The sequence below is a fragment of the Pedobacter sp. Leaf41 genome, assembly GCF_001422545.1.
GTDB lineage: Bacteria > Bacteroidota > Bacteroidia > Sphingobacteriales > Sphingobacteriaceae > Pedobacter.
Genome location: NZ_LMLE01000007.1, coordinates 115,344 through 172,801, shown reverse-complemented (window position 1 = coordinate 172,801; position 57,458 = coordinate 115,344). Strand labels below are relative to the sequence as shown.

Genomic DNA, 57,458 nt, shown 5'->3' with positions numbered 1-57,458 from the left:
CAATCAAAACCGGAGCACCCAGGTTTTTGGCCATCAACGCATTCGATTCAAATTCAAAGGCGCTGCCTTCGCCTAAAAAATCGCTTCCTTCAATTACAGTGAAATCGTAATTATCTTCTAATTTTTTATATTTACTGATGATCGTATTGATAATTGTGCCGCTATCTTCAGCCTGGTGAAGCATATCCTGTCGGGTAAAGGCAAAAGCATCTTCGTAACGAATCGGCAATGCGAAGTAGTCGAGCATAGCTTCTACGTGTTCGTCTTTTTGATTTGGATCTTCTTGAGCAATGATTGGCTTAAAATAACCTACTTTTTGGGTTTTAGCCAGCAGCATGTTTATCATTCCAAATGCAATCACTGATTTTCCGGTATAAGGCTCTGCAGATGCTATAAAGATGTTCTTCGTCATAAAAAAAAGGATAAGGCTGAATAGAATAACTAACTTTTGCCAATATAGTTGGAAATTTTTTAAATCTATATTAAAAAAGTAGCCGACCTAATTGCAGCAGAAAATTTGAAATTAAAAAGGCTAACAAAAAGATATTGATATATTGGTAAAATGAAACCTACAATCACCATTGAATATTGCCCGAAATGCGGATGGATGTTGCGTTCGGCCTATATGGCGCAAGAAATTTTGAACACTTTTACAGATGAAATTAAGGGCATAATGCTAGTTCCAAGCGAAACCGGTGGTAAATTTACCATTACTATTGATAAGCAAGTCATTTTTGATCGCGGCGTGATGGAACGTTTCCCCGAAATCAAGGAGCTTAAAAAATTAGTTCGAGATCATGTAAGTCCGGATAAGGATTTAGGGCATACCGATCGAAAATAACTGCTACGCGTTCGATTCGATAATTAATTTAAGGGTTTTAAGCCTATGGATAAGCGGCTGATTTACTTTGGATGTGAGGTTGGCCTTCAAAGGCTGGAAATGACTTTGCAAAAAATGATCGTAATCTGTAATCTCTGTTGCTTGGTTCAAAAAAATAGGCACAGGTTGTTTTCCTGCTTTTGTAAAAAAATCTTCTAGTTCCTGGAGCTCCTGCATTGTCATGCCACTAAGTTACAAATGAAAATTTAATAGATTTCAATATCACTGGTTCATTTTATTATTTCGCTATCACTCAATACCTTTTATTTTACGGGCAAGTTTTCAAAAGCTACCATAAAGGCTTAAAACGCCGTTAAGAAAATAAATAAAACCATATAGCATTATTTTGTGTTCATGAATTGCTTTTGATGCCTAATTAATACACCACCAAATGAAGGAGATAAGTACTGAATTATTTTATAGAATTGGGGAAAGTGCTGATGATGGATACTTCATCTACAATTTGCAAACTGAAGATTTTATTTATATTAATGCTGCGTTGGCCCATATTTGGGAAGTCGATAAAGAATCTCTTCTGCAGAAACCAAAATTATTTCTAGGCAAAGTTTACAGTGATGATGTAGAACATGTTATTTCCTGTTACGAAGAATGTTTGGAAGATATGGAACCTAAGAAATATGAATTTCGACTAGGTTTTGAAAATTCCAGAGAGAAATACGTAAAAGTGAGTTTGTATCCGATTAAAGATGAGGAAGTAATCATTTGTGGCATAGCCGAGGATATCACTGTAGAACGCCACAATAAGCTGCTTATCGATCAAATCAATTACAGGAAAAATATTACACTCGAAGTTTTATCACATGATTTAAAGGAACCTCTTGGCATGATGAAGTTAACCGCATCATCGATGGAGAAAGAGGTAGCCAAAATTGGTGATAAAAATCTGCAAAAGTCGTTAAGCTTTATCGTAGATATGTGTGATCGGAACACGCGATTAGTGCGTAGCGTCATCAATCACGAATTTATAAAGAGCAACATCATAGAAATTAATAAAGACAGGTTGGAATTGGTGTGGGAGCTAAAAGATGCCTTACGTTATTATAGACGATCAAGGTTGAGCAATGTTCGTAATTTTAAGTTCAGCAGCAATCAGGATAAAATTTACCTATCAATCGATGGAATGAAATTTCTACAAGTAATTAACAATTTAATTTCTAATTCGATAAAGTTTACTGATGAAAATGGTACCATTGGCGTAACCGTAAATGATGTAGGGAATGCGGTGGTGGTTTCAGTTTATGATAATGGCAGGGGAATACCTGAAGACATGAGGGAAGGTTTGTTTGAAAGGGCAGAGCAAGGATTTCGAGCTGGCTTAGTTGGCCGGGATTCTGGTGGCTTAGGAATGGGCATTATTTACAACATTGTAAAGTTGCACAACGGACGAATTTGGTTTGAAACCGAAACGGGAAAAGGGACCACTTTTTTTGTAGAATTACCCAAATAAATACTTGAATCGTTGCTTTTAGAGCCATATTCGCGACTACGCGAAATGCCCCATTTTCTGAATCAATTTCCTTCAATTATATTTGGTTTATGATCAAAATAATCCTGGTAGATGACCATCACTTGATGCGTGAGTCGCTTACCGCACTTATGGATAAATACGAATCGGTTGAAGTTGTAGCCGATGTTGCCAATGGAAGAGAACTACTTAATTTAATTGATACTGGCATTCAGGCTGATATCATTTTATCGGACGTAATGATGCCCGAAATGGACGGTATCGAAATGATTCCGCTGGTAAAAAAGAAATCTAAAAACCTAAAAATTGTATTGCTTAGTGTTCTGGAGGATGAAAAATATCCTTCTAACGCTTTTTTAGCTGGAGCGAACGGCTATTTATTAAAAAGTGTAGGTGCCGATGAATTGATGTTTTGCCTTCAACATGTAATGAAAGGCCATAAATATATCTCGTCGAGTTTATGTATTTCTATATTGGAAAGATATAATAGTCAGCTAGTTATGTTGTCTCCTGAGCAAAATCATCGTCTTCAGTTTTCAGAAAGGGAGTTAAGTGTTTTAAAGTTGATAGGTGAGGGAATGACCAATCAGGAAATGGCCGATAAACTCTTTCTAAGTAGAAGAACAGTTGAAGGTTTAAGGCAAGCGTTAATTGATAGAACAGGTTGCAAAAATACAGCAGCTTTAGTACGCTTTTCTATTTTGAACGGCTACGCTATCTAATCAAAAGACCAAATTTTCGAGCGGAAATTTGGCCTTTTTTAAAATGAGTATATTATCGCGTACTAATACTTTTAGGGGTTAGTCTGTTAGCCCTCTATCAAATCAAACGTTTATTGGTTTTGAGTGAATTTTTTAGCTGTAGCAATCACTTCATCAATTTCAAATGGCTTATAAATTATACCATCTGCTTTCGATTGGATCGTGTCGATTTGATTGGGCGACATCGCAGAAATTAATATGACGGGTAACTTTTTAGCGCCTAACTGATCCTTAATTTTATTGCATAATAATCTCCCGTCCTCGGCTCCTAAATGAATATCTAAAAAGAGAATATCAGGATTGAAAGTATTTATGATTTCGAAAACGTTCAATGCGGAATAAATGCACTTAGTTTGATAACCTTCTTGTTCCAGAATCATGCAGAGCACATCTCCATTAGAGGGGTCATCATCCAATACTAAAATTCGATTGTGCATAAATTTAACTGGTTAAAACGATAAAGTTAATCATTCACAGTTCAAACGAACCCGAATAAATACGTTAAAAATTACGTTTAATGGCTTTTAACGGCGTTCAATTAATCAGAAATACTTTGTAAAAAAGTTGTGGAGATGTAGTATTTTCTAGGTTAACTGGGATAGATTTTCTATTTTAAGACAATCAAATTCTTAATTATGGAAAGAAATTTAGAGTACATTAAGATTCCTAATTTCCTCAATCGTATTAGGAACGAATGGCCAGGAATGATTGAACGTTTCGAGTTTAAAACACCAACAGTGATCTACGTTCACTTGAAAGAAGGCATCTCAAGTATCGACTTTTTGGGGCGACTATCGAAGAAGGTAGAACGGATGATCGATTTCTCCATTCCAATCATTTTATACCACGTAGAACGTGACGGAATGAGTCTGCGATCTCATCCTATTAATTGGTATTCCACTATCGAAAATGCATAGTGCGAATAGAGAGCTCCAACAATTAATTCTTTGTTTCATTAAAAATAATAGTTTAAGTGAAACGGGAGTTGCAATGCTCCCAAAATATCCTTGGCGCTATCGCAATGCCCAGTTAAGCTGGGCATCACTTAGAAACTATTTCTTCTATCATTGAAAATATCGAATGATGAAATTCCTCCCTTTTTAATCTATTTTACCGACTGGTTTTTCGGCAAAGTAGCCTGGTAAATTATGGCTGCCGCCAATATAGAGGTTAAAAAAAATCCCTCCACAATATTTGCTTTTTTGCCCTTTTTTAGGCCTTGGTAAAAGCGATAAAGCGCTATTCCACCTAAACCGGCTAGTTCGAAAGTTAGTGGATTGGAAAATGCTTTCTCAGGGGAATGTGATAGTGTTTTATTAATGCTTGAATCAGCTAAATTTACACTTTTCGCTATTCTTTTTTCTATTGTTGGTCGCGGCAAATAAATTCCTAAACCCATGCCTATTGCACTAAGGCCATCAATGAGGAGATTGTAGGGTTTCTGTGTATCGCGTTTTGTCATCATTATTAACTTAGTATTAAAATAATATTAGAATATTTTCTGTTTGTAAAACATTCTCTGGGTTTAATTGTCTTTGATCTACTATCCCTATAATTTATTCTTGATTTAACATGGAACAAGGCAGGAGACCTGATCAAATGGAATTTAGCTCCAAAGCTAGTTTCTATTGTATTTTAGCAGCATTTGTATTGGCAATAATTTTCTCATTTGTTCAGCCTGCGTTGAAAAAAGGGTTTCCAGAAATGAGCATGATTATTAAAAATCGTTAAGGAGTATTTTATTGCCTTGGGTCATTTCCTTGACCTGTCTTCTGCTCTCTTAGCTCTTTCTCAAGTTTCTTGCTTTGTCCATATGTAACTTCCCACTTAGGTTTAGTAAGTGTTGCGAACGCCGCTATATCTGCATCTTTGGAAGTTGTTGCCTGTCCAAAACGATCTATTGTCTTTTGATATTCTTCAATAACCGACTGAAGAAAATATTCATTCCTATCTTCCTTTTCATAAGTCTCTAGTTTTTTTACGTTTTGAATTGGGGTTTGCGGCAGCGTTTGTGGCAATTGATAGCCCTTCTTCTTCGCTAAATTTTCCAATGAAACCTGATAGGCTTTATGATCGGAAACTAGTTTTTTTGCCAATGAAATTAGATCACTTTTCGCGTCCAGTTGAATAATTTTATTCGCGAATTCGATTGCCGTTAAATTACTTATCGCAACATTCTTTAAAAATTTTGTGTCGGTACTGTCTAATGTGATTGATTTGCTAATCTGGCTGATTCCGGTATCGGCAACTATAGTATCAGAAGCTAGTTTTTGACCGCTCTCGGATTTATTTTCTGAACTTGTACAGCTTGCTACAACCGTAAAACACAATGCCGCTAATATATAATGGGTATCTCTCATGTTAATCCTTTAAAAAATCAACACCATTAATATTTTAATGTTTTGAGAATTTGAAAATGGTGGCTTCCGAAAGTAGTAATTGATAGGTATCGACTGTGTTGACTAAAGCTGAAGCATTGATACGAGTTCCTATTGAAAGCGAATGAACTGCCGTTAGACAAAAAAAAATTAACACTGATTAAGCTGCTTGTTGCTCTGCAATAATGTTTTAAAATGAGCAGGAGGATAGGATTACAGATAACAAAAATTAAAAACTTCAAACTTTTAGCTATTAGATTGATTGTTTAATAAGAAATATCAAGCTTATGAACACGGACAATCAAAAAAAGGATCATCAAGAAAAGAATGAAGACAAAAAAGATAAATTAGGAGTGATACCTAATGAGGAGTTGGATGGCAGTGATGCTGATAAAGCTTATGATGAGAATGGTGATTTTAACCAGTTAGGAGATGTTAGCACGGATCAAAGTGGCTCTGATGCTGATGCAGATGAAAAATCAACCTAAATAAAAAACCCCGATTTTGAGTCGGGGCTTTTTATTATGGCCTGTAGTAGGCGTCTGTTTTATAATTTTTGAGGTTTTTCTTTAACTCAATTCTGGCCTGATGGATATGTGTTTTTACAGTACCAATAGGTAATCCTAATTCTTCTGCAATTTCATGATATTTGTAACCTTCGAAGTAGCGCACAAATGGATCGCGGTAAGCTTTCGGCAACCTATCCAATGCACCTTGAATATCATTCATCATGAACTTGTTCTCAGCCACATTTCTCGTGGCGCTATGACTTAAATTTGCATAAGTGATTTCCTCCTCTGTAGTAATCAAAGCATTTTTCTTAGCTGTTTTACGATAATCATTGATAAAAGTATTACGCATGATTACGAAGAGCCAGCCTTTTAAATTCGATCCTTCCTCAAATTTGTGAAAAAACCGGATAGCTTTCATCAATGTATCTTGAACAAGATCATTGGCGTCGTCCAGGTCTTTGGTAAATTGTAATGCATGAGAGCGGAGCGAGCTTGCATTGCTATTAACAATGCTGCTAAATTCTGTTTTATTCATGGGATAATGTTTTAAGGTGATTGTCTATCAATGGACAAACTTCATACCGCTAACATTAACTGTTATTTATTCGCGTATAACTACTCATGATGATTTCGCTAAATGCATTTTTATTTATAATAGCTTATTTGCCTTACGCTACCACTAGTTTCATTAAAAGTACTTTTAGTTGGATAAATACTGCAAAATCAATGATTGTAAAGGATTTGATATACAAGATGATAACTTTCATGGTGACTGTAGCACACTACAAAAACTGATAAAAAAATACACAATTTGTTGCCGTCAATGTATACTACCTACCTACTTTTGCTGTTAAAGGACGCATTTGTATCTTGAAGGTCATATAACAATTGAGAAGATGCAAGCCATGTTTTTTAAAGATATTTTTGTGCTTTAATTACAAAAAGCGCACATGAATATCACTTCATTAAAACATATTCCTTATTCCGTTCTCGATTTAGCTACCGTATTAGATGGATATACTGCAGCCGATACATTTAAAACAAGTTTAGAAATTGCCCAACAATCAGAAGCTCTTGGCTATACCCGTTATTGGTTTGCCGAACACCACAATATGGCAGGCGTGGCAAGTTCGGCAACAGCGGTATTGATAGGTTTTATTGCCGGAGGTACCAAAACTATTCGTGTTGGGTCGGGCGGGATTATGTTGCCAAATCATTCTCCTTTAATTGTAGCAGAGCAATTTGGAACACTGGCTTCACTTTATCCAAATCGAATAGATTTAGGTTTAGGCAGAGCGCCAGGAACAGATCAAATTACTGCAATGGCCATAAGGGGAGAAAACATGCATGCTGCACATAACTTTCCGAAAGATATTGAGCGGTTACAGCAACTTTTCTCTGCCGATAATCTTCATTCAAAAGTTCGTGCCATTCCAGGCGAAGGACTCGATATTCCAATTTGGGTATTAGGCTCTAGTACCGATAGTGCAAGATTAGCAGCAGAGAAAGGATTACCTTACGCTTTTGCCAGTCATTTTGCACCAGCATTATTTGAACAGGCAGTAGGTATCTATAAAAATAATTTTAAACCTTCTGCTTTTCTTGCCGAACCTTATGTTATAGCCTGCGTTAATGTGGTTGCGGCCGACACAGATGAGCAAGCTGAATTCTTATCGAGTTCGGTTAAGAAAATGTTTTTAGGTGTGATAACAGGAAGGAGAGAGCGACTTAAGCCACCTGTAGAAAATATCAATGCCCATTGGGATCAGCTGGAAAAAGAAGCCGTTGAGCAGATGTTATATTATTCGTTTATTGGCAGTAAAGATACCATTAAACTGAACTTAGCCGCATTTGTTTCCAAATTTGGGGTGAACGAAATTATGAGTACTTCTCATATTTACGATCATCAGGCGAAGCTTTATTCAAACAAATTGTTTGCTAGTATTTTTGAATAAAGTTGCTGTTACTTAACCCTGCAATTATGGAGGGCAGCTGCCCACTCGTCATGTTTACAATTTGGGCAAAGAAAAGTTGATTCTTCATTTACTTCTGCTACGTGTCCACAAAATGTACAGGCATAGTTGGTATTTGGTTGAAGTATTTTGGTTTTTTTAGCAAATAACTCTGGCAAGATGGGCAAGCCAGGTTTTACTTGATCATCTGTGTAAAAGAATACGCTCAGTGTACCAGATGTTTCAAGGATAGCAGTATCTATTTGCCCTAAATGAGAAATACTTTGCTGCCTTAGTTCTGAGAAAAACTCATCTTGTGCGAGTGTTTCTTTCTTAAACTCTTCAATATTGAACTGTCCGTTTTTGATTAGATAAACAGGTTTGCCTTCTATCAGATCATCTAGTTTTTCGCTTTTTGCAGTTAAAAATGTGGTGAGCCGATAGGCGCCAACAATAATAAAAAATATGATTACAGGGATTAAAAGCCCAACTTCTTTATAAAACATCGGATCTCCTGCAGCAGAACCTAAACTGATAATCACTACCAGTTCAAAAACAGAAAGCTGCCTCACGCCACGTTTTCCTAAAAGCCTTAACCCAACTAAAATTATAAAATACATAATAAAAGTTCGGAGTGCTATTTCTAACATAAACTCCCAGTTCTCCTCTCCAATGAAGAAATTTTTCCAGTCGATGTTTAAGATCATAGTAATATGCGGCAATAGATTAGAGCAGTTAGAGAAGAAATAATTTTGGGATTTTTAAAGATGTATTTGAAAAAATGTTAGATGCATAAGTGCATCTAACATTTATGGATTTTTAACTTTTGAGCGCTGCAGCTCCTGCACTTGCTACTTTATGGTCTTGCTCAACGCTTCCTCCAGAAACACCGATGGCGCCAATTACCTTACCTGATTCATCTTTCAAAACTACTCCACCTGGAAAGCTAATTAATCCTCCGTTTGAGTGTTCGATATTGTAAAGTGGTTGGCCAGGCTGTGATAACTTGCCGATTTCGCCAGAATCCATGTCGAAAAATCTTGACGTTTTTGCTTTTTTTATGGAAATATCAATAGATCCAAGCCAAGCATTATCCATTCTATGAAATGCTTTTAAGTTTGCACCTTCATCTACAACAGCAATATTCATGGGAACACCAATTTCAGTTGCCTTTGCTTTAGCGGCGGCTGATATTTTTTCTACTACTTCTAATGTTAAACTCATAATTTTTTAAATTGGTTTTTATGATAAAGTTAACATTCAGGACTTGTTATTGTTCTGATTGGAAAATATGTTTTAGAAATTTATTGAGTATCGGAACGATATTATAAAAAAAAGCCCAGACAAATCATCTGGGCTTTCAATTTATTTACCTCGGTGGTAATTTCCTTGTAGTATCTCTTTTCATTGTATCCCTTTTCATGGTATCTCTCTTTGAGGGATCTTTTTTATCTGGTTTCTTTTTAGGCCATTCAGTTTTCTTTTTAACGGTATCTGGCCGGGTTTGCGCAATAGTGCCCAAGCTAAAACTAGCAAGTAGCATTAAAATCATTAACTTTTTCATAGGAATAATTTTTGTTTTAACTACTTGTAAAACAGTGTCATTATTCTAAAGGTTTTGTCTTTTTTCCAAAAAAGACGGTTAAGAATGTATAGCCTCCAGATTAAGTTTTAAGAGTATCGAATTGGAAATAATAAAACGCCTATCTAAAGTCTAATCTTTTTTGCTTTTGTCTCGTTTTTTTCTGGTACTTGTATAGAAAGGATAAGATCAATACTTTCCGAATTTGTTTCGTAATCAGCAGCTATCTTTTCCCATTTCGATAACTCTTGTTTAAGGCTTTCGATTTCTTTGCCTAAAGATTCTATTTTACTTTGTATAGATTTTCTAACGTTCGTGTTTGCCATAACGCAAAATTATAATTTGAATGTGAAATTGAAGTATCCAAATTTCGATAAAGATAAAATCATGAGCTTTTCATCTGTTTATCAATTATTTAAATTGGGTAATAATTTTCAACATAGTCTATCATTCAATCAAATTTTGCTTTTCCTCATAAATGAGATTGGTCAGTTGATTTGAGGTCAAAAATATTTGTCTAAACTTAAACCGTAGGTGAAATTTAAATTCTCTCTTTCTGTGATATTCAATCTATTATAGTTCAGCGCAGTAGTGAGGCTAATCCACTTTCTGAGCTTTAAACCTATTGTTGTAGATGATCTGATAATATAGTCGCCACCTCTTGAAAAAGAATTTTGTAAAAAATGGCTTCCATCTAGGGTGATGATTTCTTTAACTGCAAAATGGAACTGTAACCGGAGCGAATTACGTAAGGTATTATAACGCTTGCCAACCACCAAACTACTTTGATCGAATAGAATGCCGTTACTCAAATTGATGTAGGAATTAGGTTCATCAAGAAAACTGTAGGCAATGCCACCGCCGGCAAGTAATTGATTTTTTAGCTTTAACGAATAGCTGGTGTTGTAATTGATCAAACCCCAATAATAAAAATGTTCTGGTCCTTTAAACAGGTTGAAGTTAAGCGTACTCGAGAAATCATTATTGCTTAAGTTGTTGTTTTGTTTTCCATAAAGCCAACTGGTGGTAGAGTTTAAAACGAAGGTTTCCTTCTTCATTCCGAAGTTTAAACCATTGTTTAATAAATAAGCACGCTGATCGTCTGTTCTGTTAATTGAGCCTGTAGAGGAAAGCACAAGATGGTAACTCGTACTGTCGCTATATTGTGCCGATGCATTAAGAAATACGAAGATGAAATTGAAAAAAAGTAGAAGTTTCTCCATACTCAGGTTAACAGATTTACAACGATTAATGTTTAGTAAGCAATTTACAAACAGTTTTTTTCCGCTCCATAGCCTGATCCGATAACTTGCTTCGCTCAATTGCTATCTCGGAAAATGTCTCTATTATTATACCAAATGATTATTTTTACTGCATGAAACCAACAACATCTAAGCATTGGCGTTTCCGTTTGCACGAGGTGATCTACGAGTCGAATACTCCTGCAGGCAAAGCTTTTGATGTGGGTTTACTCATTGCTATATTTACCAGTATCATAGTAGTAATGCTTGATAGTGTTGTTAGCATCCACAATAAATACGGTAAATTATTTTATCATGTGGAGTGGGTGTTTACCGGCTTATTTACCATAGAATACGTCTTGAGGTTGATCAGTATTAAAAAGCCAGTGAGGTATGTATTTAGTTTGCTGGGGATTATAGATCTTATTTCATTATTGCCGTCGTATTTAAGTATATTTTTTATTGGTGCACAATCGCTTTTGGCCTTCAGAGCATTAAGATTATTAAGGGTTTTTAGGATTTTTAAACTTGGAGAATTTCTTAGCGAAATTAATTTCCTTACGCAGGCGCTAAAAAACAGTTTTAGAAAAATTAGCATCTTCCTGCTTACCGTGTTAACGATCACCGTAATTTTAGGTTCAATCATGTATCTGGTAGAGCAGCGGGAAAATGGTTTTTCGAATATTCCAGAGAGTATTTATTGGGCAATAGTAACCATAACTACGGTAGGCTACGGCGATATCTCTCCAATCACCCCAATGGGAAAATTTGTTGCTTCGGTGGTTATGCTTATTGGATACGCCATTATCGCTGTACCTACAGGAATTATTACCCATGATATTGCTGTTGCTGCAAAATCTAAAAAGGAAATGCCCGAATCTTGCCCAAGTTGCAGCTTAGAAGGGCACGATTCGGATGCGCTTTTTTGTAAGCATTGTGGCTCGTCACTTTTTAGATAAACTAATTCGGTAAATAACGTTCCACACGACCTGCGAAATCATTCAAGTCGAATGGTTTGTTAATAAAATCTTCTGCCGTACATTTAGCTTTTACCGCGTTTAAGTGATTATTTGCGGACATCATCATCACCGGAATGTGATGTGTTTTGACATTGGCTTTCAATTGTGTACATATCTCAATGCCATTTCCATCAGGTAACATGATATCCAAAATCACCATGTCTGGAATATTTAGCCGCATTTGATTCCAAAAATCACTGATATTGCTGCAGGCTTTTACCTCATACAATTCCTCGGTGAGTAAGAACTCGATAATCTCTCTGATACTGGGATTATCTTCTACTACAAATATGCACTTTTTCATAAGCTTTACGTTGAGTAATATATGCTTAACGTCTTTCATTTTCAGATGTTTAAGTTAGTTGTTCACATTGCCTGAGTTATTAACTTCTTTTATTCACCGTCTATTTCAAATCAAATTTTGCGCAAACTTTTTTACGTTTTTTTAAGTTGATTAACTACATCAGCTATTAAAATTATGAGAAATCTTAAATCAAGCTTTGCATTTGTTATCGGCTTATCAATTGCAGCAAGCGCTAACGCATCAGAACGTATTACGCCTTCAGTAAATGTGATCATCCACGAACGAAAACAAAATGTTCTTCCGCCTGAAGTTTTTATGGCTCAAGCTATGCGGTATGGAATAAAAAGTTTACAGATGAGCGGATTAGCCGCTGAAATTTCTAAAGATCAAAAAATTAGAAGTTTTTCAACAAGCGTTCTCGACTTGCATACTAAGGCAAACCAGGAGCTTTTAAGCCTAGCAAAAACAAAAAACATAAGTTTACCAACGAGTAAATTGCCAGAAGGGCAAAGGCCCGATGGTAGAGTGGATTCGGCTCCTACAAATTTGCTGGATACCTCGCGAAATCAAAATCAAGGTGAAGCAGGAAATACGGGCCAGCCAAAAGGTGTTATGGTTGAAGGTTTTGCGATGCTTAGCGATGCCGATATGCAACAATCAATCACGAACCTTAACCAGTTGAAAGGCGAAAATTTTGACAACGCTTATCTTGCAACTAGCTTAAAGGATCATCAAAATGTTGTTGCACTTTTCGAGGCAGGGTCTAAATCATCGGATAAAGATGTGAAAAAATATGCCCTTAAATATTTACCGAAACTTAAAGCACATTTAGCTCAATTGAGTACAATGGTGAAATAAAAATAAGGAGGTAGCGATGAAATTAGCTACCTCCTGTAAAATTAATGCGAAGCGTTATTCTCAAAACCGAAAATCGTTAATCGAATTGGTTTCGAAGATACTTTATACTTTGCGGAAACGCTGAAAGTGTCGAGGTCAATTTGATGTACTTCACCAGATCCTGGTAGAGCGATATAGGCGAACTTTGCCGTCGCTTCTAAAACTGGCTTATAGGTGTCAGTGCTTAATGTTGCTGAAATTACAACACCTTCTTTTTTCAATGCCCCAGTCGCTAAATCATAAACACGAAGTTTTCCATCCAAGGTTAACACCAACAAATTTTTTCCTGCATAATCAACTTTGCATTGAAATGCATCAGAACCACTGTAAATAGGGGTGATCTTATCCCCAGCCAAATCAATTAAATAAGCCCCTTTGGTAGCCACATAACCAATAAATTTCTTCGCAGATTCTGCATAATAGATGCTGCCCAACCTAAATGCGCCAAACCCATCGGGATTTGGAATCATCCGTTGCTCACCGTTAGATTTCACCACCAAAACACCACCCACAGTTGCAGTTGCATTGGTAAAACCACCGAAAACAGCATGAGTGCCATCAGTTGCGTTACCATGGATCGCCCCAATGGCGAAGGTTGAAGGAAATACGGCTTTGCCGCTTTTATCGATGATTAAAACCCTGTTGGGCGAGGCTCCAGCTGTCGTTGTAGAAGTCACCGCATAGGTTCCGTTTGTAAATTGTGCCATTGCACCATGATGAGGCAATAAACCGGCAATCACAGTGGAAAATCTTGCTCCTGCAGTGTTAAAATCACTTTCCATAGCCCTGCTCAAAGTTCCATCGCCATCATTAAAAATTAAACTTTCATTAGCTTTTGATTTGAAGTGGGTAGGCTTTATGCCATTTGCAGTAATACTGGCCCATTTTGGATTGTGCAATACATCGATATGATCTACATGTGATAACAGACCGCTATCAAAAACCTCTGCTAAATTTTGCGTACCATAAAGCACTGCTGCATACCTACCAGAAGAAGTAGCATAAAGATTTGCCATTGGATATTTCGCATCGAAAGATGAAATAGCTGACGAAAATGGGTCAACTAAAGTTAACTTATTTGAAGTTTCATCTGATGTAAGTAAACGTACATATTTAAACTCCTTTGCAGCGTTTGTAGGTTCTTCTTCAGGTTGTTGATTGTCTTTTTTACAAGCGGTAAATGCTGCAGCAACGGCAAAAAGCAGGGCTACTTTCTTGAAATTGTTTTTGGATAACATTGGGTTTGATTTTAATTGATTAATTAATTTTTATGCTGATTCCTTTAATTGTTTGCCATCCGGCTTTATCGGTGATTCTGATCAAAAAATGGTAATCACCTGGATCTATATCTGCCGGTACATTGATGGTTGCTGTGGTTTCATAATTTTTTTGCCCTGCCGGAATATTGATTTCTCTGATGAGTAGATAGGGTTTTACGGGATTTTTAATCGCTTCCATATTGCAGCTGTTTACTTCAGTACTGTGCGAATGATGGTCGAAGTTATGGTGTATATCAATGCTCATGGAACCTAGTTCTACGTTATCACTTACCTGAGCCTTAAAAGTGAAAGATTCGCCACGTTTAATGATGCTACACTGTTGTGGAAAAGCGCTTGCACTCGCAAAAATTTCGGGATAGCTGGTATCAATTTCTTCGGTTTCTTTTTTGCAATTGCTCAGGAGGAAAACCATTGCGAGGCCTAAAATTAGATAGCCCGTTTTTTTTGGATTAAATTTATTTTTCATTTTCATCAGGTTTTATTTATTAAAATGTTCTTCAAATTCATTTTCTTTCCCCAGCTGATCGACTATTTTGAGGTGTACATGGTAATGGCCTTTTGGTGCTGCGGTAACATCAAGGTGTTTATGGAAATTGTAGTTGGTTAAACCAACCATCGAAACATCGGTGAACGAAAAGTCCTTCTCCCAGGCCGATCCATGCACTTCTACTTCAATTTTGGCAATTTTATTAATGGCAGAAATTGATACTTCTACATGCAAATCATTGCCAGCAGTATTTAATCCCACTTCAAAACCTGTCGCATTGGGCAGTGTTGGGTCGTATTTGATTTCCAAATCACTCACAACTGCTGTCGATTTACCTAATACGTCGGTGACGGTAACGGTTACCAGGTAGCTACCCAAAGCAGCAGTAGTTGGTACATCAATGTGTTTATGAAAACTTGCATTTTTAATGTTAGCAAAGCCCTCCGTATAGTTTTGACTAAAGTTCCAGCCCGAGCCAGATTTGGGCTTGATGGTTAACTGAACGCCGGCTAAATTTCTAGCCGAAAAAAGATCGGCCTCCAGGTGGATGTCCGTTCCTGGGTAAGCGGTTTTGTTGTTATTGGTGCCAATTTCTAGATTTGTGATGGATGGCGCATCTGAAATTACTTCTTCTTTTTTACAGGCAGTAAAAGTTGCTGCAATCATCAACAGACCTAAAAATGGCTTTGTAAATTTGTTCATAATGGGGTGTTTTAAGGGTTATAACTGATTATTTTATTTTGAAAAGGGGATTTTTACCGAGAGAATGAGGTTTCGACCTGCTTCAGGAAGCTCGATAAGGCGATAGAAACTAGTATGGTTGAGATATTTTGTGTCGAATAAATTCCGTGCCTGAATACTGACTTGAATTGGATTTTCGAAAAGTGATATTTTAGTTCCAACCTGAATATTCACCAGTTGGTAGCCAGTTGTTTTTTTCTCTGGAGGAACAATATTTTCTTGTTTACAGGTAATGCGGTAATCCACCGAGAAATAGGTATTGCTCAACTTGGTATCGAATTTAGGAGAGTAGGTGAGGTTAAACAGGGCAGAAGCAGGTGGAGAAAATGGCAGCGTAAATCCCTTTTTATCTCCAGATAATTGTTTCGCATGCAGTATTTCTCCTAAAAATTGAGTGCTTAGATTTTTAAAAATCTCATATTTAAATTCAATCTCTCCACCAAAGCGCTGTACGCGACTCTCTTCATACTCGAATATCTGATTGCCCGCACCATAAGAATAATCATGGCCAGAAGTCGGATTCAGGTAAATATAATTTGGAAAATAATTGTAAAAGGGACTAAGTTGAACCGACCATTTTGCATCACTCCAGCCGAGGGTTAGATCTACTTGATATGATTTTTCGGCCGAAAGATTCGGGTTCCCTTTTTCGTAGCTGAAGTAATGATAGTTTACGCCATTTGCACCAAGTTCTTTTGCAATTGGCATTCTGAAACTTTTGCCAACATTAGCCTTCAAACTGAAATTTGATAGATTGTAATTTAAGCCAGCAGACCATACCAAGCTGTTAAAGGTTCGATTTAAATTGGTAGCCCGTTGCAGATTCTGCTGTTCGAAATTGCCGTTTATATTTACTTGAGATGGAAACCAGTCCTTGTATTCAAGCATGTTAATTTGCGCTTTATCGTATCTTATCGCACCATGCAGCAACAGTTTTTCGTTGATTTTGAGTTTATCGTAAGCAAAAGCGCCAATTGTACTTTGGTTAAATGCCGGAACCAGAAAGCTCCACCCGTTGATGTTGTTATGCTGCGATTCTGCATTTATTCCCACGGTTAATTCGTGAGCATCAATTTTAACTCTATCTTTTAAATTTGCCGAGTAAACTGATTTATCGAACTCCCGTTCTAAATCGCTTTGAATGAATAGTGATGAAGGATAAACAGGTGGCATAAAGCCATGATTTACATACTGACTAAATTCCTGCCTGAAGTTTTTTTGATAACCTAATTCAGCTTCAATGTTGTGGTTTACTAATTGAAAGCTCGATCTGTTAATGATTTTAAAATGGTTAACCGATTGATACGGATGTAAAATATCCCGATCTGAATTATCGTGGAGCTGCTCATTAACACGTCTCGGCTCCAGTCCGTGAGCATTGGCAAAAAAACCACTTCTGGTATAGGTATTACTTAGATAAAATATCGATTTAAACTTATCTACAACAAAACCAGCGATGAAATGAATTCCAGTTTCTCTTCCTGCGGTATTTCTTAAGCGATTGTTATTTAAATTTACTTCGTAGTCATACACATAAACCTTGGTTGCAGGTACCCGGTAGTCAGCGTAATTTTGGTAAGTAAATCGTGAATCGAAAAACCATTTTTTGTTTCTGCCATAAAAACTTGTCGATGTTCCGTATAGATTGTTATTACTTTTTCCAATTAAATCTACCGACCCCCCAAGGCTATTTGACGATGGAATGGCAACCGGTAATATGTCAATTACGCCTCCAATGGCATCAGAGCCGTAAATAAATGAGGCAGAACCTTTAATTAATTCAATTTCTCCAGTGGCAAATTGGTCAATTTCCAATCCATGATCGGCTCCCCATTGTTGCCCTTCATGTTTAATACCCTTCTCAATAACAACAACTCTATTAAAGCCCAAGCCTCTAATTAGCGGTTTTGATTGTCCTGAGCCGATGCCGATGGTCTTAATTCCTGGCAAGCGCTCCAGGCTTTTCATTAGGCTTCCACCCAAATTGCGCTGGATGAAATCCTGGTTAACGACTTCTATATTCAACGATTCTTCTTTACGGCGATTTTCTACATGTTTATCTTTTATGATGATGTCAGCTAGCTGCTTGACCTCTTTTTGAAGAACCACATTTTTGATAACAGCCTGATCGCTTCCTTCAATTGTGATTATTGTTTTAGAAAAACCTACTGCACTAACAATCAGTTGATAAACTCCTTTTTTCAAAGCTGGAAATGTGAAGTTACCCCGATCATCTGTACGGGTTGAAATTGGCGACTTAACTAGCTGGACCGTAGCGTTTGAGATCGGTTTTAGCTCGTAAGAAACGGTTCCACTGAGTTGAAATTGTTGGGCATACACCTGCAAAGTTCCAACTAAGGAAAATATTAAAATTAAAAATTTACGCATTGCCGATGGCCTAAGCCAATAGTTAAAGGATTAGCATATGCAAAGCATTGGCGTACTAATCATGTTAAAAAAATTGAGAAAAATATTGAAGGTTAGAATACCGATTATAGCATTCTAGGCAGAAATAGGCGGGCCTTTATTGGTAAAGCCTTGAAGTATAAATTTGTAGTTGGCTAAAAATGTGCCTGTATTAAGCAGGTTTGCTTGTGGTAAAGGATATGAAATAGAAAAGGGTAGAGGCAACAAGATCTCTTTTCCGTGTTTATGTGCCAAATAATCGCACACCGAACATTTTTCGGTAAAAGAAATATTGTCTTTTTGATTACCCACCTGCTCAACATCATCAGTGTTGTGGTTGTGGATGGTTTGAACTACAGAAATAAACGAGAAAGTGAAAATGAGAAGTGCGCTCACCGCCTTCACTAAATCAATTCTTTTTTTTAGTTTCCTGTTATTCATTTACGCCACAAAGTTGCATTTATTTTTTAGAATAGCAATTGATTTTTCAAAAAAATAAATATCTTGGGCTTATTGGAGAGGTTAATTATTTCTAATCGTTTGATAGTTAAACTAAACGCTTAGATAGTGTTTGTAGAAGCCGTCTCAAAATTGCTAATTTAATATTTTCCAAGATAACTATTCAAGAAATCTTGATGCCTGGGAACAGCGATATTCAAGATTTTTTTTCTTTTTCATTGATTAACTTGATTTTGAGACAGCTTCAATTTAATTAAATCTGACTTGGTTCGTCATCCTCTGGCAACTCATCTTCTTCTAACTCATAATCTTCTAGTTCGTCACCTTGTAATTCGTCATCTTCAAGCTCATCATCTTCTAACGCCTCATCTCCTTCTTGCTCATCGATAGCTTCATCAAGCTGAGTTCCTTCTCCGTCAGCAAAAGGAATCTCATCTTCGGTGTAACTTTCATCATCATTTTCTTCTTCTGGGGCATGGCCTTCTGCAGCATTGCCGTTTGAGCGATCGACTTGAAATTGCGCTATGTTTGGAATTTCATCGTCTTTAATTGGTTCTTGATCTGGATTTTTCATAGTATGATTTTTATATAAACAACATTGATTTTTTAGCATAAGTTTTGATGAAAGATGATAACAACATGGAGGAATATCATTTTTACCTCTTCAAATGTGCTATTCTGGCTTATTTTGCAATAAAACTTTCTGTTTAAATTATTTTTTGCTTTCTTGCCGAATAATTCACGTTCACCTAAATGAAAAATCTCTCCATAAGTTTAACTCCAGCTAAATGTGAGCTTTTGGACAATATCCTTAACGAATTTGAGGAGGAAGTTTACATCAAATCCGATAGGGTACTTAAAATATTTAGAGGAAATGGTACGCTGGCTTCTGATTATCTGGATGTTTTAGTTCAAATGAATCTCGTTATTTTAGTGGGACAGGTAGATGGCGTTCCATTACCGGCAATGGTGGGTAAACAAGCAGGTGTAGATATGTTTATTAGTGAGGGTGGTTTTAAACGGCGCTACGCTTTAAACAAATTGGAAGAAGATACTGGAAAAAGCATTTTCGATCTTAAAACTGAAAATTTAGACCTCAAAGAGAAGGTGGAAAAGCAAGAAGTTTTACTCAAAAACCTCGAGAAAAATATCACTCAACAAGGCCAAAGTATCTTAAATAAATGGCTTGCTCGTGTGGGCTTTATGTTTATAGGGATTGTGTTAACAGTTTGCTATTTTCTATTTTTCAAGTAGTTGCAAAGGTTAAAATAATGTGCTGGCGCCCATAAAGCTGTTCACAATCTTCATAATCTCTTCTCCCAAATCAAGGGCGTTACCAATTCCTACTCCTCTGATGGCTGCGAGCTGATCGTTAGTTTTCGGTGGTTTTGATGCAATGTTCACCAAAGCTACATCAGAAAGGATAGTGTGTTCAGGAACGTTTCTTTTCTTACTTAAATCATTGCGCCAATTAAGTAAACGCTGATAAAGTTTTTGATTGGTGATTTCTTTAGGAATATCAACTTTAGCTACAAATGTTTTCCTGGGTGTAATCTCGTATTTATTACTGGCATCTAAAAAAGTTTTGGTGTAATCTGCAATCGAAAATTTTGCCCAAGGGAAACTAAATAAGGCCAGTTTCACATTTAAGGTATTTAAAATTGATATCAGCGTAATCACCGTTCTTTCCGACTTTTCATCAGCCAATAATTTTAGAGATGTAAACTTGGATATCTCTGCAATTACCTGATTTATTTTTGGTGTAAAATAGGTTGAAGCTTTACTTAATCGATCTAGAAATAGTTTCTCTTCAGCAACCTCGGTTTCCTTCGAAATTTTGGCAATTTCCTGACTTCTAAATTTTGTGCCCACTCTGATCAGTTGAGCACACAAAATTTCGGAAGTATTATTTAACATGTTTTTAAAGGCCGCATTCTCATCGAAAGCATTAAAACTAACACCTTTTATGTTGTCCCAGCTTTCGCTTAAAGAACTAAAGTCGAACAGGTCTTCAATCAAATCCCAGGTGTATTTTTTAACATAGAGCGCTAAATTTTGATCAGTTGGAACCTGGATCACTGCCTTTGATGTAAAACCGATAATTCTTTTATCGGTAATAATATTCTCCATCTTCACCGGGGTTTTCAAAATCAGGCCTGCCAAACTTTTGCACCTGCTTAACGCCACATAAGCCTGCCCATGGGTAAAGGATGCGCTAATATCAACAATCGCCTTTTCGAACGTTAAGCCCTGGCTTTTATGAATGGTAATTGCCCAAGCCAGTTTAAATGGATATTGAGAAAATGAGCCCGTGTTTACTTCTTCAATTTTATTTTCTTCCTGATCCAGGTTGTATTTCAAATTCTTCCATTCCTCTCGCTCCACTTCAAAATGAGCCGAATCATCTAAAAATTGCACTTTAATGGTATCATTGGAGATAGACACAATTTTTGCCGCCTTCCCATTGTAATACTGCTTTTTGCCAGACGAATCGTTTTTGATAAACATCACCTGAGCACCTACTTTAAGCTGCAATAGTTCATCAACAGGATAAGCATCTTTAGGGAAATCGCCGGCTATTTTTGCACTAAAGGTGTGTAGCTCACCATCTAATTTTTCCAGACAATCTTTGTTAATTTGGGTAACTAAATTATTGTGAGTGGTTAAGGTGATGTACTCATCTTTCCAATTATCTTCTAAACTTGGATCGTAATGTGAATTGAGTTTATCTAAAAGTTCTGGCGTTAAATCATTCTCTCTAATTCTATTCAAGATATCAATGAATAACGGATCAGACTGGCGATAAACTTTTTTTAACTCAAAGGTGGTTAATGAAATTGATTTGAGAATATGGCTATCAAAAAAGTAAGGACTTAGGTAATATTCTTTCAAAATATGCCATGCATCATGTGCAATCGGCGATAGTTGATATAAATCACCAATCATTAAAACTTGTACACCGCCAAATGGCATGCTAGAACCTTTTACTTTTTTTAAAGATTGATCAATAAAATCGAGCATGTCGGCCCGAACCATACTAATCTCATCAATAACTAAAAGTTCCAGGCATTTCAAGAGCTTTATCTTTTCTTCATTATATTTTACTTCTTTAAATTGCTGGTCATTGGCCACGGGAATAATTGGTCCAAATGGCATTTGAAAGAACGAATGAATGGTAACTCCACCAGCATTTATTGCCGCAACAGCAGTTGGCGCTATTACAGCGAAATTTTTCTGTGTAGTTTCTTTAATTTTTTTTAGTAGCGTAGTTTTTCCGGTTCCTGCTTTTCCAGTGAGAAAAATAGGTTGATTTGTAAACTTGATAAAATCGATAATAAGGCGGTTGTCGGGAGTAGATTGATTAGTATCGGTTTCGTTCATCTTATTCAGGGATCCTTCTTAAATTATCAAAATATTTATGCAAAGATGCACAGAATGTCACTAATGCTTTGCCTGATTACAAGCCGATTTATTCACATTTGTAGTTTAATCATGGCTTGATATTTTCATGATTTCAAATACAATTTAGACCAATATGATGATTAGCCTAACCTCCAAGGAGAACAATTTAAAAGTTAATCGCCTTTTGTTTGATTAATTTTTCTTCCATTATTAATTTTTATTCTTCTGTAAATCAATTGGTTTAAATTGATTGATGTTTAAGCGATAAAAATAACTGTTTATATTTTTGTTTGCTAATTATTTTAGTATAAATTTGTTTAATTCGCTGCTGGCGATTCATTAAACAATTAAGGAAGAAAGCTGTTTATAAGGCTTTCAAACGAAGAGGAGTGATATGACTGTTACAGTTTTAGCAATATTAGAAACAGATTTTAAACCAGATCTTTCTTTAGGGAAAATCATGAATGAGCGATTGAAAAACGCAGCCGACGACTTAAGAGATATTCATTTGCAGGCTTTACAATCTGTGGGACAACGTACTGATGATGTGGTCGTTTATATTAGCTATAACGCAAAGTATAAAATCCGTTGGCGCATAGTAAATGATGTACCCGATGAAGTGGAAGGATTTGTAGCAAAAGTTTGTGGCGATTTAGGATACATTCAATGGAAAACTGCCGTAATGAATATTTTTAAAGGCAACGAATAGTAACGTCAGTCATGCAGTTTGCGTTGTTAAAAGGAAATCGGGTTGAAGCTTTAAAAGGTAAAAGTGCTGTTTGTTTAGGTTGTGGGAAGAAAGTAATTGCAAAATGTGGTTCCATAAAAATTCATCATTGGGCACATGTTTCTCTTAGCCATTGCGATTCCTGGTGGGAAAGCGAAACTTTGTGGCATCGCCAATGGAAAGAAGTTTTTGCACCCGAATTTCGTGAAGTCAGCTTTTATGATGAGTCTTTGAAAGAATTTCATCGTGCAGATATCCATACGGCATCAGGTCTAACCATCGAACTTCAAAATTCGCCCATAACCACCGAAGAGCTTCAATCAAGAGAACGGTTTTATCCCAAGTTAATCTGGGTGGTAAATGGTTTGAAGTTTAAAGGTTTCAAAATCTTAAAATCCATTCCAAATCCGCTCAGCCCATTATTAGATTCATTTGAATTTTGCGCTTCTGAGCATTTATCGGTCATCCGTAAAATCGATGCTTTAGCTAAAAATCCTCAACCGGAAGTGCTAAATTTTTACCATAAGGAATTAAAATCAATCCCAGTCTCAGCTGATTTTTATTCTTTTAGCTGGCGCAATGCGCATAAAGCATGGCTAAATGCTTCGTGTCCAATTTTCATCGATTTTGGTGGCCATTTTTTATATCGACTAAGGAAGCGCCATCAAATCTCTATCGATTATAACTATTTACAGCTGATTAGTAAAACAGCATTTATCGATAAATACAGTGAATTCGGAAAGGATGTTAAATTAGAAACAGCATCCGGCAAGTCTTTCAATGATATTGTTGCACAATAAAAAGTTAAATCTTTGCACTTGTTAAACTAATATTTTGATCTTTAGGTATGAAAAGAATAGCTTCAAGTACATTCTTATTTTTAGCAATTATTGTATCAAAAACCATGGCTCAGAAACCAGCTGTAATTAATCACATCGCTGTTTATGTGAACGATTTAACGAAATCGACAAGCTTCTATCAAACCGTTTTTAGTCTAAAAGTAATTCCTGAACCATTTAAAGATGGCAAGCACACTTGGTTCTCATTGGGAAATGCTGGTGCGCTTCATTTAATTGAGGGGCAAAAGGCCAATCAAATCTTTGATAGAAATGATCATTTGTGTTTCAGCGTTACATCAATCGAAGAATTTATTGCCGCCTTGAATAATAAAAAGATTCCGTTTGAAGATTGGGCGGGTAAAGTGGGTGCAATCAACTTAAGGCTTGATGGAGTAAAACAGATTTATTTCAAAGATCCTGATGGTCATTGGCTGGAGGTAAACGACGCTAAATAAATATTTCTACGCTATTATAATTTCCAACTTATGATTAAAATTTCTTTAAAGATGATGTTCGTGTTGTTATTGATCAGCACGACTATTTATGCTCAAAATGAAAAGGCAGAAGCTGATTTTAAGGCTGTAATGCAAAAATTTAAAGCGGTAGGTGCTTCAGTGGCGGTAGTAAAAAACGGGAAAATAATTTATACACACTCTTTTGGACTAAAAGATTTAGACAAAAAAACGGAGCTCACCGATCGCGATATTTTCCGTATTGCTTCCATTTCAAAATCCTTTTCGGCAACGTCTATTATGCAGTTGGTAGAGGCGGGTAAACTGTCGCTAGATGACGATTTTGGGGATTTAGTAGGTTTTAAGATCAGAAACCCGAAATATCCAGATCAAAAAATAACCTTGAAAATGGCACTTTCGCACACTTCGAGTTTGAATGATTCCCAGGGATACTTAAACCTCGATTTGATTAATCCAGATAAAAATCCAAATTGGGCCAAATGTTACAACGATTATGCTCCAGGAAGCAAGTTCGATTACTGTAATTTGAATTTCAATATCATTGGAGCGATTATAGAGAAGAAATCTGGTGAGCGATTCGATAATTACGTTAAAAATCATGTTTTAAAGCCCTTGGGACTTTATGGCGGTTACTGTGTAGATTCATTAGATAGCACCCGATTTGTTAAGCTTTACGAATACAACTCGAAGACGAGCGAATTTACCAACGCAACAGCAGCATATGCGCCACGCAGAACTGAAATTAAAAATTACATTATGGGCTATTCTACACCCATATTCTCTCCAACAGGCGGAATGAAAATATCGGCAACAGATTTGGCAAAATACATGATGATGCATATGAATTATGGTCAATCAAATGGAGTAAGGCTTATCTCAAAAAAGCACTCGAAATTGATGCAAACTGCTATTACGCCTGATGAAGGTTACGGATTAGCAATCAGAAGTGCTGATAATTTTATTCCAAATGTGAAGTTAAAGGGTCATACCGGATCGGCTTACGGGCTTTATAGTACGATGTTTTTCAATCCAAAAGTAAAGTTTGGTTTCGTCATTATTACCAATGGAATAAATCCTACCTACACAGATGATTTTCCTGATTTCAGTCGCGATGCCATCAATAGCCTTTATCAAAACTTTGTTAAGTAGGGTATTCGCAATTTAGTTAGCTTTTTTGTCGATGATAAATTTTCAAAACATTTCATAAGTCAAACGGATTGTTAAATCAAAGACGAGTTTTGATTTACGCACGATCAGATTTATAGTATGGCTGAATATTTACAATTTCCGGGGGAAGCTTATCCTTTGGGCGCAACATGGGATGGAAACGGGGTAAATTTTGCGCTTTATGCCGAAAGCGCTACCGCTGTAGAGTTGTGTTTCTTCGATCATGAACATGCTGAAGAAGAAACGGTTAGGATTAATATTCAGGAAAGGTCGCACCAAATCTGGCATTGCTATATTCCTGATGTAAAGCCAGGGCAGTTATATGGTTATCGGGTATTCGGACCTTACCGCCCATCGCAAGGCCATCGTTTTAACGGCAACAAAGTGCTTCTAGATCCTTATGCTAAGGCCATTGCCGGCAATATAAAATGGAACGAAGCCCTTTTTGGATATCAGTTGGGATCAGAAGAAATGGATCTGAGCTTCAGCGAAGCGGACAGTGCAGCATACATACCAAAATCAGTTGTAATTGATTCAAGCTATGATTGGGAAGATGATAAGCATCCAAAAATTAATTATAATCAAACGGTTATCTATGAAATGCATGTTAAGGGTTTTACAAAAACCCACCCTGATATCCCCGAAAATTTGAGGGGAACTTACGCAGGGCTTGCTCATCCGGTATCAATCAGTTACTTAAAAAAACTAGGTGTAACGGCGGTCGAACTCATGCCTGTACATCAATTTATTTCTGATCATCATCTCGAAGAAAAGGGATTAACAAATTATTGGGGCTACAATAGCATCGGTTTTTTTGCCCCCGATTCTCGATATGCCTCTTCAGATATTCGTGGCGATCAGGTTCGCGAGTTTAAAGATATGGTAAAGGCCTTACACAAAGCAGGCATCGAAGTGATTCTAGACGTTGTATATAATCATACAGGAGAAGGAAATCACCTTGGCCCAACCTTATCATTTAAAGGGATCGATAACCACTGCTATTATAGATTGGAAAACGATAAAAGGTATTATACAGACTATACCGGCACTGGAAATACGCTAAATTCGATGTTACCGAACGTGCTCCGATTTATTATGGATAGTTTGAGGTATTGGATTTTGGAGATGCATATCGATGGTTTTCGATTTGATCTGGCCTCCACTTTAGCCAGAGAATTACATGAAGTTAACCGGTTAAGTGCATTTTTTGATATCATCCACCAAGATCCGGTAATTTCGCAAGCGAAGTTGATTGCCGAACCCTGGGATGTGGGCGAAGGAGGTTACCAGGTTGGAAAGTTTCCTCCCGGATGGGCAGAATGGAATGGCATGTATCGGGATGTAATGCGTGATTATTGGCGTGGCAATCCGAATATGCTTGGCGAATTTGCACAACGTTTTCTCGGAAGTCCGGATTTATACAAAGAAGATTATCGCCGCCCAACTGCGAGTATTAATTTTATTACGGCGCATGATGGTTTTACGCTTCATGATTTGGTTTCCTATAATCATAAACACAATGAAGCCAATTTAGATGATAACAATGATGGAGAAGACCATAACAAATCGTGGAATTGTGGGGTAGAAGGAGAAACCGATAACGAAGAAATTATCAACCTGCGACTGCAGCAAAAGCGTAATTTTTTAGCTACACTATTTTTATCACAGGGGATTCCTATGCTTGTTTCTGGCGATGAAATGGGGAAAACCCAACAAGGAAATAACAATACCTACTGTCAGGATAATGAGCTTTCATGGTTAGATTGGGCAAATGCCGATCAATCATTATTAAATTTTACACAAGAGTTGATTCAGTTGAGGCAAAATCACCCAAGCTTAAGAAGGAGAAAGTGGTTTATTGGTAAAGAAGTAGGGGAGGATGGCATAAACGATATTGCCTGGTTTACACCTGATGGAAATCCGATGAAAGGACATAACTGGGAAAAAGATTTCGCCCGTTCTATTGGAATTTACTTTCACGGTGAAGGAATACAAAGCAAAGGCCCGATGGGCGAAGATATTCTTGATAACCACTTTTTTATCATTTTCAACGCACATTACGAAGCTTTAGATTATAAACTTCCAAAGGAAGAATATGGGAAAAGCTGGAAGAAAGTTTTAGATACTGCGACTGGCGAAATTGCTAAAGATGGCTTCGGTTTACTTACTGCATCTGAAGGGTTAGAAGTTGCCGGAAGATCCGTAACCGTTCTCAAATCAGCATAAAAAAGAAAGCAGGTTTTAAGGAACCTGCTTAGCAGTTAAAGTAAATTTGATAAACCGTTTTTAGGATTAAAAACAGTCAATATTTTAATTGTTGCTTTTGGGTTCCGAACAGCATTATCATTAATTTTCTTAGAGAAAACGCTGGCTTGAGGGGGTAAATCAATCAAATGAGCACAATCTGTTATTAGGGCATCAGGTTCAACCTGATGTTTTCTAGTTTCAAATTTGTTATCCATTTCAAAATTTTAATGGTTAACGAAACGTTGATAAGTGCTTGCAGATTTAATTTTTTCTAAGCTTAAATAATCCTTTAATTTAGAAAATTCCATGCTTTGTACCGCTTTAACGGCAGACTTTAATTTCTCGCTGCTTACGCCTAGTCTTGTTGCCCAGTAGTTACGATCTTGCTCATCGGCAATTTCAACCACTTCTTTCCTCGCTGTTGTCGAAATGTTTTGGTGTATCATAGGTCTATAAATTGGTTAGTGATAATACAGTGAAAACACTATCTCTGTCGCTTTAGTTTTGAGAAATGAGTTTTTTATTTGAGAAGTGATTATTTATGTTTTTTAGATGATATAAATGTTTAATTGAGATAGAAAGCGGCTATATGCGTTTAAAACTTTTTGGTTTAAAGCACTGTTTAACTGTTATCTAATCAAAATTATTATGGATGATAAAACTAAGACAGGTGGTGCTGATCGCAGCAGAATCAACATCAACGAAGGTTATGAGCTAGATTATTGGTCTAACAAATTTGCAGTGAGCAAAGATAAGCTTAAGGCTGCAGTGGAAACGGTCGGCACATCAGTTACTGCCGTTGAAAATTTTTTGAAAAAGTAAAATAATAATTATGAGCCTGGAAAAGTATGTAGCTAAACGAGATTTCTCAAAAACAACCGAACCGAAATCGGGTAGGAGTAAGAGTAGAACCAAATTGATGTTTGTGATTCAAAAACACGATGCATCTCGTTTACACTATGATTTTAGGTTGGAAATGGATGGTGTATTAAAAAGTTGGGCAGTCCCAAAAGGTCCTTCAACAGATCCAAAAAATAAACGATTGGCGATGATGGTTGAAGATCATCCCTTTGATTATAGAAATTTCGAGGGTATTATTCCACAGGGAGAATACGGGGGCGGAACAGTAATTGTTTGGGATGAAGGTACTTATGAGCCTATTGAAGAGATCAAGAGCAAAAAAGCACAGGAGAAACATTTACTCAAGCAATTGGAGGCTGGTTCGGTTAAAATAAAATTGAACGGCGAAAAGTTGAAGGGTGAATTTGCCTTAGTTAAAACCCATGGAATGGGCGAAAACGGTTGGTTATTGATTAAACATAAAGACGATTTTGCTTCAACGAAAGACATTACAAAACAAGACAAATCGGTTTTATCTGGTAAAACCATTGAAGGAATGGAAAAATCTTCTGAAAAGGTTTGGAAAGATGGCAAGGAACAGACACTAAAGCCTGAGAAAAAAAAACCTGTAAAATCTAAAAAAAAGGAGACTAAAGAAGTCGGTGAAACTGTAGCGCTAGATCCGAAGGAAATCTTAAAAAAGGCACCAAAAACAGCAATCCCCAAAAATATAAAGCCCATGCTGGCCACACTGGTTGATGAACCTTTTGATGATGAGGACTGGCAATACGAAGTAAAATGGGATGGTTATCGTGCTTTGGCGTTTATCAACAAGAAGCAGGTGAATCTTGTTTCCCGAAATAACAAATCGTTCAACGAAAAATTTTACCCAATATACGACCTGCTTCAAGAATGGAGCATCAATGCTGTTTTGGATGGCGAAATTTTAGTATTGAATGAAAAAGGGATTTCGAACTTCGGATCTTTACAAAACTGGAGAAGCGAGGCTGACGGGGAGCTTGTATTTTACGTATTCGACTTGCTTTGGTGTGAGGGTAAAAATTTAATGGAGTTACCACTTTATCAACGGCAGGCTATTTTAAACGAGGTTTTGCCAATTGACGATGATCGGGTTCGCCTTGGTAAGGTTTTTAAGGCCAGCGGAACAGATTTTTTCGCTGCTGCCGAGAAAATGGGTTTGGAAGGTATCATTGCAAAGAAAATTAAAAGTACTTATGTGGCCGATCGCCGATCAAAAGATTGGTTGAAAATCAAAGTGCATAAACGCCAGGAAGTAATTATTGCAGGCTACACCAAAAATGAAGATACCTCTAAATCCTTTAGCTCTTTGCTCCTCGGTGTTTATGAAAATAGAAAGCTTCAATATGTAGGTAAAGTTGGGACAGGTTTTTCGGATAAACTGCAAAAAGAGTTAGTGAAGCAGTTCGACAAACTTATTATTGGTAAAAGCCCTTTTGATGAATTGCCTGATGTAAACAAACCATCTAGGTTTCGCCCAAATCCTCCAAAAGCAAAAGCTACCTGGCTAAAACCAGAACTTGTTTGCGAAGTGGCATTTACTGAAATTACGGATGATGGTGTTTTTCGTCACCCGTCTTTTCAAGGCATGCGTGAGGATAAAAAAGCGGCGGATGTGGTTAGGGAAACAGAAGTTCCTACTGAAGAGATCATAGATCAAGCATTAGATCAAAAAGAAACACATTCGGAAGCCATCAATCCACCAAAAGGAAAAGATAAAAAAACGCTGCTTAATCCGAAAGATGAAACACAAGTGCGGAAGATTAAAGGGCACGAGCTAAAATTTACCAACTTAAGTAAAATTTACTGGCCCGAAGATAAGGTAACGAAAAGGGACATGTTTAATTATTATTACCAGGTCGCCGAATACATTCTTCCTTACTTGAAAGATCGGCCACAGTCGCTAAATCGTTTCCCAGGGGGTATTCATGGCAAAAGTTTCTACCAAAAAGATGTTAAGGGAAAAGCGCCAGATTGGGCAAAAACTTTTCCTTATGAAAATGGCGAAGGAGAGAAGAAAGAATATCTGGTGGGCACTGATGAAGCTTCCTTGCTTTGGATGGCCAGTTTAGGTTGCATAGAAATGAATCCATGGTTTAGCCGCGTTCAAAGCCCCGAAAATCCAGATTATTGCGTAATTGATCTTGATCCGGATAAGCATTCTTTTGATCAGGTGGTAGAAGCTGCATTAGAAACAAAAAAGGTATTGGATGCGATAGACGTACCGAGTTTTTGCAAAACCTCAGGGTCAACGGGCATGCATATTTACATTCCGCTAAACGCAAAGTACAGTTACGATCAAAGCCAGATGTTTGCCAAAATTATTGTTAACCTGGTGCATGATCAAATACCGGAATATACTTCTTTAGAACGCATGATCTCGGCCAGAAAAGGTAAAATGTACTTAGACTTTTTGCAAAACAGGCCAGGAGCTACCATTGCGGGGCCATATTCCCTCCGACCAAAAGTTGGGGCAACCGTTTCTATGCCGTTGCATTGGGATGAGGTTAAGCCAGGATTGAAGATGCAAGATTTCAATATTTTTAATGCAATAGATCGGTTAAAAGTAGAAGGCGATCTTTTTAAAGGCGTTTTAGGAAAAGGAATTGATTTAAAGAAAGCCATTAGCAAGGCTAAAAGTGTTTTTGGCTAAGTATGATGATCATTCTGCAATTTATTATATTTGGGAAAAAAATAGAAAATAATGATATCCCACCACGTTTTATTTTGGCTTAAAGCCGATACCACCGAAGAACAGAAAGCTGCATTCCGTAAAAGTTTACAAACATTAGAGAATATTGAAGTGATTAAAAACTTCCACGTAGGTACGCCTGCACCTATCGAAAGGGCTGTTGTAGATACTACTTATACATTCAGTTTGATTTTGTTTTTCGAAAATTTAGCTGCACATGATGTTTACCAGGTTCACCCGTTGCATAAAGCATTTCTAGATGAGTTCAAAATCTTCTTCGATAAAGTGATCATTTACGACGCACATTAAAATTTATAAAGGTTGTATTGCAATTACCAATTCAGTATTTAATTTAACATTTAATTTGCAATTCTGTTATGCCCAGCTTGACTGGGCATCCTAATTTATTAAAAAGACTTTTCACTTTTCATGATATATTAAGATTCTCGCTTTCGCGGGACTGACGCTTTTTTCAGGTTATCTTATTTATTGAACTAAAAAATTGATTTTGTTGGATCCTATTTTTTGTGACTAATAAGTCTTTAGCGAATTAAAATCTATCCAATTTTAAGATTGAATTTTACTTATAATCACAGTTTTGGAGCAATTCCATTTCATCTGTTTATCCCGAAGTTATAATCGCGACAAGTATTTTTACATAAATATCGATTCTTGTAATATTACCCCTACTCAATAATAGTTAAACTTTAGTTCCACAAATCCATATTACTTCGCTCAACGTAAATATTGAAAAGGGCAATCATGGATAAATTAAAACTCCTAAAACGAGCTTCAATAAACATTTTGCAGCTTGAAAATATCAAGATAGGTGATCTTATTGCTGATGAATTTGGTCATAGCGGAAAGGTTATAGAGATAGAAAAGATTAGCTGTAACAAGCAGTTTCACTACTATTTTTATCTTCACAAACAACATACTATTTTGATGATTGTGTAAGGGATAAAATATTCAAATCCTTTTACATCAGTTTCGTAAAATTATCTCACTATATTGGTTTTATGATAACAACTGATCAGGATCATTTTTATTCCAATCTTCAAATTCACAAAACTCCTCTGCATCAACTTTTGTTGAGAAAGGATTTATTTAAAGAAGTTCCAATTGACTGGCACATTATCATTACTGATATTAAAAGTTCTACACAAGCAGTTAATGCTGGCTTGCACGAAAATGTAAACCTTATTGCAACAGGAAGCATTGTTACTGTGCTCAATATTGCTTTTAAAGCAAATATTGCCATACCATTTTTCTTTGGTGGAGATGGCGCAACTTTTATCGTTCCTGCACTTATTGTAGATAAAGCAATGAGCGCCTTGCAGGTTTACAGAAGAAATACCTTGCAAAATTTCAATTTAGATCTTCGTGCGGGGATAGTTCCGGTTAAAGAAATATACGAATTAGGCCATCTATTAAATATTAGTCGCTACAGCATTTCGAAAGTTTTCTCCATTCCTATCATTCTAGGAAACGGATTGGATTATGCAGAAAAAATTATAAAAGGAGAAAACTATCTATTTGCCAAGGACGATACTTTCGATGAAGAACTGGATTTGAGTGGGATGCAATGTCGCTGGGATAAAATTCAACCACCTGAAAATAGTGAGGAGGTAGTTACTTTGATCGCCGTAGCACGAAACTTTAACCGGCAAGCGGAAGTATTAAGTCATGTGATAAGACAGCTGGATATCATTTATGGTACCCCGGAAAAGCGCCAACCCATTTCTATTCCTAAGCTGATTTTTAGAACAAGTTTCAACAATCTGGGTAGAGAAATGCGGCATCGGCTTGGTAAAATAAAGTTTTTCGAACTTATTAAAACCTGGTTCATCAACGCATATGGATACATTTATTTTCGAACGGAAAGCGGCAAGAAGTATTTAAATCAAATGGTCGAAATGTCGGATACGTTGGTGATCGACGGAAGGCTAAATACAGTGATTACAGGTACTAAGCTGCAACGGACCAAGCTTGAAAAGGCATTAGACCTCCTGGAGAAAAATGGCGAAATTTTATACGGAGTCTATGTCAGCGGCGAATCGGTAATGTCATGCTACGTACGCGATTTAGAAGATGATCATATCCACTTTGTTGATGGCGCAGAAGGTGGTTACACCAAGGCAGCAGCAGTTTTGAAGGCGAAAATTAAAGACATGCAATAATCTTTGTCTCGATAAAAAGGATCTTTCCAAACGAGAAAGAAAAATTATCGAACACAATTTTTTGTACTTGGTTGTTAGAATTATAAGGGCTGAAATCATGTTAGTTTTTTTGCCTGATGTTATAGCAGTTTAAAACCTGCCGAATTGCAATCAAATATTCATATTAAATAGCAACCTATGAAAGCGATTAGAATCCATGAATTTGGTGGTCCGGAAGTTTTATCTATTGATGATGTTGACATCCCAAAGCCAGGTAAAGACGAAGTACTAGTTAAAATTCATGCTACAAGTGTTAATCCTGTTGATTGGAAAATCAGGGCCGGTTTAAGGAAAGAAAAATTTCCTTCAACCTTTCCGCTAACCATTGGCTGGGATTTTTCTGGAGTAGTAGAAGAATTGGGCGAAAAAGTGAGTACATTTAGAAAAGGAGATGAGGTTTATGGTCGGCCAGATTTGACAAAAAATGGAACCTACGCGGAATATGCTGTTGTCAAAGCCAATACCATTTGCATAAAGCCCTTAAGTATTGGCCACACCGAGGCAGCAGCAGTTCCGCTGGCTGGTTTAACTGCCTGGCAAGGCCTGTTTGATCACGGTTTATTAAAAGAAGGACAAAAAGTTTTAATCCATGCGGCTGCTGGCGGTGTTGGAACCTATGCGGTTCAATTTGCTAAAGCGATAGGGGCGTACGTCATTGGGACATCTTCTGATTATAATATCGATTTTTTAAAACGTTTGGGCGCCGATGAGGTGATCGATTATAACATGGACGACTTTGAAAAAGTGTTAAGCGATATCGATCTTGTTTTCGATACGATTGGCGGAGAAACGCAACTGAAATCTCTCGATGTTTTAAAAGAAGGCGGCAGATTAATTACTGTTTTGGCACCCGAGTACGTGGCTGAAGCGAAGGCAAAAAAAGTGCATCTCATTGGTTTTACTGCTCAAGCTAAGGCCAATCAATTGAAGGAGATTGGTGAAATGATAGACAATGGAAAAGTGAAGCCAATTGTCGAAACCATTTATACGTTAAGCGATGCTAGAAAAGCACATATCGAAAGTAAAACTGGGCATACCAGAGGTAAAATAGTTTTGCAGGTGATTTAAAATAAAAAACCTAAAACATAAAAAAGCACCAAATTGATTCAATCATTTGGTGCTTTTTCGTTAAAGTTATTTCAAAATCTCATCAATTAATTTAATCTCTTCATCGCTAAATCTAGTGTTGTCCAAAGCTTTAATTGAATCTGTAATTTGTTCTGATTTGCTGGCGCCAATCAAAACGCTGGTAATCCGCTTATCTTTTAAGATCCATGAAAGCGCCATGTGCGAAAGTTTCTGACCACGAGATTTTGCCAACTCATTCAATTGAGTAACTACTGCTAGTTTTTCTGGTGTAATATTGGTTTCTTTTAAGAAAATCCCACTTGTGGCCACCCTTGAATCGGCTGGAATACCATGCAAATATTTATCGGTTAATAAACCTTGTGCTAGCGGTGAAAAAGGAATACAGCCTACACCATTTTCCTCCAATACGTCCAATAGACCATTTTCTACCCAGCGCTCAAACATGGAATATTTTGGCTGATGAATGAGGCAAGGCGTTCCGTTTTCTTTCAGGATTTCAATTGCAGCAGCAGCTTCTTCTGCACTGTAGTTGGAGATGCCCACATATAAGGCCTTCCCTTGTTTTACCATCAGGCTTAACGTATCCATAGTTTCCTGCAATGGCGTGTGAGGATCTGGGCGATGGTGATAAAAAATATCCACATAATCCAGTTTCATTCTTTTTAAACTTTGATCAAGGCTGGAAACCAGGTATTTTTTCGATCCCCATTCCCCATAAGGGCCATTCCACATATGATAACCGGCTTTACTCGAGATTACCATTTCATCGCGATAGCCTTTAAGGTGTTGATGAAGAATGTTACCAAAAACCTCTTCAGCCGATCCCGGCGGCGGTCCGTAATTGTTCGCAAGGTCAAAATGTGTAATGCCGTTGTTGAAAGCGGTGTAGATAAGTTCTTTGCTGTTTTCGAAAACATTAACATGGCCGAAGTTGTGCCATAACCCTAAGGAAATTGCAGGCAGTTTCAATCCGCTATTACCGCAACGATTATATAACATTTTGTCGTAGCGATTATCTGATACAATATTGTTCATCATTTTTGAAGTTATTGGCAATAATAAACAGAATATAAGTTTAATTTATAATTAAGTTTCGCAATCAAACCAAGTTTGATCAGAAGGGGAATTATGTTTCTTCTTTCTATATCACAATAGATACAAAAAACGATCACACTATATAGATCTAAATCGTTTTATTTGTAATAAAAGAAATATTAATAAGCTTCTATTAGCCAATTATCTAACCCAATATTATTAAATGATGAAAATAAAATCTTTTACAGGTCTATGTTTTCTTGCTATACTAGGTTTAGCTTCCTGCCAGTCTGAAAGCGGAAAATCCAGCAAAGAAAATACACAAACTACTGATTCAATAACTGTTGTAAAATTAGTTGCAGATTCTTTTCAAAAAGAAATTGATGGTAAAAGTACAGGTCTTTATACCTTAAAAAACAAAAACCAAGCTGAAGCTATTTTTACCAATTATGGCGGGCGGCTAGTGAGTTTATTGATGCCTGATAAGGATAAAAAAATGGTCGACGTAGTGGTAGGATTTAAGAGTGTATCCGACTATCAAAACTCCACCGAGCCCTATTTTGGTGCCACTATCGGTCGATTTGGCAATAGAATAGCCAAAGGGAAATTTACTTTGGATGGGAAAAAATATCAGTTATTTACAAACAATGGGCAAAACACTTTGCATGGCGGTAAAAAAGGTTACCAGGATGTAGTTTGGGACGCGAAGCAAATTAACGAACACACCATTCAGTTCGATTATTTATCAAAAGATGGTGAGGAAAATTTCCCTGGAAACCTAAAAGTAACGGTAACTTATACCTTAACGGATGATAATGAACTGAAGATGGACTATCAGGCTAGTACCGATAAAACTACCGTATTAAATTTAACGAATCATGCATTTTTTAATTTAAATGGTGAGGGGAGTGGTGATATTTTAAATCATGAGGTTGAGATATTTGCCGATGAATATACACCTGTTGATTCTACACTAATTCCGACCGGGAAGATTGAAAAAGTTAAAAACACTCCATTTGATTTTACTACGGCCACTAACATTGGTGCAAGAATTAAGGATAATAATGAGCAGTTAACTTTTGGCAAAGGATATGACCACAATTATGTGCTCAACAAAACAAAGGCTATGAATATGTTCCAGGCTGCAAGTGTAAAAGGAGATAAATCTGGAATTGTAATGGATGTTTACACGCAAGAACCTGGGTTACAATTTTATAGTGGCAATTTTATGCAAAGCAAAAATAAATTTAAAGGAGGAAGTAAAGACGATTTTAGAACCGCCTTTTGTATGGAAACGCAACATTTTCCTGATTCTCCAAATCAGCCTGGCTTTCCCTCAACGGTATTAAAACCTGGGCAAGTTTACAAGACGAGTTCTATTTATAAATTTTCAAATTAATCTGATTAGACCAAACGAAAAGAACTGCGATTAAGCAGTTCTTTTTGTTTAAAATAACTCCTGCAAAGCAGGATCGTTATAATCTTCTATATACGCGATGATGTTGTTGTATGCCGAAAATTCATCGGCGGTATGCATTGTGGTCAAAACCACACAATTCATTCCTGCATTTTGTGCAGCTTCTACACCTTTTGGCGCATCTTCAAAAACTACACAATCTTCTGCAGCGATGCCTAAAAGCGCAGCGCCTTTGCTAAACGTTTCTGGATCTGGTTTGCTATTTTCAACATCTTCTGCACTCACAATGGCTGAGAAATACGATCGAACATTCAAATTATCCAACACAAAATTAATGTTAAAGGGTATTGCTGCCGAGCCAATGGCCATCAATATTCCTGATTCTTTTGCCTTTTCTAAAAACTGATCTAAGCCAGAAATCAACGTTAAATGTTTTTTGTATGCGGCTTGATAACGGTGTTCTTTTTCGATTGATATTTGGTCGATTTGTTCTTGCGAAAAGTGACCGACACCAAAAACCCGCTCCAAAAGATCTTGATTTTTGCCGTACATTTCCTTCTTAACCGCTTCAAAAGTAATACTCGCTCCCAAATCTTTTGTTAGGATGGAATGCCATGCATGGTTATGAAATTCCATGTCATTTATCATAGTGCCATTTAAGTCGAAAAGAAAAGCCTTTGGTTTTTGATTCATCATGCCACAAAATTATCAGAAATTTTTAGGAATATGTTAAATTAATTTAATCATTGGATTTTGACGGAAGAATTAAAATTTTCCAAAATGTCCATCTTCAAGAATATCTATCTAAAAATAGTTTAAGCCATCATATTTTGTTTGGAAAATCTACTTACAAATAATACATTGCAGTAGAATTACCCCTAACTCTAGATTTTGTTTTTATGAGCCACATTAAAGATGACGGCGAGCGCTTGATTAATTTTTTAAATAGCCTTCATCCCCTTAGTAAGAAGGTAATTGCATTAGCTCGAAAAAAAACCTTTCAAATTATTGTCAAAAAAAATGAGCTGATTCCGAGTATAAATAATACTGGTGAGGAATGCATTTTTATTGTCCTAAAAGGTATTGTTAGAGGATTTATTTTAGATAATGGAAAAGATATTACTACTGTAATAACTGATGAAAATAACATAGTAGGCCACGTTCGTAATCCTGGAGTGGCTCAATCCGTCTATGAGGAACAGTTTCAAGCACTAGAAAATTCTGAATTATTAGTTTTAGAATATTCTTTTATCGATGCACTTTACAAGAAATATCCTGAAATGAATATTTTGGCAAGAAAGCTACTCGCGCTTCATTTCAACATGTCGCAAGAGCGCTCTATTTTGTGCAGAATACCGTCTGCAGAAGTAAGATACAATAAGTTTAGGCTCAGTAATCCGAAACTGAAAAACCGAGTACCAGTTAAATTTTTAGCTACTTATTTAGGAATGCGAATAGAAACATTAAGTAGGATAAGGAAAAAGGAAAAATTGGAATCAGCTGCCTAATTTGAGTTTGTACTTGTGTTTTCCTTTTTAAGATAGAAGTAGCACAATGGGAACAGGCATATTAATCCTAGTAAAAATCCACCTAATGTATCTGTAAACCAGTGTGCACCTAAATATATCCTCGAGGGTGCAATAAAGATCATCAGAAATGCAGAAAGATAAGTGACAACGTTGCGGGTAGCTTTTGGAATAGTAGGCAGACGGTCCATCAAAAAAATCAGAAAGCCAAAAAACAGTACGTAAGACAACACATGCCCACTCGGGTAACTTTGAAACCTATTTACCTCCACTAAACGAACATAGAATGCAGTAGGCCGTGGGCGGTTGATCAGATTTTTGATCGCCAGAATAATCAGCCCCGACACTAAAATAGACGCAATATACAAGCCTTCACGTTTATATTTTTGCCAGTAAAAAATAGCCGCAACTACCAGAACAGATATCAACGACCACGGCAATTCACCAAAAAAACTGATAGCGAGCATTAGTTTATCCAGCCAATCTGCCTGGTAATGTTGGATAAATAAAGAAGCCCGGGTATCAAATGGCAATATCGGGTTATGATCAATAAAAATACTTAAAATGGTGAAAGCCAGAATCAATAGAAATAAGATGATAAGGCCTGTATTACGTTTTAATTGCATTTAAGATTGGTTGAATGTTTCAAAACTATCATTTTCCAATGATTGCCAAACACTTTTTATGCAAAAAGTTAATTACCCAGGTTTAAAACATTAGCACCCAGGGGTTCTTCTTTTACTCTTTCTAATTTCTGTTGGTGTACAGTAATAGTTATTTCTACTGATCCGGTTCCTACTGTGGCAGAAAGCAAATGCCCGCCATAGGCTTTAAAATCTTTTCCGGTTACGGTTCCATGAGTATGTAGTGAAGGTTTACCATTTTGCCAGGCTACTGAGCCACTCATGCTTGCCAATTCTACACGCTCAAATTCTTTAGGCTCATATTCCTTTGTTTTGAAGTTGAAGAAACCAAATTTCGCATTTACGAAACCCATTCCCGAATAACTTGCACTTGGGATGTTTTCTTTGAGGGCAAAATTCTCCAATTGCGCCAATACATCATCACCCTGGCGCAGCACCATAAAAAATCCTGTAGGAGTTTTGATATATCGTTTTGTAGTATCCTGTTGCGGTTTTTGAGCGAAAGTGCTTGTACTTATTGCAAGTATAAGTGATAAGAATGAATAGATAAACTTTTTCATGGAACTGAATTTTATTAGAAACACATGCTGTAAAGAGATTGTTTGCAGCGGCTGTAGTAAACAATGCCCTATAAAAATGAGTTTATTAGTTATGGATAGGAAGCCATACAACAATAAAGAAGCGATAAAAGTTCCTCGCTTTGAAGAAAGTGCAGGTTTTTACACCACGCCGGGCAGAAGCAAAAATATGGCGAAAATTGGTGCGAAAAATAGCCTGCCCGAATTATTGTTGCGTAAAGCGATTTGGGCAAAACACATCCGCTTTCGCATTCATCCCAAAAGTTTTCCTGGTAAGCCTGATATAGTGATTAATAAATATCGATTGGCCATTTTTGTTGATGGTGATTTTTGGCACGGCTTCGATTGGGAGAATAGAAAAGCTATAATTAAAACCAATAAAGGGTTTTGGATTCCAAAAATCGAACGAAATATACAGCGGGATCAGGAAGTAAACGAACTGCTAACCGCAAAAGGTTATACGGTAATGCGCTTTTGGGAGCATGAGGTTAAAGAAAAGTTATCGCTTTGCGTTAATCAAATCGCCTTATTTATTGAAGCTGCAAAAATGGCTGTCATTCCCGTTATCATTGATTAATTACTTTACAACAATTTGCTTGGGTTCAGTAACAACAATTTGATACTTGCCCTTAAATTCGGTAACCACACCCGTAACGCAGATATTGTTGCCCATAAACATCGAAGCCGGTTCAGAAGTAAATTTGGCTTGGTCTTCTTTATTAACAACAACAGTTAACAGCTCTTTAGGGTAAGCACCGCCAAGATTTATCAAGCTTAACTTTTCCAATGCTTTTGTTCCGTAAACAGAATCACACACGCTTACACTTTTACCCACATATTGTGCTGCATCTTTAGCTAAAATTAAGGTTTGGCTTTTTGCTTTGTAAGCAGTGAAACAGATGAATAAAATAAAAGTTAACTCTTTCATAATAGATGGATGATTGGTTGGCAATAAGCTTTTAACAGCTGTTTGGTAGCACAAAGTTAAATATCGGTGGCTTATAAAACAATGTGTTTGTGTAAATACCGCGTTATACTATTGACAGGGCGATGGCTCATTTTTATTTCAATGTAAATCCGTCTAACAGTTCCATTGTTTTGATGGCTTCTTCGGCACTGCATGGGTTTTCTGCTTGATCGAGAAAATAGGACACGACTTTTTCGATCATGGGTTGCTCTACATGTTGAAGCGCTTCGAATTTCAGTGTTTCTGTTTTTTCTTTGATGGTCAAATTTATCTCATGCCCAAACATTGGGAAGCTTATCTTTCCTTTTGATCCGTAAATTTCGCAGATATCTTCGTTCATTCCGTTGGAAACCGTAAAACACCAAACGCCGGTAAACACAATGTCGTTTTCGAATAAAATATGCCCGGTAACCAAATCATCTACGTTTTCTTCTCCAGACTGGTTAACTGAAATGCCATGAAAACTTTTGGTGTTGCCAAAATAGTGAAGCATTAAGTCGAGTTGGTGCGGCGCTAAATCATGGAATAATCCACCTCCTGCAACAGCAGGATTCAGGCGCCAATTGTCTTCTGCCTTTGCAATTAAATCGTTCTGTTTGGGTTGCAGCATTTTCAAATTAACAAAGCGGATATCGCCAATGGAATGCTCTGCCAACAAAGATCTAATTTTTAAGAAGAGCGGTTGTTCTCTACGGTAATGTGCCACGGTTAATTTTACGCCATATTGATTAGCAACGGCAGCCATTCTTTTAGCGGCCTCCGCATTTATAGCCATTGGTTTTTCTACATAAACAGGTTTTCCAGCCGCAAGCGCCTGAATGGTGTATTCCTCATGTTGAAGTGGGGGAGTAGCAATATAAACGGCATCTACTTCGGGGTCGTTAATTAAATCCGTTGCATTGTCGTACCATTTGGCTACACCGTGGCGCCTGGCATAATCTGCAGCCTTTATGGCATCTCTCCGCATTACCGCAACCAGCGATGAGTTAGGAACTTTATTAAAAGCAGGTCCGCTTTTTACTTCTGTTACATCGCCACAGCCAATAATGCCCCATTTAATGTGTTTCATATTGTAAGAATGATTTGGGATGAAGATAAGGATTTAAGGTCAATTGATCTATGCCGATCATTTTAAAAGGAAAATCAATAGGGGTAAAGATCCCATTAACGATTAGGTTGATTAATGGAATCATGAGTATGGTTCGTTCACTCGAAGAAGAAAGTTTGACGCGAATATTATATCATATCCAACGAATGATAAACCAAACACGTCAAATACCAATCATTCCGTAAATGGAAAATAATAATCTCCATCTTTAATCAAGATCTATGAAGCTAATGAAAAAACTAAAATACGCTCTTTTGTTTTTGTCGACGTTTTTAACATTGACAGTTTTTGCGCAAAGCACCCGAAAAATTGTGAAGGATTTTGATGGTGACTTAAAGAAGGACACTATCCGTATTGATGGTGACCGGAAAGCATTGGTTTTGCGGTTATCCACTCAGAAATATAAACTAGTAATAAGCAACCCTATTGACTACCTAAATTTTGGTAATACCTTGGTGGCTACAAGAAATGGATTTGAATTTTGGAACAACTATGACCGTTCAGGTTTCATCAGCGTTTTTTTATATAGCAAAGCGGCTAAAAAAATGCAACTGGTGCAAATGCGTAGAACGGATGATTTGCTCGGCAGAGACCATCCCAATGAAGGGCTTTTTGAGTCTAGCATTAATTTGTTAACCAACAAATATGTTGGAGTAATTAAAAGAGAAGTAAAAGGTAAAACATTAACAACTTTGATAAATTCTGAAATTACCTATCCGAAAACTTATTTAGAGACGTTCGGCGACGCCATTAATTTCGACTATCAGGAACAATGCATCGCCAAATACGAGAGGTTTAATTCAAACAAGTAGATTTTAGCCTCAAATTTAGCTTGAGCACACACCAATCATCAACATAAATGCTAACATTTAATCGATTATTTAATATGAAAACAGTAAACAAAATTTTTCTTTCGCTCGCCACTGTAGTTGCATTAAGCGCTTGTAATAATGATAAAAAAGCTCCGGAGAACGCTTCAAAAAACCCAAACACCGAACTGGAGGCGAATAAAGTAAATGTAGATGAAGCGATGAAAGGCATGCCAACATTTTCTTCGCCTGAAATTCAAAAGGAAGCACAAGAATGGTTTACTTATTTCAAAGAAGGCATGAAAGAAGCACAGCAGAAAGCAAAGTTAGCTAATGGAGATCAGGCTAAAATGAAACAGATAGGCAAAGAAATGGCTGAGAAATTTGCGCCATGGAAAGAGAAAATAGCAGCTTTAAAAATCAAAATGAATGCTGAAGATAAAGTGAAGTTTGAGCAATATGGAACTAAAATAGCACAAGACATCGTTGCGCAGGCACGACGGAATTAGTGAAAGCACATGATGATTTATTGGCTGCTGTAATACTAACCTGCAGTGCGCCAGTAATCATTTAAAAAAAACTAATTCTACGCGATTCCATCAATTGTAGACTATCTATCTCAGGCGACAACAATATTCGTATATTGGATATCAGATTCCAATATTCACGGCGAATATCGCTCCATTCAACCATATTTTCTTTGCCTTATTAATCTTAATTTAACACAGCTGATCGTTCTTTGTCGAAAAATCAATCAGCATGAAAATTTATTTTGCTACCTGCTTCCTGTTACTCTGTTTTGCGCTGGGTGCTTTTGGGCAAGATGTCGGATTCGACAGCATCCGCGATACCATTCCGCAAAAACCACTTGAATCGCTTACCGAACTTAAAAAGAGATATGCTGCATCTATTGAGCAGAATAATGTAATCTTGGAAGGAGAGTGCTTGCAACAAATGGGCAGGGTATGTTATCGACAAGGGCATTTTCGGCAAGCATTGGACTTCTTTTTAAAAGCAGAGAAAATCTTCAATACCCATAATAAACCTTTATCACTCGCAGATAACCTAAGTGATATGGGAATTTTGTATTATTATCTCAAGCAGCCAGAAAAAGCGATGAAGAATTACACCTTGGCGCTGAATATTTATAGAAAGCAGCATCACGCTAAAGGTCAGGCAACCGTATATGGCCATATTGGCCAGCTTTACGAAAAGCGCAGGAACTTTGATAGTGCGTTTATTTACCAAAAACTGGCACTGAAAATCATTGTAAAGACAAATGACATCAGCGGAGCTGCGAAGATTTACGAAAATCTGGGTAGCATTTATGAAGATCTCGAAAAATATGATCTGGCTGGCAGTCACTTTAAAAAATCGCTCAGTTTGTATCAGGAGGATCGAAATGAACTGGGCAGTATTGAAGTGATTAACAACTTAGGAGATATCCTGCGCAAAACCGGGCGATATAAGGAAAGTATTGTGGAAACCAGGTTGGCGATGCAACTTGCCGGCAAGTTGCGGAATGCTTATCAGCTGGCTTCTTGCTGCAGGGATATGGGCAAAGCATATGAGTTGTTAAACCAAATGGACAGCGCTTACCACTATATTCAGTTAGGTTATAAGTACACTTTGGACCTATATTCGGAAGATGGTGCCAAACAAGTTGCTTTTTTACAGGTTATTTATGATTTCAATAAAAAATCGGATGAGATTAATCAATTGCAGGCTGATAAAAAGATCAACCGTATCCTGGCTTTTTCTGCAACAGTAGTCATACTTTTACTTGTTGTACTTGGATTTGTTGTTTTTAGCAGGCAACGTTTGAAATTAAAAGACCAGAAAATGCTAGCCAGGCAAAATCAAATTGAGCACGATTTGACCAGCCTTGAACTTAAAAATCTTCAGCTAGAAGAGCAAAATTTAAAACAGCAGCTGGAAGTGAAAAGCAGGGAGCTTTCTACGCATACCCTAAACCTGATTAAAAATAATCAGTTCCTCGATAACCTTCGCAATACCCTGCAGGCGATGGTAAAAGACGATAAACGAGATCAGAAAAAACAGATGAACCAAATCCTGACTGAAATCAACCAAAGCTTCAATCATGAAAGGAACTGGAAGGAGTTTACCGTAGCTTTTGAGCAGGTTCATCATCAGTTCCTGAAAAACTTAAAAAAGTTTAGCAATGAACTTACTTCAGCCGATATGCGTTTAATTGCCTTGTTGCGAATGAATCTGGATTCGACTGATATCGCCAGTTTATTGGGTATTTCTACCGATAGTTTAAGAGTTTCGAGATATCGGTTGAGAAAAAAACTAAATCTGGCGCAGGGCGATAATTTATCGGCATTTATCCAGGCGCTTTAATCGTTACATCAATGGTCTGAAAATTTCGTTTTGAATTGATTTTCTCTGCTTAACAATTTGTTAATGTAACGGTAATAAAAGCATAACGGCGTTTTGCTTTAGTGTTATTTACTTGATTACCAGTTGTTTATATTATGTTGTTGCTTTTTTATATACGCTCTTGTTAACGGTGTTGCCTTTATGTAACCCCGAAAGTTTTTCGGTATCGAAGTGTGTACACACCTTTGCTCCGTCAAGAATAAAAACAATTGACCAAACAAATGAATAAACTTTTACGAATTCTGTTTTTACTCCTTATTTGTGCTGGCACCGCTCAGGCAACTAAAATAAAAGGGCACGTTTATGATAAGCAAACCGGAGAAGCGATAGTTGGTGCCACCGTAGTGCTTGAAAACCCAAGACGCGTAACCAACACCGGTTTGGATGGAACATTTGAGTTTAAAGGAATGGTAACGGGTTCGGCTAAAATTAGCGTCAGTTACATCACCTATCAAACCATCACGAAAACAATTATGGTGGAGAAAGAAGATAATGAGCATTTGAAGTTCTATATGGAAAGCGATTCAAAAGCCCTTGACGATGTGACCATCAAATCAAATGTAGTTAGTTCTACCGATCAGGGCGCCCGCAGATTGGAAAAAAACGCAACTCAGATCATGAATATTGTTTCTGGAAAAGCAATTGAGATCTCGCCTGATTTAACTGTGGCGAATGTGATGCAACGGGTTTCTGGCGTTTCCATTGAACGGAACAGTAATGGAGATGGGCAGTATGCCATCCTTCGCGGGATGGACAAGCGATATAACTACACTTTGGTAAATGGCGTGAAGATTCCAAGTCCGGATAATAAATACCGTTATATACCTCTTGATTTGTTTCCATCAGATTTGCTTGATCGTTTGGAGATTTACAAAACCTTAACCCCAAACCTGGAAGGAGATGCAATTGGTGGCGGTATTAACATGGTGATGAAAAATGCTCCTGGTAAATTTCAGTTAAATGCCAACATCGCATCTGGCTATAGCCAACTATTTATCGACAGAAAATTTGCCAGTTTTAATTCTTCAGATATCAACTATAAATCCCCTTATGAGTTGAACGGAAAAAATTATAACGCCACCCAGAATGATTTTACGAAGGCTACACTGGATTACAAATATAAAAATCCGGCACCTAATTTAATTGGTAGCCTATCGTTAAGCCAGAGATTTTTAGATAATAAACTGGGTGTGGTACTGGCTGGAAGTTATCAAAATACCTACCGCGGAAGCAACAGCACTTTTTATAATACAGCCGTAAACGGGACGGACGCCTTTGCAGTGATCACCAATAAAAGCTACAGGGAATTCTCAGAACAGCAGCAACGCACCGGTTTACATGGGAAAGTCGACTATGTTTTCAACAAAAATCACCAGTTAAGCCTTTACAATGTGTACGTTAATTTGAAAAACCAGCAGCTTAGAGATGCAGTGACCACAACCTACAATGGTGTTTACAATCCAACTGCAGGAAATGCCGAACTGGTTTACAATACCCGTAGCCGTTTAACCGAGCAACAAATTTATAACAGTACACTTCACGGCGACCATAAATTTTTTGATGAGAAATTTAAAGTTCAATGGTCAGCAGTTTATTCATCTGCAAAAAACGATGTACCGGAAAATACAAGTATCAGTTTAAACGGTATACAGCAAAATTTCCAGAGTCGCCGTTTGAGTTTGGTGAATACCTCGCCCGTAAATCGGAGATGGGAACGCAATACCGACGAGGATTTAGCAGGATACCTAGACTTAGGCTACCGCTTTGATATTGGGGCTGACAAATTAGAAGTTATGGTTGGTGGTTTATACCGTGATAAACAGAGAAGTAGCTTTTTTAACAATTACACCCTCGCACCAAATGCTGCAGATGTGAGTAAGGTTTACGGTGTTGATTATCAAAACTACACCGAGCTTAATTTAGTGGTCAGCAACCCACCAGGTGCTGTAGCGAATCCGCTTACTTATGATGCAACCGAAAAAATCTCAGCAGGTTATGGCATGTTCAAATATACAGCGGCTAAGGTAGAAATTACCGGAGGTGCAAGGATAGAACACACCAATCAAGGCTATAATCTGCTTTTTCCTGCAGGCGAGACTTTTCCAAAAGGGCAACAGGTTTATACAGATGTGTTGCCTAGCTTAACAGCTAAATATTTCTTAACAGATAAGGCACAGTTGCATGCTTCATATTACAAAGCGCTTAATCGCCCAGGCTTTTACGAAATTGTACCAGGCAAAGTAGTAAATGAGGAATTTCAGGAACGTGGAAATCCCGATTTACAACGAGCGCTTGCCGATAACTTTGACCTGCGGTACGAACTTTTTCCGGGTGCATCAGAACAATTGCTTGTAGGAGCATTCTATAAACGCATAAAAAATCCAATTGAATATACGTTCCGGGCAGATGCTGTTCGCGGACAGGACATTTATTACACTCCTGGCAATTTTGGAACCGCTAAAAACTATGGTGCAGAGGTAGATTATATCAAATACTTCAGTAAGATAGGAGTGAAGGCAAATTACACTTATACCCATTCAAGCATTATCACACCAAAAACAACCAGAACCATCAACCCAACCACTGGCGATATACAAGCACTTTCGGTTGACCAGAAACGTCCACTATACGGTCAATCTGAACATATTGCCAATGCTTCTTTATTATTTAAGGATACCAAAAAAGGCTGGGATGCGCAGATTGCCGGGGCTTACACAGGACCACGGATTAACACGGTTTCTCAGTTTTTAAACAATGATCTATGGCAAAAAGGCTTCATCCAGATGGATGCTTCGGCAGAGAAAAGATTTAAAAGCGGCATTAGTATTTTCCTAAAGGCAAACAATATTTTAAATACGCCAACGAAGCTATTTATCAAAGGAACCAATCCTGAGAATAACAAGATCAATGAAGATTTGGTAAAGAATGGAAATACATTGGTGAGAAGTGATTATTACGGCCAGAATTATCTGATCGGCTTTAGATACAAGTTTAATTAAGCTAAATTTTTAAAAATAAAAACATGAAATCAAATCAGATTTTTAAATTGCTAATGCTTGCCCTGCTGGCACTTGCCGGCTGCGAAAAAGCAAATATCGATGTGGATACTACAGTTGTAGATGGTTCGGCAATTGGAGAAGTTTCAGGCGTATGGGCAAAAGGAAGTACCCAGGTAATTAAGGGTGATATCGTTATTCCGGAAGGCAAATCGCTCACTATTGAAGAGGGGGTAACGGTATTGATGGATACCCTTGCTAAGCCAGAAATTATAGTAAAAGGTAATTTGTACGCATTGGGAACTGCCGAAAATCCAATAAAGTTTACGGTGAATGAATTTTATAAAACTGCAAAGAAGAAATTTGGTAAACTATGGGGAGGTATTTTAGCAGGCCCAACCTGCGAGGAGCTGGTGTTGGATCATGCCGTTATTGAATATGCAGGTTCAACCACTTCTGATGCATCAACATCAGTAAAAATGGGACTTTACAAGGCAGTTGCTGGAGAAAATTTACCAGCATTATGGTTCTCCAATGCAAAAGGAAAATTAGTGGTGCAAAATACGGTGTTCAGGAATCTTCAGGAGGATTGTACTTACATTGAGGGCGGAAAAATCATTTTCGCAAATAATGTATTCTACACCACAGGGGTTACCGGTGGCGAAGCGATGAATTTCAAATCTGGCTGTTTAGCCGATATCGCTTATAATCTGGTTTATAGTACAAATACCAATGCACTGAAACTTTCGAATACCGGAGATAAGACGCCACAAACCTATATCATCATTTACAATAATACTTTGGTGAATACAGGCTGGAGAAGACCAACAGCCAAAGGCGGTTCTGTTTGGGTGGAAAGCACTGTTCGTGCCGATTTGTACAATAACCTTTTTGCCAACACCCGTTTTGGGATAAAAAGAGATCCTAAAAAACCTGAGGATGCCCGTTCAGCTTATAGCAATAACTGGTATTATGGTTTTGATCAGGTAACGGTGAATCAGTTTCAGCCGGGAAGCAATGATGTGATAGGTGGAAAAAATGACGTAATTAGTAAAGTGGCTGGAGAAAATGATCCCAAATTTGTAAACTATCCGTTAAATACGGCGTTGAACAATGCTGATTTCAATACTTCATGGGATTTCCACTTGCAAGGTAATTCGCCGGCATTGGCTAAAGGCATTACCAATTTCACCCGTCATCATGCGGCAGGCATCGTAATGAAAAACGGTATCACTTACATTTCACCAGCGCCATCTACCTTTGTTGGCGCATATGGAAATAAAAATTAAAATGAAGAAAACGAATATCATAAATGTTGCTACAGCAGGCCTTTTGTGTCTGATTCTTTCCTGTAATGGAACTGCCCAACAAGTAGATCAGGATGCAGTAAAGCCGCTATACATATCTGATCCTGTTGATTTTGATACTGACGATCCTGCTATATGGGTAAATGCGAAAGACCCGGCGCAATCGTTAGTTATTGGAACAGATAAAGATACCAAAGGAGGCTTGTACGTTTTTGACCTCAAAGGAAAAATTATCCCTGCAAAAACTGTTAAAGGGTTAAAAAGACCTGATAATGTAGATATTGCTTATGGACTTGATCTCGACGGGAAAAAAATAGATATCGCGGTAACTACAGAGCGTTACACACATAAGCTGAGAATTTACAGTCTTCCAGATATGAAACCGGTTGATGGTGGAGGAATACCTGTTTTCGAAGGAGAAACCCAGGCTGAGTTTAGGGATTTAATGGGTATTGCAATGTATACTAATGCTGACGGAAAAATTTATGCTGTTGTTGGCCGAAAATCAGGACCAAAAGAGGGCGGTTATTTGTGGCAGTACTTGTTATCAGATAATGGTAAAGGAATGGTAAAAGCAACCCTGGTAAGAAAGTTTGGAAAGTACAGTGGTAAGAAAGAAATTGAGGCCATTGCGGTAGACAATGAACTTGGATATATTTATTATTGCGATGAGCAGTTTGGTGTGCGTAAGTATCATGCGGATCCAGAGAAGGGAAATCAGGAACTTTCCTTATTTGGGCAAGGCGATTTTGCTGTGGACAATGAAGGGATTGCGATTTATAAAACCAAAGGGAACAATGGCTACATTTTAGTTTCAGATCAAGGTGCCAAACAATTAAAAGTTTACAACCGGACTGGGCAGGCTGGCGCTGTGAATAAACATCCGCTAATAGCCACCATTAAATATGCTGCAAATCAAACTGATGGAATTGATATAGTTTCAGTACCATTGAATGCCGACTTTAAACATGGGCTATTGGTGGCAATGAGCGATGATAAAACCTTCCATTTTTACAGATGGGAAGACCTCGCGGGGAAAAAATTGGATGTTAATCCATAAATACTTTACTTACTATGTTATGTTGGATTGATGCCTTTTAAAATCGAACAATGTAAGAGGAAGCCAAATTTCGGCAACAAAACAATAAGGTGATAGAATTTTCGAATTGCCGTTTCTGTTAAGAACAAGGCAGGTTATTTACAAAAATAACCTGCCTTTTTTTGTTTTTGTAAACTAGCTTTGGTTTTGAAAGTATGGTTCGCAAAGGAATATTACGCAGCTATACAATTAACTGATCTTGTAACAAAAATGTATTAGCGACAAGTCAACACGTAAGTAAAGTTCCAGAAACCGATCTGTCATCAAAGGTGATAGAACACTCTTATCACATTTGCTTCTCTATAAAAACTAATCCGAGAATCGAAGGCAAACTTTATTTATAAATATTGCTAAAACAGCCTATACGGCGCATTTTGACTCCTTTTGACGAAAAATTAAATGTTAATTGACGGATATGTGTATGTCCATGCCTGATTAAATCAGTTAAGTTTGATTCCGAAAACCAATTATAAATCCTTTCATTGATGAGCAGCTACCCTCCACAACTTACGAGGCTAACTCACCTCTTTTGATTTGATATTTCTCAAGGAATTATCAAAACGAAAGAAATTAATTTGATCGTTTCTCGAAACGAATTCGAATGTCATCAACTGTAACCGGACGAATAATCGCTATTCAAAACGCTTATACTTTAAACCAAATATAATATGAGAATCCTGAAAATTTTCTTTTTCTGCGTAATGTTATGGGGTATTCCCACATATTCATTTGCACAACGTAAGATTTCCGGACAAGTATTAACCGAACAAAATGAGCCTCTTCCGGGAGTAACTATTTTGGTAGAAGGTTCTGTTCCGAGAGAAATCACAACTACAGATGCCGATGGCCGGTTCCAGCTTACGGCAACTAAAGGTACCTTACTGGTAACTTACATCGGGTACAAAAATCAACGCATTACGCTAACCGACAAAATGCAACTAAATATTGTTTTGCAAAGCGATGATCAGGGTTTGGATGAGGTTGTTGTAGTGGGTTACGGTAAACAATCTAAACGGAACATTACTGGTGCGGTAAGTAATATTAAAGCTGAAGATATTGTACGTACTTCATCTACCACTGCTGCTGGTGCGCTTGCCGGAAAAGTACAAGGTGTATCGGTTCGGGCAAAAGATGCTCGTCCGGGTAGAGGTGCGAGTATCGAAATTCGGAATATGGGTAACCCATTGTACGTAATTGATGGGGTAGCTTATGGTGGTGAGGGTGGTACGGATTGGGTTGGTACTCAGAATGCATCTGGTGCCGATATTTTTAACGCTTTAAACCTGGAAGATATTGAAAGTATTTCTATTTTGAAAGATGCTGCAGCAGCTGTTTATGGCTTTCGTGCAGCAAAAGGTGTAGTTTTAATCACTACAAAAAAGGGCTCGAGAGATGAAGTAGCCAAAATTAACATTAACGGCTACCAAGGCTGGCAAAACCTAACGCGTTTCCCTACCATGGCTAACGCAGCGCAATATACCCGGGGATTGGTGGAAGCAGCGCAGAATGATCCGAACGGCAACCCCACGCAAGTATATACACGTGAAGAGTTGGCGAAATGGCAGGCCGGAACCTTACCAGGTTATCAGGGTTATAATTATGAAGACATTGTACTTCGTAAAAATATCCCTCAACGTTACATTAATGCAAACGTATCTGGTGGTGCCAAAAAATCAAACTATTTCCTTTCTGTTGGTCACTTAACGCAGGATGCTGTAATTAAAGATTTTAACTACAAACGGACCAATCTGCAAGCCAACATGGAGGCGACCATTTTAGAAGGTCTAACCGTTGGGGCACAAATTTCTGGCAGACAAGAAAATACGCAAGATGTTGGTTTGCCTGGCGGCGACGGTTACTTTTCATCAATATTGTCCATTTTCAAAAACCGACCAACTGTTGGTCCGTATGCCAACGATAATCCACTTTATCCTAACCAAACAAATGAATTTGCCTATAATCCGGCCATTTTCAGTAGAGATATTGCAGGTTATAAAGACAATAAGTACTTAAGTGGAAACGTAAATTTAACTACATCTTATAAAACTAAGTTTGGTTTATCTGCTAAAGGAACGGTTTCATATAATTACACGAATAATAAGTTTGATGGCTTTCAATATACTTATGATGTATATCGCTACGAAAACAACAACTATGTTCGAAGCAATGGAACCAACTCTGGCTGGAGATACAAAACCGACCGAGTTGCAGTATCACGTTTCGCCCAATTTCAGTTAGATTATACCAAACAAATAGGAGATCATAATTTCTCTGTAATGGCTGGTTACGAACGTTCTGACTGGGACAGAACCTACAATGCGATTGGTTCAAATCCAACCAACAACTACATTCCTTTGGTTAATCAGGTTGCAGAATTAAACAGCATCGCTGATGGGTGGTCATACGAGGCGAGAGCAGGTTTCATTGGTCGTTTCAATTACAACTACAAAGGAAAATACCTTGTTGAGGTTTTGGGTCGTTATGATGGATCTTATTTATACTATGAAGGTAAAGAATGGGGTCTTTTCCCAGGCGCCAGTTTAGGATGGAGAATTTCTGATGAGCCATTTTTCAAATCAATAAAAAATGTAGTTAACGATTTAAAACTGAGAGCATCTGTTGGTCAGACAGGTTTAGAAGAGGGTGTTGGAATGCTTGATTATTTATCTGGTTATAACTTCGGTTCGGGAAGCGCTATTTTGAATGGTACTTTTTATCCAGGTATTCGCCCAAAATCACTTCCAATAAGGAATCTATCATGGGTTAAAAACACCAACTACAATATCGGTATCGATGTAGGCATGTTCGATAACAAACTAACCATTACTGCTGATGCCTTTAAAATTATCCGTACCGGCTTTCCTGGAAAAAAATATGATGTTTTATTGCCAAGTGAAGTCGGTTATGAGTTGCCAAATGAAAATTTAGGTAAAAATGGCTACTATGGCGCAGAGGGTATCATTACTTATAGCAGCAAAGTTGGAGATTTAAATTATGTAGTGAGCGGTAACGTTACTTTCTCGAGGTTCAAAAACCTTGAATCGTACAAACCACGTTTCAGCAACTCTTTGAATGAATACAGAAACTCTGCCGAAGATCGTTGGGGTGGTGTATGGTGGGGCTACCAGGTAATTGGTCGTTTCCAATCAGAAGAAGAAATTCGTAACTATCCGGTTAATAATGATGGTAATAACAATAGAAACCAATTACCGGGCGATCTTATTTACAAAGATGTTAACGGTGATGGAATAATCAACGAAATGGATGAGCGTCCGATTGGTTATCCAACAGGATGGGCGCCAATCATCACTTTTGGTGGAAGAATCGGTTTAAACTACAAAGGAATTGATTTGAATGTTGATTTTGCTGGTGGCGGCATGCAGTCGTGGAACCAGGATTATGAATTGAGAAACGCTTTCCATGGTGGAGGTAATTCGCCAGCCTATTTATTAGAAGATAGATGGCACCGTGAAGATCCTTACGATAGAAACAGTAAATGGATTCCGGGATATTATCCTGCAATACGTAATGGAAATAGTGGTCCGAACGGTAGAAACAGCGATTTCTGGTTAACTAATGTACGGTATTTACGTGTGCGGAATTTAGAATTGGCTTACACACTGCCTCAAACCATTTCGCAGAAAATTAAAGCGCAAAAAATCCGCTTTTATGTAAATGGCTCAAACCTGATCTCTTTCGATAATGTGAAAGATTACCAGATTGATCCGGAAATTGAAGCAGCAGCAGCGGTAGTTTATCCTCAGCAAAGAGTATTTATGGCCGGTTTTAATGTAACCTTTTAACAAAGCAAAAAGATGAAAAAAATATATATAGGTATTGTGGTTTCCTGCTTATGGCTTGTTAGCTGCAAGCACGATGAATGGTTTCAACGTGAATCTAAAACAACCATCACCGATGAACAATTGTGGAACGACCCTAAACTAGTTACGTCGCAATTGGCCAATTATTACGATCGTTTACCATCCTTACATGGCGTGTTTAACACCGGCGGTATGACCGAGATTGACGATGCCATGTGGTCTGGCACACGTGATCAAAATGGGAAAAATGATTTTCAGTACGGAAGTGATTATGGCCGCTACTGGGATTATGGGCTAATTCGTGATTTGAACCTTTCGCTTGAAAGCATAGAGCAGTTCAGTATCAAACTTACTGCTGAACAGAAAAACCTTTTCAAAGCAGAAATGCGCTTCATGCGGGCTTTTGTTTATTTCGAGATGGTGAAGCGGATGGGTGGAGTGCCTTTGGTTACCAGACAGTTGATTTACGATTTTAGTGGTGACCCGACGCCTTTACAAACTCCAAGAGCTAAAGAACATGAAGTTTACGATTTCATTTACAGCGAAATGGAAGCGATTAAAAATGATCTTGCTACGAATAACGGGATCAAAACCCGGGCAAACAAATATACTGCGCTGGCGCTAGAAAGCAGAGCGATGTTATATGCAGCTTCGATTGCAAAGTACAACAGTTTAATGGCTGCGCCAATTAGTACCCCAGGCGGCGAAGTTGGCATTCCAGCTGCGATGGCTACAGATTATTACAACAAATCGTTAACGGCCTCGAAAGAAATTATGAGTGGTCCTTTTGCTTTGTTTAATGAAAACGCAGATAAGGGCGGCAATTTTTATGACATGCTGAATAAAAAAACCGGTAGTGAGGTAATTTTTGCTAAAGACTTTGCGGTTGGTTTAAAAGTTCATCGTTTTACTTACGATAATATTGTAAAAAGCATGACGGAAGATAATGAGGCTTCTTCTGCAATATCGCCTTCATTAAGTTTGGTAGAAAGTTTTGATTATCTAGACGGAACCAGAGGAACTTTACGTGATAAAGATGCGAGTGGTGATTACATCGCTTACAGTAACCCTATAGATATTTTTGCTGGAAAAGACGCCCGTTTATTTGGAACAGTAATTTACCCGGGTACTACATTTAAAAGCAGTCCGGTAAGGTTACAGGCAGGTGTTGCTGTTTGGAATAACACTTCCTATCAACTATCTACTTCGGCCGAGCTGGGTAAAAACTATACCGATGGTCAAACCTGGACAGGATTTGACGGGCCGAAAGATGATGCTGTTGATGTAAGTAATACAGGATTTTATATTCGCAAAATGGTTAGCGATGCGCCAGCTGCAAGTACCAGAGGTACATCTGCAGCAAATTGGTGGCCATGGTTTCGCCTGGGCGAAATTTACCTGAATGCTGCAGAAGCTGCTTTTGAATTAGGCAGGCCCGAAGCACTGGGTTATGTAAACTCCATCAGAGCAAGAGCTGGTTTTCCGGCAAATAGCCTTAGCGCATTAACCAATAACATCATTCGTAACGAACGCCGTGTAGAGCTTGCTTTTGAAGATCACCGTTATTTTGATTTGAAAAGATGGCGTATTGCCCACCTGGTTTGGGATGGCTCAGAAACTGATCCAAATGCAGTGGTTATGGGCTTGTATTCTTACCGGGTTATACGTCCTGGGCATCCAGATAATGGCAAATACATCTACGCAAGAGTACGACCAACACGTTTCAGACGGGCGAGGTTTTTCCGTATGACGAACTATTATTCATCAATTGCACAAGATGTTTTAAACAACAATCCAAAAATTGTTAGAAATCCTTTCCAATAACACAAATTATGAAACTAAAATTTTTAATCATATTAACTGCAGCTGCCAATCTGTTTCTGTCGGGCTGCGGATACGATAATTTCGATGCGCCACAGCTTACTTTATCGGGTCGTGTAGTTTATCAAGGTAGTGCACTTAGTGTGAGAAATAATGGGCCACAGCTCGAACTCTGGCAAGATGGCTTTCCGCTGCGTTCTCCCATTACGGTTTACATGCAACAGGATGGAAGCTTTTCTGCTAAATTGTTTGCAGGGCAATACAAGTTGGTACGCCGGGCAGATGCGCCATGGTTGCAACAAGCAACAGATACTGTTCGCGTTAACCTAACTGCAAATATGAATCTTGATGTTCCGGTAACACCATATTTTACCATAACAGCAGAATCTTTTGAGAAATCTGGAACCAGTATTATTGCGAAATTAGTTGTGAATAAGGTGGTGCCTACTGCCAATCTAGATTTTGTACGCCTATATCTTGGCAAGTCGATTTTAACCGATCAGGTACAACGGGAAGTAAGGGTAGATGCCAGTTTAGGCAACGTAGTTCTAGGGCAGCAACTGCAAATTTCTTCAGGTGCTTTGCCTGATAATTTAAAAAATCTCGACTTTGTTTATGCCAGAGTAGGGGTTAAATCTACCTCGGCTGGAGAATATATTTATTCGCCGGTACAAAAAATTAGCTTAAAATAAATTAACTTAAGTGCTGGAAATATGCCTCCTTATATTTTCAGCACTTTCTATTGAAAAATTGATGACATCCCACAAACTACAATTCCGAATCTTCTTTATTGCGCTGCTGCAGCTTTTTTCACCATTCAATCTTTTTAGTCAACAGTACAAGGCAGGGCCTGCCGATAAAGATTATGCAGGTTATTTGTTTGTGTATTTTAAAGGCAATGCCGTAAGCGATGAAGCACTTTGTTATGCCATTAGTACCGATGGATACAACTATAAAGCTTTAAACAATAATCAACCGGTACTAGCGTCTGATAAAATCAGTTCTACTGGTGGAATTCGAGACCCTCATATTCTTCGCGGCGTAGATGGTAAAACCTTTTATATGGTGCTTACCGATATGACTTCTTCAAAAGGTTGGGATTCTAACCGGGCAATGGTGATGCTTAAATCAACTGATTTGGTGAACTGGAAACATTCCATTGTTAATATTCAGCAACTTTATAAAGGGCAGGAAAATTTAAAACGGGTTTGGGCCCCACAAACCATTTACGATCCAGCAAAAGAAAAATATATGGTTTACTGGTCGATGAAACATGATCAAGGACCTGATATCATTTACTATGCCTATGCAAATGATGATTTTAATGGCTTCACTTCAGAACCAAAAGTCCTCTTCACGCCGAAAAATGGCAAATCTTGTATCGATGGAGACATCACCAATAAGAATGGCTTGTTTTATCTCTTTTACAAAACTGAAGGGAATGGAAACGGGATAAAACTGGCCATCACCGATTCGTTAACGAGCGGAAAATGGATTGAGCAGGATGGATACAAACAGCAAACCAAAGATGCTGTTGAAGGTTCGGGTGTTTTTAAGCTAAACAATTCTGATAAATATATCCTAATGTATGATGTTTACGGAAAAGGGAAATATCAGTTTTGCGAAAGTTTAGATTTGGATAAGTTTAAAGTAATCGATCATGAAGTAACGATGGATTTCCATCCAAGACATGGCACCATTATTCCACTTTCACGCCAGGAAATGCTTAATGTTACTGCCCGTTGGGGAACACCAAAAGGAATAGAATTGGCTTTTCGTAAAAATCCAGTATTAGATGGTTTTTATGC

Annotated in this window: 59 protein-coding genes (2 of these 59 cut by a window edge); 33 read left to right on the top strand and 26 right to left on the bottom strand. The window is 37.6% G+C overall.

Going from position 1 to position 57,458, the window contains the following annotated elements; genetic code table 11:
- A protein-coding gene (gene pta, locus ASE92_RS11080; protein ID WP_056850169.1) for a phosphate acetyltransferase crosses the window boundary here: on the bottom strand, positions 1-412 show its start. Its footprint begins 1,676 nt before the window's first position; only the first 412 of its 2,088 coding nucleotides appear in the window; the start codon lies at positions 410-412; its stop codon lies beyond the left edge, outside the window.
- 150 nt (positions 413-562) lie between these two features.
- Between pta and ASE92_RS11075 the strand changes: the two genes are divergently transcribed.
- The 3 genes from ASE92_RS11075 (at position 563) to ASE92_RS11060 (ending at position 3,088) form a co-directional block, all read left to right on the top strand.
- Complete coding sequence (locus ASE92_RS11075; RefSeq protein WP_056850168.1) at positions 563-841, top strand: SelT/SelW/SelH family protein; 279 nt, start codon at positions 563-565, stop codon at positions 839-841.
- Between the two features lie 430 nt (positions 842-1,271).
- Entirely contained in the window at positions 1,272-2,348 is a 1,077-nt protein-coding gene (locus ASE92_RS11065; RefSeq protein ID WP_056850166.1) for an ATP-binding protein, read from the top strand.
- 89 nt (positions 2,349-2,437) lie between these two features.
- Positions 2,438-3,088, top strand: a complete 651-nt coding sequence (locus tag ASE92_RS11060; protein WP_056850165.1) for a response regulator transcription factor — start codon at positions 2,438-2,440, stop codon at positions 3,086-3,088.
- A gap of 110 nt (positions 3,089-3,198) precedes the next feature.
- Here the strand turns inward: ASE92_RS11060 and ASE92_RS11055 are convergent, their stop codons facing one another.
- Positions 3,199-3,564, bottom strand: a complete 366-nt coding sequence (locus tag ASE92_RS11055) for a PleD family two-component system response regulator (protein ID WP_056850164.1) — start codon at positions 3,562-3,564, stop codon at positions 3,199-3,201.
- 198 nt (positions 3,565-3,762) lie between these two features.
- Between ASE92_RS11055 and ASE92_RS11050 the strand changes: the two genes are divergently transcribed.
- Positions 3,763-4,044: a hypothetical protein gene (locus ASE92_RS11050; protein WP_056850163.1), complete on the top strand. Its 282-nt coding sequence runs from the start codon at positions 3,763-3,765 to the stop codon at positions 4,042-4,044.
- 188 nt (positions 4,045-4,232) lie between these two features.
- Here the strand turns inward: ASE92_RS11050 and ASE92_RS11045 are convergent, their stop codons facing one another.
- The gene (locus ASE92_RS11045; RefSeq protein ID WP_157255717.1) at positions 4,233-4,592 is read right to left on the bottom strand and encodes a hypothetical protein; all 360 of its coding nucleotides are present in this window, start codon (positions 4,590-4,592) and stop codon (positions 4,233-4,235) included.
- A gap of 274 nt (positions 4,593-4,866) precedes the next feature.
- Positions 4,867-5,487, bottom strand: a complete 621-nt coding sequence (locus tag ASE92_RS11040) for a DUF4142 domain-containing protein (RefSeq protein ID WP_056850161.1) — start codon at positions 5,485-5,487, stop codon at positions 4,867-4,869.
- 305 nt (positions 5,488-5,792) lie between these two features.
- On the opposite strand from ASE92_RS11040, the gene ASE92_RS11035 reads away from it, so the two are divergent.
- Positions 5,793-5,993 (top strand): hypothetical protein, encoded by a 201-nt coding sequence (locus ASE92_RS11035; RefSeq protein WP_056850160.1) that lies wholly within the window; start codon positions 5,793-5,795, stop codon positions 5,991-5,993.
- A 34-nt stretch (positions 5,994-6,027) separates the two neighbouring features.
- Here the strand turns inward: ASE92_RS11035 and ASE92_RS11030 are convergent, their stop codons facing one another.
- Positions 6,028-6,552, bottom strand: coding sequence for an RNA polymerase sigma factor (locus tag ASE92_RS11030; protein WP_056850159.1), 525 nt, complete (start codon positions 6,550-6,552; stop codon positions 6,028-6,030).
- Positions 6,553-6,967: 415 nt separating this feature from the next.
- Here ASE92_RS11030 and ASE92_RS11025 point away from each other — a divergent pair, with 415 nt between their 5' ends.
- On the top strand, positions 6,968-7,972 hold the full coding sequence (locus ASE92_RS11025; protein WP_056850158.1) for an LLM class flavin-dependent oxidoreductase: 1,005 nt from the start codon (positions 6,968-6,970) through the stop codon (positions 7,970-7,972).
- 8 nt (positions 7,973-7,980) lie between these two features.
- On the opposite strand, the gene ASE92_RS11020 is transcribed toward ASE92_RS11025, so the two are convergent.
- The 5 genes from ASE92_RS11020 to ASE92_RS11000 form a co-directional block, all read right to left on the bottom strand.
- Positions 7,981-8,676 carry a DUF421 domain-containing protein gene (locus ASE92_RS11020; protein ID WP_056850157.1) on the bottom strand — a complete coding sequence of 232 codons (696 nt, stop codon included), beginning with the start codon at positions 8,674-8,676 and terminating at the stop codon, positions 7,981-7,983.
- 112 nt (positions 8,677-8,788) lie between these two features.
- On the bottom strand, positions 8,789-9,193 hold the full coding sequence (locus tag ASE92_RS11015) for a heme-binding protein (protein ID WP_056850156.1): 405 nt from the start codon (positions 9,191-9,193) through the stop codon (positions 8,789-8,791).
- A 145-nt stretch (positions 9,194-9,338) separates the two neighbouring features.
- Positions 9,339-9,533 carry a hypothetical protein gene (locus tag ASE92_RS11010; protein WP_056850155.1) on the bottom strand — a complete coding sequence of 65 codons (195 nt, stop codon included), beginning with the start codon at positions 9,531-9,533 and terminating at the stop codon, positions 9,339-9,341.
- A gap of 143 nt (positions 9,534-9,676) precedes the next feature.
- On the bottom strand, positions 9,677-9,877 hold the full coding sequence (locus tag ASE92_RS11005; protein ID WP_056850154.1) for a hypothetical protein: 201 nt from the start codon (positions 9,875-9,877) through the stop codon (positions 9,677-9,679).
- Between the two features lie 177 nt (positions 9,878-10,054).
- The gene (locus ASE92_RS11000) at positions 10,055-10,774 is read right to left on the bottom strand and encodes a DUF481 domain-containing protein (RefSeq protein WP_056850153.1); all 720 of its coding nucleotides are present in this window, start codon (positions 10,772-10,774) and stop codon (positions 10,055-10,057) included.
- A gap of 152 nt (positions 10,775-10,926) precedes the next feature.
- Here ASE92_RS11000 and ASE92_RS10995 point away from each other — a divergent pair, with 152 nt between their 5' ends.
- Complete coding sequence (locus ASE92_RS10995) at positions 10,927-11,751, top strand: ion transporter (protein WP_056850152.1); 825 nt, start codon at positions 10,927-10,929, stop codon at positions 11,749-11,751.
- A 1-nt stretch (position 11,752) separates the two neighbouring features.
- Here ASE92_RS10995 and ASE92_RS10990 read toward each other — a convergent pair whose 3' ends face one another.
- Entirely contained in the window at positions 11,753-12,115 is a 363-nt protein-coding gene (locus ASE92_RS10990) for a response regulator transcription factor (protein WP_056850413.1), read from the bottom strand.
- Between the two features lie 174 nt (positions 12,116-12,289).
- Here ASE92_RS10990 and ASE92_RS10985 point away from each other — a divergent pair, with 174 nt between their 5' ends.
- Positions 12,290-12,973: a DUF4142 domain-containing protein gene (locus ASE92_RS10985; RefSeq protein ID WP_056850151.1), complete on the top strand. Its 684-nt coding sequence runs from the start codon at positions 12,290-12,292 to the stop codon at positions 12,971-12,973.
- Between the two features lie 41 nt (positions 12,974-13,014).
- On the opposite strand, the gene ASE92_RS10980 is transcribed toward ASE92_RS10985, so the two are convergent.
- The 6 genes from ASE92_RS10980 to ASE92_RS10955 all read right to left on the bottom strand — a co-directional run bounded on the left by ASE92_RS10980 (position 13,015) and on the right by ASE92_RS10955 (position 18,959).
- Entirely contained in the window at positions 13,015-14,250 is a 1,236-nt protein-coding gene (locus ASE92_RS10980; protein WP_056850150.1) for a hypothetical protein, read from the bottom strand.
- Positions 14,251-14,269: 19 nt separating this feature from the next.
- The gene (locus ASE92_RS10975; RefSeq protein WP_056850412.1) at positions 14,270-14,758 is read right to left on the bottom strand and encodes a DUF4625 domain-containing protein; all 489 of its coding nucleotides are present in this window, start codon (positions 14,756-14,758) and stop codon (positions 14,270-14,272) included.
- Between the two features lie 12 nt (positions 14,759-14,770).
- Positions 14,771-15,481 (bottom strand): DUF4625 domain-containing protein, encoded by a 711-nt coding sequence (locus tag ASE92_RS10970; protein WP_082455033.1) that lies wholly within the window; start codon positions 15,479-15,481, stop codon positions 14,771-14,773.
- Between the two features lie 33 nt (positions 15,482-15,514).
- Positions 15,515-17,908 (bottom strand): TonB-dependent receptor, encoded by a 2,394-nt coding sequence (locus tag ASE92_RS10965; protein ID WP_056850148.1) that lies wholly within the window; start codon positions 17,906-17,908, stop codon positions 15,515-15,517.
- Positions 17,909-18,022: 114 nt separating this feature from the next.
- Positions 18,023-18,367, bottom strand: coding sequence for a hypothetical protein (locus tag ASE92_RS10960; RefSeq protein ID WP_056850147.1), 345 nt, complete (start codon positions 18,365-18,367; stop codon positions 18,023-18,025).
- Positions 18,368-18,638: 271 nt separating this feature from the next.
- Positions 18,639-18,959 carry a hypothetical protein gene (locus ASE92_RS10955; protein WP_056850146.1) on the bottom strand — a complete coding sequence of 107 codons (321 nt, stop codon included), beginning with the start codon at positions 18,957-18,959 and terminating at the stop codon, positions 18,639-18,641.
- A 179-nt stretch (positions 18,960-19,138) separates the two neighbouring features.
- Here ASE92_RS10955 and ASE92_RS10950 point away from each other — a divergent pair, with 179 nt between their 5' ends.
- Positions 19,139-19,639 (top strand): hypothetical protein, encoded by a 501-nt coding sequence (locus ASE92_RS10950; RefSeq protein ID WP_056850145.1) that lies wholly within the window; start codon positions 19,139-19,141, stop codon positions 19,637-19,639.
- 9 nt (positions 19,640-19,648) lie between these two features.
- Here the strand turns inward: ASE92_RS10950 and ASE92_RS10945 are convergent, their stop codons facing one another.
- Positions 19,649-21,766, bottom strand: coding sequence for an HRDC domain-containing protein (locus ASE92_RS10945; RefSeq protein ID WP_056850144.1), 2,118 nt, complete (start codon positions 21,764-21,766; stop codon positions 19,649-19,651).
- Positions 21,767-22,181: 415 nt separating this feature from the next.
- Between ASE92_RS10945 and ASE92_RS10940 the strand changes: the two genes are divergently transcribed.
- The 5 genes from ASE92_RS10940 (at position 22,182) to glgX (ending at position 27,219) form a co-directional block, all read left to right on the top strand.
- Positions 22,182-22,496: a hypothetical protein gene (locus ASE92_RS10940; RefSeq protein WP_056850143.1), complete on the top strand. Its 315-nt coding sequence runs from the start codon at positions 22,182-22,184 to the stop codon at positions 22,494-22,496.
- A gap of 11 nt (positions 22,497-22,507) precedes the next feature.
- On the top strand, positions 22,508-23,314 hold the full coding sequence (locus ASE92_RS10935) for a competence protein CoiA (RefSeq protein ID WP_056850142.1): 807 nt from the start codon (positions 22,508-22,510) through the stop codon (positions 23,312-23,314).
- Between the two features lie 47 nt (positions 23,315-23,361).
- On the top strand, positions 23,362-23,808 hold the full coding sequence (locus ASE92_RS10930; RefSeq protein WP_235527346.1) for a VOC family protein: 447 nt from the start codon (positions 23,362-23,364) through the stop codon (positions 23,806-23,808).
- 30 nt (positions 23,809-23,838) lie between these two features.
- Positions 23,839-24,975: a serine hydrolase gene (locus tag ASE92_RS10925; protein ID WP_056850141.1), complete on the top strand. Its 1,137-nt coding sequence runs from the start codon at positions 23,839-23,841 to the stop codon at positions 24,973-24,975.
- 117 nt (positions 24,976-25,092) lie between these two features.
- Positions 25,093-27,219, top strand: a complete 2,127-nt coding sequence (gene glgX, locus ASE92_RS10920) for a glycogen debranching protein GlgX (protein WP_056850140.1) — start codon at positions 25,093-25,095, stop codon at positions 27,217-27,219.
- A gap of 35 nt (positions 27,220-27,254) precedes the next feature.
- Here the strand turns inward: glgX and ASE92_RS10915 are convergent, their stop codons facing one another.
- Positions 27,255-27,455 carry a hypothetical protein gene (locus ASE92_RS10915; protein WP_056850139.1) on the bottom strand — a complete coding sequence of 67 codons (201 nt, stop codon included), beginning with the start codon at positions 27,453-27,455 and terminating at the stop codon, positions 27,255-27,257.
- A 9-nt stretch (positions 27,456-27,464) separates the two neighbouring features.
- Positions 27,465-27,686 carry a DUF3606 domain-containing protein gene (locus ASE92_RS10910; RefSeq protein WP_056850138.1) on the bottom strand — a complete coding sequence of 74 codons (222 nt, stop codon included), beginning with the start codon at positions 27,684-27,686 and terminating at the stop codon, positions 27,465-27,467.
- A gap of 202 nt (positions 27,687-27,888) precedes the next feature.
- On the opposite strand from ASE92_RS10910, the gene ASE92_RS20935 reads away from it, so the two are divergent.
- The 6 genes from ASE92_RS20935 (at position 27,889) to ASE92_RS10885 (ending at position 34,098) form a co-directional block, all read left to right on the top strand.
- Positions 27,889-28,062, top strand: a complete 174-nt coding sequence (locus ASE92_RS20935) for a DUF3606 domain-containing protein (protein ID WP_157255716.1) — start codon at positions 27,889-27,891, stop codon at positions 28,060-28,062.
- A 10-nt stretch (positions 28,063-28,072) separates the two neighbouring features.
- On the top strand, positions 28,073-30,772 hold the full coding sequence (gene ligD, locus ASE92_RS10905) for a DNA ligase D (RefSeq protein ID WP_056850137.1): 2,700 nt from the start codon (positions 28,073-28,075) through the stop codon (positions 30,770-30,772).
- Between the two features lie 51 nt (positions 30,773-30,823).
- On the top strand, positions 30,824-31,120 hold the full coding sequence (locus ASE92_RS10900; protein WP_056850136.1) for a Dabb family protein: 297 nt from the start codon (positions 30,824-30,826) through the stop codon (positions 31,118-31,120).
- Between the two features lie 453 nt (positions 31,121-31,573).
- Positions 31,574-31,768: a hypothetical protein gene (locus tag ASE92_RS10895; protein ID WP_056850135.1), complete on the top strand. Its 195-nt coding sequence runs from the start codon at positions 31,574-31,576 to the stop codon at positions 31,766-31,768.
- 62 nt (positions 31,769-31,830) lie between these two features.
- Positions 31,831-32,991 carry a DUF3095 family protein gene (locus ASE92_RS10890; protein ID WP_235527345.1) on the top strand — a complete coding sequence of 387 codons (1,161 nt, stop codon included), beginning with the start codon at positions 31,831-31,833 and terminating at the stop codon, positions 32,989-32,991.
- Positions 32,992-33,168: 177 nt separating this feature from the next.
- The gene (locus ASE92_RS10885) at positions 33,169-34,098 is read left to right on the top strand and encodes an NADP-dependent oxidoreductase (protein WP_056850134.1); all 930 of its coding nucleotides are present in this window, start codon (positions 33,169-33,171) and stop codon (positions 34,096-34,098) included.
- Positions 34,099-34,164: 66 nt separating this feature from the next.
- Here ASE92_RS10885 and mgrA read toward each other — a convergent pair whose 3' ends face one another.
- Positions 34,165-35,154 carry an L-glyceraldehyde 3-phosphate reductase gene (gene mgrA / locus ASE92_RS10880; protein ID WP_056850409.1) on the bottom strand — a complete coding sequence of 330 codons (990 nt, stop codon included), beginning with the start codon at positions 35,152-35,154 and terminating at the stop codon, positions 34,165-34,167.
- A gap of 223 nt (positions 35,155-35,377) precedes the next feature.
- Here mgrA and ASE92_RS10875 point away from each other — a divergent pair, with 223 nt between their 5' ends.
- Positions 35,378-36,553 (top strand): aldose epimerase family protein, encoded by a 1,176-nt coding sequence (locus tag ASE92_RS10875; protein WP_056850133.1) that lies wholly within the window; start codon positions 35,378-35,380, stop codon positions 36,551-36,553.
- Positions 36,554-36,601: 48 nt separating this feature from the next.
- Here ASE92_RS10875 and ASE92_RS10870 read toward each other — a convergent pair whose 3' ends face one another.
- The gene (locus ASE92_RS10870; protein ID WP_056850132.1) at positions 36,602-37,264 is read right to left on the bottom strand and encodes an HAD family phosphatase; all 663 of its coding nucleotides are present in this window, start codon (positions 37,262-37,264) and stop codon (positions 36,602-36,604) included.
- Positions 37,265-37,470: 206 nt separating this feature from the next.
- Between ASE92_RS10870 and ASE92_RS10865 the strand changes: the two genes are divergently transcribed.
- Positions 37,471-38,079, top strand: a complete 609-nt coding sequence (locus ASE92_RS10865; RefSeq protein ID WP_056850131.1) for a Crp/Fnr family transcriptional regulator — start codon at positions 37,471-37,473, stop codon at positions 38,077-38,079.
- On the opposite strand, the gene ASE92_RS10860 is transcribed toward ASE92_RS10865, so the two are convergent.
- Complete coding sequence (locus ASE92_RS10860) at positions 38,076-38,723, bottom strand: phosphatase PAP2 family protein (RefSeq protein WP_056850130.1); 648 nt, start codon at positions 38,721-38,723, stop codon at positions 38,076-38,078. The two genes, ASE92_RS10865 and ASE92_RS10860, sit on opposite strands and share 4 nt — an antisense overlap.
- Positions 38,724-38,791: 68 nt before the next feature.
- On the bottom strand, positions 38,792-39,301 hold the full coding sequence (locus ASE92_RS10855; RefSeq protein ID WP_056850129.1) for a PPC domain-containing DNA-binding protein: 510 nt from the start codon (positions 39,299-39,301) through the stop codon (positions 38,792-38,794).
- Between the two features lie 76 nt (positions 39,302-39,377).
- On the opposite strand from ASE92_RS10855, the gene ASE92_RS10850 reads away from it, so the two are divergent.
- Positions 39,378-39,896: a very short patch repair endonuclease gene (locus ASE92_RS10850; RefSeq protein ID WP_235527344.1), complete on the top strand. Its 519-nt coding sequence runs from the start codon at positions 39,378-39,380 to the stop codon at positions 39,894-39,896.
- Here the strand turns inward: ASE92_RS10850 and ASE92_RS10845 are convergent, their stop codons facing one another.
- Both ASE92_RS10845 and ASE92_RS10840 read right to left on the bottom strand, forming a co-directional pair.
- The gene (locus ASE92_RS10845; RefSeq protein WP_157255715.1) at positions 39,897-40,247 is read right to left on the bottom strand and encodes a hypothetical protein; all 351 of its coding nucleotides are present in this window, start codon (positions 40,245-40,247) and stop codon (positions 39,897-39,899) included. It lies immediately after the preceding gene.
- Positions 40,248-40,380: 133 nt separating this feature from the next.
- Positions 40,381-41,355, bottom strand: coding sequence for a Gfo/Idh/MocA family protein (locus tag ASE92_RS10840; protein ID WP_056850127.1), 975 nt, complete (start codon positions 41,353-41,355; stop codon positions 40,381-40,383).
- Between the two features lie 269 nt (positions 41,356-41,624).
- Between ASE92_RS10840 and ASE92_RS10835 the strand changes: the two genes are divergently transcribed.
- The 10 genes from ASE92_RS10835 to ASE92_RS10790 form a co-directional block, all read left to right on the top strand.
- Entirely contained in the window at positions 41,625-42,206 is a 582-nt protein-coding gene (locus ASE92_RS10835) for a hypothetical protein (RefSeq protein WP_056850126.1), read from the top strand.
- A gap of 74 nt (positions 42,207-42,280) precedes the next feature.
- On the top strand, positions 42,281-42,712 hold the full coding sequence (locus ASE92_RS10830) for a hypothetical protein (protein WP_056850125.1): 432 nt from the start codon (positions 42,281-42,283) through the stop codon (positions 42,710-42,712).
- A gap of 250 nt (positions 42,713-42,962) precedes the next feature.
- Entirely contained in the window at positions 42,963-44,567 is a 1,605-nt protein-coding gene (locus tag ASE92_RS10825) for a tetratricopeptide repeat protein (protein ID WP_056850124.1), read from the top strand.
- A gap of 260 nt (positions 44,568-44,827) precedes the next feature.
- The gene (locus tag ASE92_RS10820; protein ID WP_056850123.1) at positions 44,828-47,605 is read left to right on the top strand and encodes a TonB-dependent receptor; all 2,778 of its coding nucleotides are present in this window, start codon (positions 44,828-44,830) and stop codon (positions 47,603-47,605) included.
- Positions 47,606-47,628: 23 nt separating this feature from the next.
- Positions 47,629-48,891, top strand: coding sequence for a hypothetical protein (locus ASE92_RS10815; protein WP_056850122.1), 1,263 nt, complete (start codon positions 47,629-47,631; stop codon positions 48,889-48,891).
- 1 nt (position 48,892) lies between these two features.
- Positions 48,893-49,969, top strand: coding sequence for a phytase (locus ASE92_RS10810; RefSeq protein WP_056850407.1), 1,077 nt, complete (start codon positions 48,893-48,895; stop codon positions 49,967-49,969).
- A 707-nt stretch (positions 49,970-50,676) separates the two neighbouring features.
- Positions 50,677-53,811, top strand: a complete 3,135-nt coding sequence (locus ASE92_RS10805) for a TonB-dependent receptor (RefSeq protein ID WP_056850121.1) — start codon at positions 50,677-50,679, stop codon at positions 53,809-53,811.
- A 12-nt stretch (positions 53,812-53,823) separates the two neighbouring features.
- Positions 53,824-55,653: a RagB/SusD family nutrient uptake outer membrane protein gene (locus tag ASE92_RS10800; RefSeq protein WP_056850120.1), complete on the top strand. Its 1,830-nt coding sequence runs from the start codon at positions 53,824-53,826 to the stop codon at positions 55,651-55,653.
- A gap of 8 nt (positions 55,654-55,661) precedes the next feature.
- Entirely contained in the window at positions 55,662-56,342 is a 681-nt protein-coding gene (locus ASE92_RS10795) for a DUF3823 domain-containing protein (RefSeq protein WP_056850119.1), read from the top strand.
- Positions 56,343-56,403: 61 nt separating this feature from the next.
- Positions 56,404-57,458 carry the 5' portion of a family 43 glycosylhydrolase gene (locus ASE92_RS10790; RefSeq protein WP_056850118.1) on the top strand. It continues 868 nt past the right edge of the window, so the window shows 1,055 of its 1,923 coding nt (coding positions 1-1,055); the start codon lies at positions 56,404-56,406; the stop codon falls past the right edge of the window.

Coding starts and splice junctions, on each gene's coding strand:
- ASE92_RS11075 (WP_056850168.1), top strand. CDS start 563: ATGAAACCTACAATCACCATTGAATATTGCCCGAAATGCGGATGGATG.
- ASE92_RS11065 (WP_056850166.1), top strand. CDS start 1,272: ATGAAGGAGATAAGTACTGAATTATTTTATAGAATTGGGGAAAGTGCT.
- ASE92_RS11060 (WP_056850165.1), top strand. CDS start 2,438: ATGATCAAAATAATCCTGGTAGATGACCATCACTTGATGCGTGAGTCG.
- ASE92_RS11055 (WP_056850164.1), bottom strand. CDS start 3,564: ATGCACAATCGAATTTTAGTATTGGATGATGACCCCTCTAATGGAGAT.
- ASE92_RS11050 (WP_056850163.1), top strand. CDS start 3,763: ATGGAAAGAAATTTAGAGTACATTAAGATTCCTAATTTCCTCAATCGT.
- ASE92_RS11045 (WP_157255717.1), bottom strand. CDS start 4,592: ATGATGACAAAACGCGATACACAGAAACCCTACAATCTCCTCATTGAT.
- ASE92_RS11040 (WP_056850161.1), bottom strand. CDS start 5,487: ATGAGAGATACCCATTATATATTAGCGGCATTGTGTTTTACGGTTGTA.
- ASE92_RS11035 (WP_056850160.1), top strand. CDS start 5,793: ATGAACACGGACAATCAAAAAAAGGATCATCAAGAAAAGAATGAAGAC.
- ASE92_RS11030 (WP_056850159.1), bottom strand. CDS start 6,552: ATGAATAAAACAGAATTTAGCAGCATTGTTAATAGCAATGCAAGCTCG.
- ASE92_RS11025 (WP_056850158.1), top strand. CDS start 6,968: ATGAATATCACTTCATTAAAACATATTCCTTATTCCGTTCTCGATTTA.
- ASE92_RS11020 (WP_056850157.1), bottom strand. CDS start 8,676: ATGATCTTAAACATCGACTGGAAAAATTTCTTCATTGGAGAGGAGAAC.
- ASE92_RS11015 (WP_056850156.1), bottom strand. CDS start 9,193: ATGAGTTTAACATTAGAAGTAGTAGAAAAAATATCAGCCGCCGCTAAA.
- ASE92_RS11010 (WP_056850155.1), bottom strand. CDS start 9,533: ATGAAAAAGTTAATGATTTTAATGCTACTTGCTAGTTTTAGCTTGGGC.
- ASE92_RS11005 (WP_056850154.1), bottom strand. CDS start 9,877: ATGGCAAACACGAACGTTAGAAAATCTATACAAAGTAAAATAGAATCT.
- ASE92_RS11000 (WP_056850153.1), bottom strand. CDS start 10,774: ATGGAGAAACTTCTACTTTTTTTCAATTTCATCTTCGTATTTCTTAAT.
- ASE92_RS10995 (WP_056850152.1), top strand. CDS start 10,927: ATGAAACCAACAACATCTAAGCATTGGCGTTTCCGTTTGCACGAGGTG.
- ASE92_RS10990 (WP_056850413.1), bottom strand. CDS start 12,115: ATGAAAAAGTGCATATTTGTAGTAGAAGATAATCCCAGTATCAGAGAG.
- ASE92_RS10985 (WP_056850151.1), top strand. CDS start 12,290: ATGAGAAATCTTAAATCAAGCTTTGCATTTGTTATCGGCTTATCAATT.
- ASE92_RS10980 (WP_056850150.1), bottom strand. CDS start 14,250: ATGTTATCCAAAAACAATTTCAAGAAAGTAGCCCTGCTTTTTGCCGTT.
- ASE92_RS10975 (WP_056850412.1), bottom strand. CDS start 14,758: ATGAAAAATAAATTTAATCCAAAAAAAACGGGCTATCTAATTTTAGGC.
- ASE92_RS10970 (WP_082455033.1), bottom strand. CDS start 15,481: ATGAACAAATTTACAAAGCCATTTTTAGGTCTGTTGATGATTGCAGCA.
- ASE92_RS10965 (WP_056850148.1), bottom strand. CDS start 17,908: ATGCGTAAATTTTTAATTTTAATATTTTCCTTAGTTGGAACTTTGCAG.
- ASE92_RS10960 (WP_056850147.1), bottom strand. CDS start 18,367: ATGAATAACAGGAAACTAAAAAAAAGAATTGATTTAGTGAAGGCGGTG.
- ASE92_RS10955 (WP_056850146.1), bottom strand. CDS start 18,959: ATGAAAAATCCAGATCAAGAACCAATTAAAGACGATGAAATTCCAAAC.
- ASE92_RS10950 (WP_056850145.1), top strand. CDS start 19,139: ATGAAAAATCTCTCCATAAGTTTAACTCCAGCTAAATGTGAGCTTTTG.
- ASE92_RS10945 (WP_056850144.1), bottom strand. CDS start 21,766: ATGAACGAAACCGATACTAATCAATCTACTCCCGACAACCGCCTTATT.
- ASE92_RS10940 (WP_056850143.1), top strand. CDS start 22,182: ATGACTGTTACAGTTTTAGCAATATTAGAAACAGATTTTAAACCAGAT.
- ASE92_RS10935 (WP_056850142.1), top strand. CDS start 22,508: ATGCAGTTTGCGTTGTTAAAAGGAAATCGGGTTGAAGCTTTAAAAGGT.
- ASE92_RS10930 (WP_235527346.1), top strand. CDS start 23,362: ATGAAAAGAATAGCTTCAAGTACATTCTTATTTTTAGCAATTATTGTA.
- ASE92_RS10925 (WP_056850141.1), top strand. CDS start 23,839: ATGATTAAAATTTCTTTAAAGATGATGTTCGTGTTGTTATTGATCAGC.
- glgX (WP_056850140.1), top strand. CDS start 25,093: ATGGCTGAATATTTACAATTTCCGGGGGAAGCTTATCCTTTGGGCGCA.
- ASE92_RS10915 (WP_056850139.1), bottom strand. CDS start 27,455: ATGGATAACAAATTTGAAACTAGAAAACATCAGGTTGAACCTGATGCC.
- ASE92_RS10910 (WP_056850138.1), bottom strand. CDS start 27,686: ATGATACACCAAAACATTTCGACAACAGCGAGGAAAGAAGTGGTTGAA.
- ASE92_RS20935 (WP_157255716.1), top strand. CDS start 27,889: ATGGATGATAAAACTAAGACAGGTGGTGCTGATCGCAGCAGAATCAAC.
- ligD (WP_056850137.1), top strand. CDS start 28,073: ATGAGCCTGGAAAAGTATGTAGCTAAACGAGATTTCTCAAAAACAACC.
- ASE92_RS10900 (WP_056850136.1), top strand. CDS start 30,824: ATGATATCCCACCACGTTTTATTTTGGCTTAAAGCCGATACCACCGAA.
- ASE92_RS10895 (WP_056850135.1), top strand. CDS start 31,574: ATGGATAAATTAAAACTCCTAAAACGAGCTTCAATAAACATTTTGCAG.
- ASE92_RS10890 (WP_235527345.1), top strand. CDS start 31,831: ATGATAACAACTGATCAGGATCATTTTTATTCCAATCTTCAAATTCAC.
- ASE92_RS10885 (WP_056850134.1), top strand. CDS start 33,169: ATGAAAGCGATTAGAATCCATGAATTTGGTGGTCCGGAAGTTTTATCT.
- mgrA (WP_056850409.1), bottom strand. CDS start 35,154: ATGAACAATATTGTATCAGATAATCGCTACGACAAAATGTTATATAAT.
- ASE92_RS10875 (WP_056850133.1), top strand. CDS start 35,378: ATGATGAAAATAAAATCTTTTACAGGTCTATGTTTTCTTGCTATACTA.
- ASE92_RS10870 (WP_056850132.1), bottom strand. CDS start 37,264: ATGAATCAAAAACCAAAGGCTTTTCTTTTCGACTTAAATGGCACTATG.
- ASE92_RS10865 (WP_056850131.1), top strand. CDS start 37,471: ATGAGCCACATTAAAGATGACGGCGAGCGCTTGATTAATTTTTTAAAT.
- ASE92_RS10860 (WP_056850130.1), bottom strand. CDS start 38,723: ATGCAATTAAAACGTAATACAGGCCTTATCATCTTATTTCTATTGATT.
- ASE92_RS10855 (WP_056850129.1), bottom strand. CDS start 39,301: ATGAAAAAGTTTATCTATTCATTCTTATCACTTATACTTGCAATAAGT.
- ASE92_RS10850 (WP_235527344.1), top strand. CDS start 39,378: ATGAGTTTATTAGTTATGGATAGGAAGCCATACAACAATAAAGAAGCG.
- ASE92_RS10845 (WP_157255715.1), bottom strand. CDS start 40,247: ATGAAAGAGTTAACTTTTATTTTATTCATCTGTTTCACTGCTTACAAA.
- ASE92_RS10840 (WP_056850127.1), bottom strand. CDS start 41,355: ATGAAACACATTAAATGGGGCATTATTGGCTGTGGCGATGTAACAGAA.
- ASE92_RS10835 (WP_056850126.1), top strand. CDS start 41,625: ATGAAAAAACTAAAATACGCTCTTTTGTTTTTGTCGACGTTTTTAACA.
- ASE92_RS10830 (WP_056850125.1), top strand. CDS start 42,281: ATGAAAACAGTAAACAAAATTTTTCTTTCGCTCGCCACTGTAGTTGCA.
- ASE92_RS10825 (WP_056850124.1), top strand. CDS start 42,963: ATGAAAATTTATTTTGCTACCTGCTTCCTGTTACTCTGTTTTGCGCTG.
- ASE92_RS10820 (WP_056850123.1), top strand. CDS start 44,828: ATGAATAAACTTTTACGAATTCTGTTTTTACTCCTTATTTGTGCTGGC.
- ASE92_RS10815 (WP_056850122.1), top strand. CDS start 47,629: ATGAAATCAAATCAGATTTTTAAATTGCTAATGCTTGCCCTGCTGGCA.
- ASE92_RS10810 (WP_056850407.1), top strand. CDS start 48,893: ATGAAGAAAACGAATATCATAAATGTTGCTACAGCAGGCCTTTTGTGT.
- ASE92_RS10805 (WP_056850121.1), top strand. CDS start 50,677: ATGAGAATCCTGAAAATTTTCTTTTTCTGCGTAATGTTATGGGGTATT.
- ASE92_RS10800 (WP_056850120.1), top strand. CDS start 53,824: ATGAAAAAAATATATATAGGTATTGTGGTTTCCTGCTTATGGCTTGTT.
- ASE92_RS10795 (WP_056850119.1), top strand. CDS start 55,662: ATGAAACTAAAATTTTTAATCATATTAACTGCAGCTGCCAATCTGTTT.